General features: G+C 73.3%; 43 protein-coding genes (2 of these 43 cut by a window edge). 18 read left to right on the top strand and 25 right to left on the bottom strand.

Annotated features, from left to right (window positions below; all coding sequences use genetic code 11):
- The 4 genes in view from OHA30_RS31740 to OHA30_RS31725 are tightly spaced (at most 47 nt apart) and all read right to left on the bottom strand, a layout consistent with a single transcriptional unit that may run on beyond the window.
- Positions 1-725, bottom strand: partial view of an adenylosuccinate synthetase gene (locus OHA30_RS31740; RefSeq protein WP_328917309.1) — the 5' portion only. It extends 502 nt beyond the left edge of the window; only the first 725 of its 1,227 coding nucleotides appear in the window; the start codon lies at positions 723-725; its stop codon lies beyond the left edge, outside the window.
- A 9-nt stretch (positions 726-734) separates the two neighbouring features.
- Positions 735-1,739, bottom strand: a complete 1,005-nt coding sequence (locus OHA30_RS31735) for a hypothetical protein (protein ID WP_328917308.1) — start codon at positions 1,737-1,739, stop codon at positions 735-737.
- Positions 1,740-1,786: 47 nt separating this feature from the next.
- The gene (locus tag OHA30_RS31730; protein ID WP_328917307.1) at positions 1,787-2,809 is read right to left on the bottom strand and encodes a molecular chaperone DnaJ; all 1,023 of its coding nucleotides are present in this window, start codon (positions 2,807-2,809) and stop codon (positions 1,787-1,789) included.
- Entirely contained in the window at positions 2,806-3,753 is a 948-nt protein-coding gene (locus OHA30_RS31725) for an NUDIX hydrolase (RefSeq protein ID WP_405784941.1), read from the bottom strand. Before OHA30_RS31725 ends, OHA30_RS31730 begins: the two co-directional genes overlap by 4 nt.
- 103 nt (positions 3,754-3,856) lie before the next feature.
- Between OHA30_RS31725 and OHA30_RS31720 the strand changes: the two genes are divergently transcribed.
- Complete coding sequence (locus tag OHA30_RS31720; RefSeq protein ID WP_328917306.1) at positions 3,857-4,228, top strand: DUF962 domain-containing protein; 372 nt, start codon at positions 3,857-3,859, stop codon at positions 4,226-4,228.
- A gap of 39 nt (positions 4,229-4,267) precedes the next feature.
- On the opposite strand, the gene OHA30_RS31715 is transcribed toward OHA30_RS31720, so the two are convergent.
- The 4 genes from OHA30_RS31715 to OHA30_RS31700 all read right to left on the bottom strand — a co-directional run bounded on the left by OHA30_RS31715 (position 4,268) and on the right by OHA30_RS31700 (position 8,387).
- Positions 4,268-4,879, bottom strand: coding sequence for a GTP-binding protein (locus tag OHA30_RS31715; RefSeq protein ID WP_328917305.1), 612 nt, complete (start codon positions 4,877-4,879; stop codon positions 4,268-4,270).
- Positions 4,880-4,957: 78 nt separating this feature from the next.
- Positions 4,958-5,350, bottom strand: a complete 393-nt coding sequence (locus tag OHA30_RS31710) for a DUF742 domain-containing protein (protein ID WP_328917304.1) — start codon at positions 5,348-5,350, stop codon at positions 4,958-4,960.
- A 35-nt stretch (positions 5,351-5,385) separates the two neighbouring features.
- Positions 5,386-5,808 carry a roadblock/LC7 domain-containing protein gene (locus OHA30_RS31705; RefSeq protein WP_328917303.1) on the bottom strand — a complete coding sequence of 141 codons (423 nt, stop codon included), beginning with the start codon at positions 5,806-5,808 and terminating at the stop codon, positions 5,386-5,388.
- Positions 5,805-8,387 carry a sensor histidine kinase gene (locus OHA30_RS31700; RefSeq protein WP_328917302.1) on the bottom strand — a complete coding sequence of 861 codons (2,583 nt, stop codon included), beginning with the start codon at positions 8,385-8,387 and terminating at the stop codon, positions 5,805-5,807. Before OHA30_RS31700 ends, OHA30_RS31705 begins: the two co-directional genes overlap by 4 nt.
- Positions 8,388-8,574: 187 nt before the next feature.
- Here OHA30_RS31700 and OHA30_RS31695 point away from each other — a divergent pair, with 187 nt between their 5' ends.
- Entirely contained in the window at positions 8,575-8,955 is a 381-nt protein-coding gene (locus OHA30_RS31695; protein WP_328917301.1) for a hypothetical protein, read from the top strand.
- Positions 8,956-9,000: 45 nt separating this feature from the next.
- Here the strand turns inward: OHA30_RS31695 and OHA30_RS31690 are convergent, their stop codons facing one another.
- The 3 genes from OHA30_RS31690 to OHA30_RS31680 form a co-directional block, all read right to left on the bottom strand.
- The gene (locus OHA30_RS31690; RefSeq protein WP_328917300.1) at positions 9,001-14,097 is read right to left on the bottom strand and encodes a hypothetical protein; all 5,097 of its coding nucleotides are present in this window, start codon (positions 14,095-14,097) and stop codon (positions 9,001-9,003) included.
- An 18-nt stretch (positions 14,098-14,115) separates the two neighbouring features.
- Entirely contained in the window at positions 14,116-14,991 is an 876-nt protein-coding gene (locus OHA30_RS31685; RefSeq protein ID WP_405784944.1) for a hypothetical protein, read from the bottom strand.
- Positions 14,992-15,352: 361 nt separating this feature from the next.
- Entirely contained in the window at positions 15,353-16,849 is a 1,497-nt protein-coding gene (locus tag OHA30_RS31680) for a hypothetical protein (RefSeq protein ID WP_328917299.1), read from the bottom strand.
- A gap of 167 nt (positions 16,850-17,016) precedes the next feature.
- Here OHA30_RS31680 and OHA30_RS31675 point away from each other — a divergent pair, with 167 nt between their 5' ends.
- From OHA30_RS31675 to OHA30_RS31665, 3 genes are read left to right on the top strand one after another with little or no spacing between them, the layout of a single operon-like run.
- The gene (locus tag OHA30_RS31675; protein ID WP_328917298.1) at positions 17,017-17,778 is read left to right on the top strand and encodes a LamB/YcsF family protein; all 762 of its coding nucleotides are present in this window, start codon (positions 17,017-17,019) and stop codon (positions 17,776-17,778) included.
- A complete protein-coding gene (locus OHA30_RS31670; RefSeq protein WP_328917297.1) occupies positions 17,775-18,446 on the top strand; it encodes a 5-oxoprolinase subunit B family protein in 672 nt (223 codons plus the stop codon). The genes OHA30_RS31675 and OHA30_RS31670 overlap by 4 nt, the downstream gene beginning before the upstream one ends.
- Entirely contained in the window at positions 18,443-19,318 is an 876-nt protein-coding gene (locus OHA30_RS31665; RefSeq protein ID WP_328917296.1) for a biotin-dependent carboxyltransferase family protein, read from the top strand. The genes OHA30_RS31670 and OHA30_RS31665 overlap by 4 nt, the downstream gene beginning before the upstream one ends.
- A 33-nt stretch (positions 19,319-19,351) precedes the next feature.
- Here OHA30_RS31665 and OHA30_RS31660 read toward each other — a convergent pair whose 3' ends face one another.
- Entirely contained in the window at positions 19,352-20,779 is a 1,428-nt protein-coding gene (locus OHA30_RS31660) for a HEAT repeat domain-containing protein (RefSeq protein ID WP_328917295.1), read from the bottom strand.
- A 381-nt stretch (positions 20,780-21,160) separates the two neighbouring features.
- On the opposite strand from OHA30_RS31660, the gene OHA30_RS31655 reads away from it, so the two are divergent.
- Entirely contained in the window at positions 21,161-22,612 is a 1,452-nt protein-coding gene (locus tag OHA30_RS31655; RefSeq protein ID WP_328917294.1) for a PP2C family protein-serine/threonine phosphatase, read from the top strand.
- A 57-nt stretch (positions 22,613-22,669) separates the two neighbouring features.
- Here the strand turns inward: OHA30_RS31655 and OHA30_RS31650 are convergent, their stop codons facing one another.
- Positions 22,670-24,169, bottom strand: a complete 1,500-nt coding sequence (locus tag OHA30_RS31650) for a DNA-binding protein NsdB (protein WP_328917293.1) — start codon at positions 24,167-24,169, stop codon at positions 22,670-22,672.
- Between the two features lie 283 nt (positions 24,170-24,452).
- Between OHA30_RS31650 and OHA30_RS31645 the strand changes: the two genes are divergently transcribed.
- Together OHA30_RS31645 and OHA30_RS31640 are read left to right on the top strand one after the other, a co-directional pair.
- Positions 24,453-25,535 (top strand): aminoglycoside phosphotransferase family protein, encoded by a 1,083-nt coding sequence (locus OHA30_RS31645; RefSeq protein ID WP_328917292.1) that lies wholly within the window; start codon positions 24,453-24,455, stop codon positions 25,533-25,535.
- A 334-nt stretch (positions 25,536-25,869) separates the two neighbouring features.
- Positions 25,870-27,867, top strand: a complete 1,998-nt coding sequence (locus OHA30_RS31640; RefSeq protein WP_328917291.1) for an N-acetylmuramoyl-L-alanine amidase — start codon at positions 25,870-25,872, stop codon at positions 27,865-27,867.
- 148 nt (positions 27,868-28,015) lie between these two features.
- On the opposite strand, the gene OHA30_RS31635 is transcribed toward OHA30_RS31640, so the two are convergent.
- From OHA30_RS31635 to OHA30_RS31625, 3 genes are all read right to left on the bottom strand, one after another.
- Positions 28,016-28,516 carry a hypothetical protein gene (locus OHA30_RS31635; protein WP_328917290.1) on the bottom strand — a complete coding sequence of 167 codons (501 nt, stop codon included), beginning with the start codon at positions 28,514-28,516 and terminating at the stop codon, positions 28,016-28,018.
- A gap of 861 nt (positions 28,517-29,377) precedes the next feature.
- On the bottom strand, positions 29,378-32,059 hold the full coding sequence (locus tag OHA30_RS31630; RefSeq protein WP_328917289.1) for an ATP-binding protein: 2,682 nt from the start codon (positions 32,057-32,059) through the stop codon (positions 29,378-29,380).
- A 650-nt stretch (positions 32,060-32,709) separates the two neighbouring features.
- Positions 32,710-33,441: an ABATE domain-containing protein gene (locus OHA30_RS31625; RefSeq protein ID WP_328917288.1), complete on the bottom strand. Its 732-nt coding sequence runs from the start codon at positions 33,439-33,441 to the stop codon at positions 32,710-32,712.
- 48 nt (positions 33,442-33,489) lie between these two features.
- Between OHA30_RS31625 and OHA30_RS31620 the strand changes: the two genes are divergently transcribed.
- Both OHA30_RS31620 and OHA30_RS31615 read left to right on the top strand, forming a co-directional pair.
- Positions 33,490-34,143: a pyridoxine/pyridoxamine 5'-phosphate oxidase gene (locus tag OHA30_RS31620; protein WP_328917287.1), complete on the top strand. Its 654-nt coding sequence runs from the start codon at positions 33,490-33,492 to the stop codon at positions 34,141-34,143.
- Positions 34,140-34,847, top strand: coding sequence for a maleylpyruvate isomerase family mycothiol-dependent enzyme (locus OHA30_RS31615; protein WP_328917286.1), 708 nt, complete (start codon positions 34,140-34,142; stop codon positions 34,845-34,847). Before OHA30_RS31620 ends, OHA30_RS31615 begins: the two co-directional genes overlap by 4 nt.
- Before the next feature lie 127 nt (positions 34,848-34,974).
- On the opposite strand, the gene OHA30_RS31610 is transcribed toward OHA30_RS31615, so the two are convergent.
- Positions 34,975-35,214, bottom strand: a complete 240-nt coding sequence (locus OHA30_RS31610) for a DUF397 domain-containing protein (RefSeq protein ID WP_328917285.1) — start codon at positions 35,212-35,214, stop codon at positions 34,975-34,977.
- Between the two features lie 1,041 nt (positions 35,215-36,255).
- On the opposite strand from OHA30_RS31610, the gene OHA30_RS31605 reads away from it, so the two are divergent.
- The 6 genes from OHA30_RS31605 (at position 36,256) to OHA30_RS31580 (ending at position 48,394) form a co-directional block, all read left to right on the top strand.
- Positions 36,256-36,687: an SH3 domain-containing protein gene (locus tag OHA30_RS31605; protein WP_328917284.1), complete on the top strand. Its 432-nt coding sequence runs from the start codon at positions 36,256-36,258 to the stop codon at positions 36,685-36,687.
- Positions 36,688-36,895: 208 nt separating this feature from the next.
- Positions 36,896-38,293, top strand: coding sequence for an EfeM/EfeO family lipoprotein (locus tag OHA30_RS31600; protein ID WP_328917283.1), 1,398 nt, complete (start codon positions 36,896-36,898; stop codon positions 38,291-38,293).
- Positions 38,290-39,672, top strand: a complete 1,383-nt coding sequence (gene efeB / locus OHA30_RS31595) for an iron uptake transporter deferrochelatase/peroxidase subunit (RefSeq protein WP_328917282.1) — start codon at positions 38,290-38,292, stop codon at positions 39,670-39,672. The genes OHA30_RS31600 and efeB overlap by 4 nt, the downstream gene beginning before the upstream one ends.
- Positions 39,673-39,855: 183 nt before the next feature.
- Positions 39,856-41,859, top strand: coding sequence for a phospholipase C (locus OHA30_RS31590; protein WP_328917281.1), 2,004 nt, complete (start codon positions 39,856-39,858; stop codon positions 41,857-41,859).
- A gap of 527 nt (positions 41,860-42,386) precedes the next feature.
- Complete coding sequence (locus tag OHA30_RS31585) at positions 42,387-45,038, top strand: discoidin domain-containing protein (protein ID WP_328917280.1); 2,652 nt, start codon at positions 42,387-42,389, stop codon at positions 45,036-45,038.
- A gap of 386 nt (positions 45,039-45,424) precedes the next feature.
- Complete coding sequence (locus OHA30_RS31580) at positions 45,425-48,394, top strand: glycoside hydrolase family 3 C-terminal domain-containing protein (RefSeq protein ID WP_328917279.1); 2,970 nt, start codon at positions 45,425-45,427, stop codon at positions 48,392-48,394.
- A gap of 202 nt (positions 48,395-48,596) precedes the next feature.
- On the opposite strand, the gene OHA30_RS31575 is transcribed toward OHA30_RS31580, so the two are convergent.
- The 7 genes from OHA30_RS31575 to OHA30_RS31545 all read right to left on the bottom strand — a co-directional run bounded on the left by OHA30_RS31575 (position 48,597) and on the right by OHA30_RS31545 (position 54,853).
- Positions 48,597-49,001 carry a nuclear transport factor 2 family protein gene (locus OHA30_RS31575; protein WP_328917278.1) on the bottom strand — a complete coding sequence of 135 codons (405 nt, stop codon included), beginning with the start codon at positions 48,999-49,001 and terminating at the stop codon, positions 48,597-48,599.
- Between the two features lie 188 nt (positions 49,002-49,189).
- Positions 49,190-49,981 (bottom strand): class I SAM-dependent methyltransferase, encoded by a 792-nt coding sequence (locus OHA30_RS31570; protein ID WP_328917277.1) that lies wholly within the window; start codon positions 49,979-49,981, stop codon positions 49,190-49,192.
- Between the two features lie 180 nt (positions 49,982-50,161).
- Complete coding sequence (locus OHA30_RS31565; RefSeq protein WP_328917276.1) at positions 50,162-51,556, bottom strand: GH12 family glycosyl hydrolase domain-containing protein; 1,395 nt, start codon at positions 51,554-51,556, stop codon at positions 50,162-50,164.
- 458 nt (positions 51,557-52,014) lie between these two features.
- Positions 52,015-52,971, bottom strand: a complete 957-nt coding sequence (locus tag OHA30_RS31560; RefSeq protein WP_328917275.1) for a sensor histidine kinase — start codon at positions 52,969-52,971, stop codon at positions 52,015-52,017.
- Between the two features lie 184 nt (positions 52,972-53,155).
- Positions 53,156-53,746 carry a hypothetical protein gene (locus tag OHA30_RS31555; RefSeq protein ID WP_328917274.1) on the bottom strand — a complete coding sequence of 197 codons (591 nt, stop codon included), beginning with the start codon at positions 53,744-53,746 and terminating at the stop codon, positions 53,156-53,158.
- An 88-nt stretch (positions 53,747-53,834) separates the two neighbouring features.
- Positions 53,835-54,317 (bottom strand): DUF5709 domain-containing protein, encoded by a 483-nt coding sequence (locus OHA30_RS31550; protein ID WP_405784954.1) that lies wholly within the window; start codon positions 54,315-54,317, stop codon positions 53,835-53,837.
- Complete coding sequence (locus tag OHA30_RS31545) at positions 54,314-54,853, bottom strand: type 1 glutamine amidotransferase domain-containing protein (protein WP_328917273.1); 540 nt, start codon at positions 54,851-54,853, stop codon at positions 54,314-54,316. Before OHA30_RS31545 ends, OHA30_RS31550 begins: the two co-directional genes overlap by 4 nt.
- Before the next feature lie 495 nt (positions 54,854-55,348).
- Here OHA30_RS31545 and OHA30_RS31540 point away from each other — a divergent pair, with 495 nt between their 5' ends.
- Positions 55,349-56,842 carry an MFS transporter gene (locus tag OHA30_RS31540; RefSeq protein WP_405786023.1) on the top strand — a complete coding sequence of 498 codons (1,494 nt, stop codon included), beginning with the start codon at positions 55,349-55,351 and terminating at the stop codon, positions 56,840-56,842.
- A 55-nt stretch (positions 56,843-56,897) separates the two neighbouring features.
- On the opposite strand, the gene OHA30_RS31535 is transcribed toward OHA30_RS31540, so the two are convergent.
- A complete protein-coding gene (locus OHA30_RS31535; RefSeq protein WP_328917271.1) occupies positions 56,898-57,521 on the bottom strand; it encodes an alpha-ketoglutarate-dependent dioxygenase AlkB in 624 nt (207 codons plus the stop codon).
- A 91-nt stretch (positions 57,522-57,612) separates the two neighbouring features.
- Here OHA30_RS31535 and OHA30_RS31530 point away from each other — a divergent pair, with 91 nt between their 5' ends.
- Positions 57,613-57,671 carry the 5' portion of an ATP-dependent DNA ligase gene (locus OHA30_RS31530; RefSeq protein WP_328917270.1) on the top strand. The gene runs 1,477 nt beyond the window's last position, so only the first 59 of its 1,536 coding nucleotides appear in the window; it begins with the start codon at positions 57,613-57,615; the stop codon falls past the right edge of the window.

The raw sequence follows: 57,671 nt of genomic DNA, 5'->3' as shown, positions 1-57,671 counted from the left end.
AAGGTGGTCGTGGACCACGTCGTGTACGGGTGGAAGCCGTGCCACTCGTCCAGCAGCACCCCCTGTGCGCCCTCGAAGACCAGCGGCCCCTGCCGGGCCAGCCGCCGCAGCGCCGTCTCGTCGGTGAGCCGGACCGCCCGGCCGAAGGCCGCGAACGCGTCGGCGCAGTCCTCGGGCGGCGGCGCCCCGAGCGGGCCGAGTTCGTCGGTGAGCCGGTCCCGCAGCAGCCGCAGCCGGCGCAGCAGCCGGGTCCTGGACGCGCAGTCCCCCGCGGTGGGCGCGTCCCCGGGGTGCGCGAGGTCGTACGCCGTGGTCTCCCCGACCCCCATCCCGCACGAGCCGTGCCGCCCGGCGCCGCGCGCCCGCTCGCGCAGCCGGTTCGCGGCCGCGTGGTACGGCGTGGTGAGCCGGGCCCCGCGGTCCACGGTGAGCAGCGCGTACGGGTCGGGGACGCCGAGTGCCCGCAGATGGTCGGCCTCCGCGGCGAGCGCGAGCGGGTCCACGGCCATGAACCGCGACAGATGCGTCCGCACCCCGCGCAGCGTGCCCGAGCCGAACTGGGCGAAGGTGTGGTGCCGCCCGTCGGCCGTGACGACGTTGTGCGCGGCCTGGGCGCCGCCGTTGAAGCGGACCACCGCGCGGACCGGGCCCTGCCCGCAGAGCCGGTCCACGACGGCGCCCTTGCCCGCGTCACCGAAGCCGAGGTCGACCACGACGGTGTGCACGTAAGGCCCTTACAGCCGGGTGGTGGTCGCGGGGCCCGCGCCGCCGTCGGTGAGGCTCGCGTCGGAGACGACGACCGGCGAGCGGCCGTTCCCGCGGTCCCGGTCCAGCGGGGCCAGCGCCCGCCCGACGCTCCCGCCGGCGGACGAGCCGACGTCCGCCAGGTCGGCCAGCCCCGCCGCCAGGTCGATCGCCTCCTCGCCGAGCCCGACGGTCAGCGCGATCGTCTCGCAGACGGCGTCCAGGTCGTCCAGCTCGATGACGTTCTGCCGGAGCAACTTCCGCCACAGCCCCAGGATTTCGGTGTTGCCCACGTAGGAGGCGCCGGCCGGGAGGATGTAGAAGACATGGAAGGTGCGCTGGAGTTCGGCGAGGATCTCGGTGACCGGGATGTCCGCCTCGATCTCCTCTCCGAGGACGTCCCGCACCTCGCGGGCCTTCACCTTGCCGTACGGCATCTCGTCGCCGATGAGGAAGAGGTAGCCGCGCCGGCCGCGCTTCTCGTGGCAGTCCAGGGCGGTGTGCCGGGCCATGGCGTAGAGGGCGAGTTCGTAGGACTCGGTCATCTGGCCGCCGCCCCCGCCCTCCAGCAGGATGCTGCCGAGCTGCTCGTCCATCCGGTTGTCGGACTCGAACTGGCCGAGCTGGAGCGGGACCCGGTCGCAGGTGGCGTCGCCGACCGCGCCGAAGAGGATCTGCGGGTCCTGGGTGTAGCCCTTGCGCAGCAGGAGCCCGAACAGCTCGGGGAGCTTGGTCTGCAGTACGCGCGGGACGTTGCCCATGGAGCCGGTGACGTCGAAGAGGACGGAGATCGCCAGCGAGGCGGGGTGCTCGGCGGAGTCCCGGCTCTCCCGTACGGTCAGGCCCTTCGGGTCGAGCGACGGGTGGGCCTTCCAACCGCGCCGGGAGGTCGAGGACTTGACGTTGTCGCTGTAGGCGAAGGCGTCGGTGCCGGCGGCCGCTCGGTAGCGCTCGGCGGCGTCGTAGACATTGGTGGACCAGCTTCCGCTGCCCATGGTGTTCCCCCAAGTGGTGTGGTGGCGTACGGGTCTTCGGAGGGCCTTCAGCGGGTCGGCATCGTGAACGGGCGGAACGTGCGTGGCCCGTAGAGCCGTTCGAGGATGTCGTCGAGTTCGGCCAGGAGCTTCCAGGCGTCCTGCGGGCGGGCGTTCTGGGACGGCAGCAGACAGCCGCGCAGGAACGCCCGCAGTGGAACCGGTGTCCGATCGCCCATCAGATTCCGCATGACGTGCGAGGCGAGGTGGATGTCGGTGGCGGGTGTGGCCGGCAGTCGGGCGGGGATCTCGGCCGGGTAGAGGTCGCGGTGCCGGTCGACCATCAGCGGCACATGGGTGCCGACGGCGGTCGCGTAGCACCAGTCGACCAGCACCAGACCGTGCAACCCGGGGTGAATCAGGACGTGTTCGGGGAAGACGGCGCCGTGCACCAGACGGGCGCGGTGGGCCCAGCCGAGCGCGGTGAGCAGGCGGCGCCACATCCAGGCGGCGTCGCGTGGATCGAGCCCACCGGGGTGGGCGGCGGCGACCTCGGCCAGTGTGTGGAAGCCGGTGAGCGGCGCGAAGGCGTTGACATGCCGCTCGGTGCCGTCGGCCGACCGGTGCCGGAAGCTCTCGATCACGGTGGGCGCGTAGGCCCGGTGGCGCGGTTCGGCAACGGCGTCGAGCCGGGCGAGCACGGCGGCCTCGTGCTCCATCAGGTCGTTGTCGCGGGGCCGCAGCGGGATCTTGAGCAGGGCCTCGCGGCGCTCGCCGCCGTCGAGGTCGTAGCGCGCGGTGCGCAGCACGGCCAGGTCGCCGACGGCCAGGGCCGGGCCGAGGACATAGCGGCGGTTCGCGGTGGTGACGATGTCCTCGCCGCTGTCGCGGTACGCCCGCCACTCGTCGCCCAACCGGGCGAAGGCGGCGGTGGCCTGCTCGGTACGGCCGGGCGGCGCGGTGTCGGGGTGCAGCAGCCGGGCCAGCCGCCGGTGGCGCCGGGCGGCCGCTCCGGGGTCGGCGGGGAAGTCCGCGCCGAGTGCGGCCAGAGCGTCGTCGAAGGTGCGTATCGGCTCGTGGTCGGCAGTCATCGTACGGTCGCCTCCCGGTCCGGGCGGAGCAGCGCGGGGTGCAGCAGCCGGGCGTCGCCCGCCCGGTAGAGGCGGGCCCGGGGTCCGCCGCGGCTGCCGGGGCGGGCGTCGGTCTCGCCGGTGGACTCCACGAAGCCGGGTACGGAGAGCACTTTGCGGTGGAAGTTGCCCGCGTGCAGGGGCGCGCCCCACACCGTCTCGTACACCGAGCGCAGTTCGCTGATGGTGAAGATCTCGCCGAGGAAGGCGGTGGCCAGCGGGGTGTACTCGATCTTTGCGCGGGCGCGGTCGAGGGCGTCGGCGAGGATGCGGTCGTGGTCGAAGGCGAAGCCCGCCATCGCAGCGGGCGTGCTGCCCGCTTCGGCGCCGGGCGCGTCGCCCGGGCCCTCGGTTCCGGGCCCGATGTCCGCGCCGGGACCGGATCGGCGGCCGGTACCACCCCCGTGGGTTCCGGGCCGCCGACCCTGATCAAAGGGACGCCGGGGCGCGGCGTCCGGTTGCCCTGCCGGGGAGATGGTCCCCACCGGGAGCCAGGCCGCGCCGGCCGCGTCACCGCCCGCCCGCGCGTCGGGCAGGCCGGGCGCGAAGGCGAGATAGGCGATCGAGACGACATGCATCCGCGGATCGCGGTCGGGGCGGCCGTAGGAGCCGAGCTGTTCGAGGTGGACCCGGTCGAGCGCGGCCGCGTCCAGGCCGGTCTCCTCGGCGAGTTCACGGGCCGCGGCCTCGTCCAGCGACTCGCGCCCGGCCTGGACGAAGCCGCCGGGCAGCGCCCACTCCCCCGCGTACGGCGGGCCGCCGCGCCGCACGGCCAGGACGTGCAGCCGGCCCGCGCGCAGGGTCAGTACGACCACGTCGACGGTGACGGCGATCGGGTCGAAGGCCCGCGGGTCGTACGCGGCCAGGAAGTCCCGCTCCGCGTACGGCCCCTGCGCTGCGCTCACCGTGAACTCCCGTTCAGTTCTTCTCGCTTTGAGTCTTTCTTAAGATGAGAAGAACATAACACGGCACGCTGACAGCGTCCATGGCCCGCGCTACGGTGAGGTGATGACGAAACAGCAGACCTTCTCCTCCTTCGAGGAGTTCTGGCCCTACTACGTGGCGATGCACTCCAGAGCCGCGACCCGCTGGGTGCACCTGGCGGGCACCCTGACCGGCCTCGCGGTCACCGGCTGGGGCCTGGCCCGCGGGCGCAAGAGGTACGCCGCCGCGCTGCCGCTGATCGGCTACGGGACCGCGTGGCCCGCGCACTTCCTCATCGAGAAGAACAACCCGGCGACCTTCGGCCACCCGGCCTGGTCGCTGCGCGGCGACGTCAGGATGATCACCACCATGCTGGCGGGCCGGGACGCCGAGCTGGCCGAGACGGCGGCCAAGTGGCTTACCGAGCACGGCGATCGGGCCGCCGAGGACGTATGAGCCGACCGCGGGCGTAGAGCGGGACACGCCCGCCGTACGTCAGGTGGTCACGGGCTCCCGGCGCTCGGCCGCCACCTGCGCCGCGTGCTCGACCACGGTGATCAGCACGTTCTTCGCCGACTCGCGCTCCCGCGCGTCGCAGAGCACCACCGGGACCCCGGCATCGATGTCAAGCGCCTCGCGGACGTTGTCCGGGTCGTGGAGTTCGGCGCCGTCGAAGCAGTTGACGGCGACCGTGAAGGGGATGCCGCGCCGCTCGAAGTAGTCGACGGCGGCGAAGCAGTCCTCCAGCCGGCGGGTGTCGGCGAGCACCACGGCGCCGAGCGCGCCCTGCGCCAACTCGTCCCACAGGAACCAGAACCGGTCCTGGCCCGGGGTGCCGAACAGATACAGCACCAGGTTGTCGTGCAGTGTGATCCGCCCGAAGTCCATCGCGACGGTCGTGGTCCGCTTGGACTCCACGCCCTCTATGTCGTCGACCGGGCGGCCCAGTTCGCTGAGCGACTCCTCGGTGCGCAGCGGCCGGATCTCGCTGACGGCGCCCACCAGCGTGGTCTTGCCTGCGCCGAAGCCGCCGGCCACCAGCAGCTTGAGCGCCACCGGCTCGGCGGCGACGGGCTGAGTACGGCGATCGGAGCGGGCGAAGGCCATGGTCTCTTCTCTACTTCCCTGCGGGCACAGTGGACTTGATGCTTCCGTTCTCTCGGGAGAGCCTAGCCTGCCTCCCGACTACAGCGCGCGCAGCCCGTTGATCACCTCGCGCAGGATACTCTCGTCCACCAACTCGGCCGGTGGGACCGGCTGATGGATGTGCACATGCGCGGCTTCCAGCAGGTCACCGACCAGCACCCGGACCACGCCGACCGGAAGGTCGAGGTCGGCCGCCAACTCGGCGACCGACGTCGCCTGTTCACGACAGCGCTCGACGATGTCGAGATGCTCGGGCGACAACGTCTGATCGTCGCGGGCCGCCCGGTCGCCGTCCCGCGTCTCGGTCACCACCAAGGCGATGAGGTCGATCTTCGCCTCGGCCGCGTGACTGGTACGTCCCCGCGTCATGGCATACGGCCGTACCACCGGGCCTGCCGCGTCGTCGTACCAGCGGTCCGATTCAGAACTCATGTCGCCCTGCCACCCCGTTCGATCAGCTCATGCGGTCAGCCGCTGAGCGCCGTACCGCCGTCACTTCGCGGTGCGCTGCCCAGATGAGCTCCTACCCGCTTGACCAGAAGAGCCATCTCGTACGCGACCTGGCCGACGTCGGAATCCGCGTCGGTCAGCACGGCCAGGCAACTGCCGTCGCCCGCCGCCGTCACGAACAGGAAGGCGTCGTCCAGCTCGACCATGGTCTGTCGGACGCTTCCGGCGTTGAAATGCCGGCCGACGCCCTTGGCGAGGCTGTGGAAGCCGGAGGCCACGGCGGCGAGATGTTCGGAGTCCTCGCGGGTGAGTCCGTCCGAAGCGCCGATGGCCAGGCCGTCCCCGGAGAGGACCAGGGCCTTGCGGATACTGGCCACACGGGCGACCAGATCGTCAAGGAGCCAGCTCAGCTCGCGTGTCGGGCTCGATGGTGCGGTCATCGACCGGTCCCCTCAGGTGTCGTTCGCGGTACTGATGTCGATGGGTCGTCTGTGGTGTTGTCCGGGCTCGCGCCCTCCCGGCCGCGCTGCCAGCCGCGCTGGAGCGCGGCCATCCGGTCGCGCACCTCGTCCGCGGAGCGTTCCCGGTTCGCGGCGGGCGGCTTGGGAGCGCTGTCCTGCGCGGCCTCGGCGCGCAGCTGCGGTGCGAGGCTGGCCTGCCTGACCCGGCGCGGAAGGACGCTGCCGGTGCCCGAGGTCGTCGCCCCGGCGGGCGGCTGGGCGCGCCGCTGCGGCGGGCCGGACGGGACCGCCTGGACCGGCGGCACGGAGTGCACGACGGGCTGGGCGGGCGGCAGCGGCTGGGGCTGCGGCCGTACGGCGGCCGGTTCCGGTGCGGAGGGCTCCTCCGCGCCGGAGTTCTGCGGGCGCTCGCCCACCGGCCGGCCCCGGTCGGAGACCAGGACGGGCGCGCTGCGGCGCCGGCGCGGCAGCGGCACGGGGCCGTCCAGCTCCGGATCGTCGTCGGACAGCGCGCCGGGCTCGTCGGGGTGCGCCGCGTGCTCCTTGTGGCGTTCACCGCCGGCGTCCAGGCCCCACTGGCGGAAGGTGTGCTCGGTGTCCCCGGCCGTCTGGAGCGCGCGCGGCTGGGGGGACTCGCCGAGCCGGGTGGACCCGGTGTCGTCGCCGGTCTCGGAGAGCAGGGTCGCCGGGATCAGGACGACCGCGGTGGTGCCGCCGTACGGGGACTGCCGCAGCGAGACCCGGACGCCGTGCCGCTGGGCCAGCCGGCTGACCACGAACAGGCCGAGCCGGTCGGTGTCGGACAGCTCGAACTCGGGGGTCTCGGCCAGCCGGAGGTTCGCTTCGAGCAGCGCGTCCGGGGTCAGGCCGAGGCCGCGGTCGTCGATCTCCAGCACGAAGCCGTTGGCAACCGGTTCGCCGTGCAGCCGCACTTGGGTGTGCGGGGGCGAGAACACGGCCGCGTTCTCGATGAGTTCGGCGAGCAGGTGGGTGAGGTCGGCGACGGCGGCGCCGGTCACGGCCAGCCTGGGCAGCCGCCGTACCTCGATCCGCTCGTAGTCCTCGACCTCGGCGACCGCCGCGCGGACCACGTCCATCAGCTGGACGGGCTTGCGCCACTGCCGGGAGGGGGCGGCGCCGGAGAGGATGACCAGACCCTCGGCGTGCCGCCGCATACGGGTGGTCATGTGGTCGAGGCGGAAGAGGTCGGCGAGCTCTTCGGCGTTCTCGGTCCTGCGCTCCATCGCGTCCAGCAGGGTCAGCTGGCGGTGCAGCAGGACCTGGCTGCGGCGGGCGAGGTTGACGAAGACGTCGGAGACGCCCTTGCGCATGTCGGCCTGGCGGACCGCGGCCTCGACCGCGGTGCGCTGGAGGGTGTTGAGCGCCTTGCCGACCTGGCCGACCTCGTCGTCCGCGTACTGCAGGCGCGGCACCTCGGTCTCGATGTCGACCTGTTCGCCCGAGGCGAGGCGCCGCATCACGCGCGGCAGCCGGGTGCCGGAGACCTCCTGGGCCTCGCGGCGCAGTCCGGTCAGGTCGCGGATCAGACCGCGGCCGATGCGTACCGACACCACCAGTGAGGCGATCACCGCGATCAGACCGAAGCCGCCGGCCACGGCCGCCTCGACGATCCTCGCGGTCGCCAGGGGGCGGGCCTGCTTGGTGAACTGCGCCTGGGCCGTGGCGTTCAGCCTGCCCAGGTCGTCGAAGGCCGTGCCTGCGACGCTGGGCCAGGACAGGTGGGCCGCGATGATCGGCGCGCTGTCGAGGCCGGCCGCGATGATCGCGTCCTGGACCGAACGCAGCGCCTTGCCGTTGGTGCCCCGCCAGTACGCCTCGAAGGGCGAGCGGATGTCGGCGTCGAGGGTGCCGAGGTCGTCCTTGTAGTAGTTGCGCTCCTGGCCGACCGCGAAGGTGAAGTCCGTCAGCTCGCCCTCGCTGAGGTGGCCGGTGCTGATCGCGGCGGACATCACGGCGTCCTGCCGGCTGACCGCCTCGCGCGCCCGGCCGATGTCGACGACCGCCCGGCGCTGGCTGTCCAGTCGCACACTGCTCAGCGGGTCGAGGTCGTCGAAGAGCTTGAAGGCCGGGTCGGTCAGCGAGTTGTACGCGTCGTAGGTGTCGCCGCGGGTGATCCGCTGGTTGTCGATCCGCTGGCGGAGCGAGGTCAGTCCCTCGGCGGTGCCGAGGAAGGCGTCGAGCCGTTCCCGGGCCAGTCCGTCGAGTTCGCTGCGGATACCGGAGGTGTTGATCCGGGTGCGGAGTTTCGCCAACGCCGCGTCGGTGGTGCGTTGCTGCTTGTCGAAGGCGATCCGGGCCTGTGAGTCACGGCTGTTGGCCACGTAGAGCAGGGCGACCTTGCGCTCCTGCTCCAGGCCGCTGACCGCGTCCTCACCGGGATAGACCACATTGGCGGCTATTCGCTGAATGTTCGGCCGGCCGAGCACAGCACGGCCGGTGATGGTGGCGGCGAAGCCCCAGATGGCGGTCAGGGACACCAGTGGGATCAGCAGCAGCGCCACGATCTTCCGGCGGATCGTCGTACCGCGAAAGCGCATGGCCTCCCCAACGTCTCCCCCACTTCGGGGGCGTCTGTCGCGTTTAAACGGCGTGAGCCTACTACTGTGCCGGGGCTAACTCGAAAGTCAGTCCGGTGGGTTGGGCGGGTCTGGCCGGAAACGTACCTCCTGAATGCACCCGGATTTTTCGGGGCAGGCACCTTTCATGAAGTTCCAGGGGCAATCCATGTGGGAGGAAGAGCCCGTCGGCACCGCGCGGCTGCCCGACCCGGTGCGGGCGGCGGCGGTACGGGCGGTGCTGATCGTGGCCGTGGTTCTGGTCGAGGCGGTGATCGCGACGCTGCTGGCGGCCGGGCACTCGTGGCTGAGCGCGCCCGCGACGCTGCTGACCGTGCTCACCAGCGTCGTCGCCACCTGGGCGGTGCTGGATGTGTGGGTGACCCGGCAGGTGTGGAACCAGCGCAACGGGGTGCTGTCCAGCCCGAGCAGCGTGGCGCGGGCCGCGCGCCGGGAGCGGCGCAGGGCGCGGCGGGGGGCGCGGCCCGCCCTGCGCGACGGGGGACGGGACGGGCGCGGCCACCGCATACCCCGGGCGCACGGGGTCTGACACCCGTGCGCGCGGGGGCTGGGGAGGCGCGGCTTTTCGGTCGTTCTACGGCTCGCGGAGGGGGTTCGCGGCGGCCGTGAGGGGTGGTTCGAGGGACGTGACGGACGGGTTTCGGACGGCGCCCGAGGGGCCGGGAGCCACGTCCGGGGCGGCCGGGTGGCCGGTGCTGTGTGTCGTGCCGGCCGCCGTGGTGTGTGCCGTACCGGCCGCCGCGGCGGGCGCCTCCGGCGGGCGGCGGAACATCCGGGTCGCGGTGATCTCGCCGTGCACCTGCTCGCCGTGCGGGTCGGGCACCGGCAGACCGGGCCGCAGATGCTCCTCGACGCTGATGTACTTCAGCCCCGCCCGCAGGTCCGCGTCATTGCGCAGCCGTACGACCAGCGGGAACTCGGCGAGCGCGGTCGTGTCGAACAGGCCCGTGGTGTACAGCAGTTGGACGCCCAGCGCGTCCGCGACGGCCCGCTGGAGCTCCAGCAGATAGGTGGCGTTGGCCCGGCCGATGGGGTTGTCGAGGAAGAGCGTGCCGGCGTGCCGCTGCCGGTCGCGGCCCCGGTCGTTGCTGCGCAGCGCGGCCATCGTGCAGTAGAGCGCGATCGCGGCGGTGAGCAGCTGGCCGCCGGAGAACACGTCACCCATCTGCCCGACGGGCACGCGCTCGGCGCGCAGCACCGCGTCCGGCTTGAGGATCTCCACGGCGATGCCGCGCGGTTCGAGGGCGGCGGCGACCCCGCGCAGCAGCAGGGACATCCCGTCGCGGCGCAGATCGGAGTTCTTCCGTACGGCCGAGCGGGTCGCCTCGTCGATGACCTCGCCGAGGCGTTCGGTGAGGACGGCCTGGTCGGGGTCCTCGAAGCGGATCCGCAGGAATTCCTGCCCCGACCACTCGCCCAGGCCCTCCGGCAGCTTGGAGAGCCGCTGGGCCGAGCGCAGGGTGGCGAGCGCGGACTCGACGAGCCCGCGCAGCCGGTCCACGATGCTGTCCCGGTTGCGCTCCAACTGGCCGAGCTCATCGGTCAGTACGCGCAGCCGGGGGGCGAAGGCCGCGGCCCAGGCCGCCGCGTGGTCGGGCAGCGCGGCGCCGGGCAGCTCCCTGATCTGCTGGCGGGCGGGGGTGCGCACCGGCTCGTAGCGGACGGCGTTGGCGTGCCGTACGAGTACGTCGGAGGTCTCGCGCAGCGCCGTCTCGGCGGCGGACAGGTCGGCGGCGCAGCCGCGCAGGCCGCGGCGGGCCTCCGCGGCGGCCTGCCGGGCCTCCTCGGGGCTGCCCGGGTACGGTTCGGGCTCCTCGTCCTCGGGGGCCGGTGTCTGCGGGCCGTCGCGCAGCAGGTCGCGGAGCATCGCGGCGATCTCGTCGAAGCCGCCGGCCGCGTCCTCGGCCGCGCGGTGCGCCCTGACCATGTCCGCGTGGGCGGTGCCGGCCTGCTCCCATGCCTCGGTACGGGCGGCGAGTTCGGCGTTGGCGGCGCGCAGCAGCTCCTGGGCGTGCTCGGCGTCGCGCGGCTCCAGTTCCTCGGGCAGCGGGGTGTGGGCGTCGCCCTCGGTGGGCGCGAGGCGTTCGGCCTCGCCGCGGAGCCGACCGAGCTGTTCGCTGGCGGTGACGGCGCGCGATTCGAGGGTCTGCACGAGCTGTTCCGCGCGGGCGGCCGCGGCCTGCCGTGAGGGGCCGTCGGCGCCGTCGGGGCCTTCGAGGAGTTGGGCGGCGCGGCTGCGTACCTTGTTGGTGAGGCGGCCGAGTTCGGTGAGGGCGGAGTTCTCGGTGCTTTCCGCGCGGGCCTGTTCGGCGCGCAGGTCGGCGCCGACGCCGACCTTCTCGTACACCTCGGAGGCCGCGCGGTACGCCTCGCGCAGGGCGGGCAGCGACTCGGCGGACGGCTCGGTGTCCTCGCCCGGCGCGCTGTCCTCGGGGGCGCCGGCGATCTCGGAGCGCTCGGCGCGCAGCACTCGGGCGGTACGGCGGGCGTCGTCGGAGGCGCGCTGGGCGGCGCGGCGGTCCTCGTCGGCCGCCCTGGCCTGCGCGAGGCACACCTCGGCGCGGGCCTCGGCCTCGGCCGCGTCGGCGGCCAACTCCCGGCTTCTGCGCTGCCAGTTGGCCCGCTCGCGCAACCGGTGGGCGAGCCCGGCGAGGGCGTCGGCCCGGCGGCTGGCCTGCTCGGCGGCGGCGCGGCGGGCATCGCTCTCGGCGGTGGCCTCGGCGGACGCGGCCTCGGCCGCCGCGCGCTCCTCGCGGATCGCGGCCAGCTCCGTACGGGCCCGCTCGGCGCTCTCCCTGGCGGCGGCGACCTCCGCCGCCAGCTCGTCGAGGCGCCCGGGCGGGCAGGTCGTACGCCAGGACGCGAGCCGGGCGGCGAGCGTCCGGTCGTGGGCGAGCCGGGCGGCCAGCGCGCGGATCTCCTCCTCCCGGGCGGTGGCCCGGGCCCGCAGCTCCTGCCGTTCGCCGTCGGCGGCGACCTCGTCGTGCATCGCCGGGTTCGGCGGGACGAGGTAGACGTCCTGCGGGCGGTCGCCGGCCGGGGGCGGGGCGAGCAGGGCGGCCGCGGTGCCGACCGCGACGGTGGACCTGGGCAGCAGGGCGGCGCCCTCCAGCACCTCCCTGGCCCGGGCGTACGTGTCCGGGTCGGTCACCACGACGCCGTCGACCAGCTCGGGGCGTGCTGCCATCACCGCGGCGTGGTCCACGGGGTCCACGGCCTGGGCGAGGTAACGCCAGCCGGGCAGGGCGGGGATGCCGTGCTCGCCGAGGTGTTCCACGGTCGCCAGCACATCGGGCCCCGCGGGCAGCAGACCGCCGTCGCCGAGCGCCCCGAGAATACGGGCGTCGTCGGCGGCGGCGGTCCGCAGCTCGAACAGCTGCCGCTCGGCGGCGCTGACGGAGTCGTCGAGCAGTTCGCGCAGGGAGTCCGCGAAGGCGTCCAGCTCGGCGGCGCTGAGCGCGCCCCCGCGGCGGGCCTCGACGCCGGGGTGCCGGGCGGCGCCTCCACGGCCGGGCGGTGTGTCGGCGTCCACCCGGCTCGTGATACCGGGACGCGCGGTGTGCCCTGCGGCGCGGGTACGGCCCGCGTCGGCCGGACGCGTACCCGCCGAACCGGCGCCCCCGTGGGCCGCGTCGGGGCCTGGTTCCTCGCCGTGGTCGGGCGTACCGGCCGCCGGGCCGGGAGGCGCGTCCGCGTGCGTGGTGGCCGACGTGGCGCCAGCGCCCGGCGCTCGGCCGCCGTCACCCGGACCGCTGTCCTGCGGGGAATCGGCGCCGACTGCCCGGACCGCGCTGCCGGACGGCTGGGCGGGGATCGTCTGGGGTGCTACGTCGAGGCTGAGCAGTGCGGTGAGGCGGGAGTCGCCCGCCAGCGCCGTCGCGGCGACCGTCGCGGCCGAGTGCGCGGCCTCCGCCGTGCCGAGGGCGTCGGCCGCCCGCGCGGCGGCGAGTTCGGCCCGGGCCTCGGCGGAGGCGGCTTCACGGGCCCGCGCGGCGGCGGCCGAGGCCGCGGCCGCGGCGCCACGGGCCAGCCCCTGCGCCGACTTCTCCGCGTCGGACGCGGCGAGCGCGGCCCGCGCCGGGTCCGCGTCGGGGGCGGAGTCGTCCAGCCATCCGGCCCGTACCGCCTCCGCGGTCTCCTGCCCGACCTCGGCGAGCCGCTGCCCGAGGTGCCCGCTCTCGCTGCGGGCCCGCTGGGCTCCCGTGGCGGCGGCCGTCGCGTCGCGGTGCGCGGTCTCGGACCGCGCCTGGAGTTCGGCGGACCGCTCCTCCTCCTCGTCCGCCTGCCGCTCGGCGCGCGCGGCGGCCGCGTGCAGGGCCCGTACGAGATCGGCGGCGGCCGTGGTGCGGGCCGCCAGCGCGGGGGCGGCGTCCCGTTCCGCCTCGCGGATGGCCGTGGTGACCCGGGCCAGCCGGTCTCCCGCGGCGCGGTGCCGCAGTACGGTCTCGGCGGCCTGCCAGGCGGCGTGCAGCGTACGGGCGTCGACCAGCTCGCGCCGCAGCGCCGTCGCGCCCTTGTCGGCGGCGGCCAGCGCCAACGAGGCGTGGCGGTAGGCGAGTTCGGCCGCGATGAGGGAACTGCCCGCGCGGGCCTGCTCGGCGTCGGTGACGGCGTGCGCGGCCGCGGCCATGTGCTGGGCCAACTCGGCGGTCCTGCCGCGCTCCTGCCCGGCGCGGGCCGACAGCCGCCGGGCCAGGCCGCGGGTGCGGCGCTCGGACTGGGTGTGGACGCCGCGCGCCTGGTCTCGGGCGGCGGCGCTGTCCACGATGCGTTGCAGCAGATCGAGCGAGCCGGCGGTGAAGTCGCGTTCAGCGGTGAGTTCGGCGCGCCGGCCCAGCTTGCCGGCGAAGCCGTGCACGAGGTCGGCGAGGCCGTCGGTGTCACGGGTGTCGGTGACTGCACGCAGCAGCAGGTCGGTGAAGTCGGAGTCCTTCTTGACCGCGAACAGGCCCGCGGCCTCGCCCTCGTCGGCGTTCATCTCCCGCTGGTAGCGGAAGAGTTCGGGGTCGAGGCCGAGGTCGCCGAGGTGTTCGTTCCAGCGGTCGTGGATCTCCTCCCAGACGACCTCCAGGTGCGGGTACGCCTTGCCTGCCTCGGTGAGCGCGTCCCTGAACCCCTTCATCGTGCGGCGCCGGCCGCGCGCGCCCGAGGCGCCCTCGGCGAGGGGCCGTACCGCCGTGGACTCCGCGACCGGCAGCGCGTCGAGGCTCATTCCCGGTCCCGGCCGGAAGGAGTACCAGGCTTCGGCGAACTTCCGTGGGTCGGAGGAGACTTGGCGGCCCCGCCACTCGCTGACCTTGCCGACCACGACGAGTTCACCGGTGAGGGTGTGCTGCCACTCCAGGGCGACATGGCCGCAGTCCTCGGCCAGCAGGAACTTGCGCAGTACGCCCGAGCTGGCGCCGCCGAGGGTGTTGCGGTGTCCGGGGAGCATCACCGAGAAGATCAGCTTGAGCAGGACGGACTTGCCGCCGCCGTTCTCCAGGAACAGCACGCCCGCGGGGGCCGGGCGGCGCGGTGGTCCGGTCGGCTCGTCGGCGAAGAAGTCGCCCTGGGCGGGGGCGGGTTGCGGCACGGGTTCGCCGACGCCGCGCAGATCGAGCACGGTGTCGGCGTACCGTGCGCCGGCGGGCCCGATGGAGTAGAGGCGGAGGCGGGACAGCTCGTACATGCGGGGGGCTCTCGTGGCTCAGGAGTAGGTGTGGAACGGGAGTCCGGCGTCGGCCGCCAGCTCCAGCCCGTCGTCGGCGGCAGCGGCGGGTACGAGGGTGGCGGTGCCGTCGGCGACGGGCACGATGCCGAGGTCGAGCAGTTCGCCCATCGCGGCGCTGCCCGCCATGTCGCGGACCTGCAACTGGTAGCGGGCGGTGGTGCGGTAGGTGCCGCCGGAGTCGTCGCCGGTCCGCTGCAGGAAGCCGGATTCGACCAGGAAGGCGACGGCCTTGCCGATGATGCCGGTGGTCGAACTGGCCAGCCGGCGGGCGTCCTTGGTGGCCCCGGTCGCGCTGCGGCGGGTGTAGACCCGCCAGGCCGCTTCCAGGCCGGGGGCGTCGCTGGCGGGGTCGGTGTTCTCGCCGGACTCGTCCGCGTGTTCCTCCAGCCGGCGGCACGCCTGGCGGACGAAGGCGTCCACGCCGTTGACGGTGATACGGCCGATGTAGCCGTCGTCGGCGAGGTCTTCGGGGCGGGGGAAGGCGAGGGCCGCGGCGGCGAGGTGGGCGAGGCCGTGCAGGAAGCGGTCCCCGGCGTCGGACGCGGCGCGGCGGGCGTAGTCGCCCATCCGTACGGCGAAGACGGAGTCCTCGGCGGCGGCGACGGCCATGCCGGCCCGGGGCGAGACCTCCAGGACGACGAGGCCGAGGCCGGTGGCGACGGCGTCCGCGAGGCGGGCGAACGAGGGGTCTTCGCGGTGGCGGCGGATCAGCTCGGCGTATTCCGCGTCGCGGGCCGGCAGGAGTTTCGGTTGCAGGCCGAGCGCGACGAGGCGGGCGGCGTCCGCGACGTCGCCCGCGGTGACGGAGGGGGTGCCCTCCGGCTCCCGGCTCTCCACGTCCTTCTCACTCACAACGGTCTCCTCCCACACGAACTTCTCGCTCCCGCCTCACCGGAACCCCCAACCCACCGCACCGGCGGGAAGCGGAACGCGCCGGACCGGCGGTGCCCCACACACCCGAGCCGGAGGCGACTCGGCACCGCCGAAAACCACCACTCCACGTCCCGCCACCGCGGCGAAAGAACCCCCGGAGCCTCGTAGCCGAAAACGCCACCGCACCCCCAATCCCGCCGCCGCGGCGGGAAGCCGGACGCGCCGGACCGGCGGTGCCCCACACACCCGAGCCGGCGAGAACCCCGGAGCCACCCCGGCGAGGGGACCGCGCCGGCGGCCCCGGCCCGTCGCGGCGAGGCCGGCGTCCGACGCGCGCGCGTCATGGGGTGACCTCGCCGGAGGCGAGGAAGCGGGCCTTGCCCAGAATGAGATCCGCCCCACCGAACTCGGGATCGTCCAGCGTCGTACCGTCGTCGACCCCGAACAGCACATGCGGTTCCCCCTGCCGATACGCCGTCCCGATCGGCGGCGACGCCGCGTGCACGGCCAGCAGCGCGACCAGGTACGGGAGTTCGGGGTCGCGCCGCCGCGCGTCGGCCAGCACGCCGGACAGCCGTCGCGGCGCGTCGTGCGGCAGATCGAGCAGTTCGAGCGCGGACTCCAACTGCTCGTCGGAGAAGCGCGAGTCGTCCGGCGTGGCGACGAGATCCGGCTCGGGCATCTCCGCCCCGAGGTGATCCCGCTCGACCGGCGGCGTCAGCAGCAACTCCACCAGGTCGGCGACCCGCACCGAGGAGGGCGTGCGCAACCCCGCCCCCCGGGCGAAGAACGCGTCGGTGACCCGCGACGCCCGCTCCACCGGCAGCGGCAGCAGCGGCGCGACCAGCTGCCCGTACAGGTCGAGCCCGGCCCGCGCGGGCGCCGCCGCGAACGCCTGCCGGTCCTGCTCGGCCCGGAAGAGCGGCCCGGCCTCCAGCAGCCGCGACTGCAATTGCGTGTGCCGCCGGATGCAGTCCTTGACGATGTCGACCAGCTCGGCGGCCCGCCGCTTGTGTTCGGGCTCCTCCGCCTCGTCCCGCGCCTTGCGGATGTTCGTGAGGATCGCGTTCTCGTGCCGGTAGCGGTCGGCGACGTGGTCGAGCGCCTCGGCGATCATGTCCGGTACCTGCCGCAGCCAGTCGACCGCCCGTACGTTGCGCCGGGTGGCCTCCAGGGTGCGGCGGAGCGTCTCCGCGTACTGCACCGTGCGGTAACGCGCCTGCTCGGCGGCGAGTTGGGCGTCGGCCAGCCGGCCCCGGCTGATCAGCACCTCCAGCTTTACCTCCGCCGCGATCTGCGCGCTGGTGACGTCCGTGTCGAGCGCGCCGACCAGCACGTTGACCGCCTCGTCGGTGGTCCGCAGATAGACGCCCCCGCCCGGCCCGGGCACCTCCTCGATCAGCTTGAAGTCGTAGTCCCGCCGGACATACGCGCCGTCGGCGCCGAACGTGCCGTAGACCGCGCGGAATCCGCGGTCCGCGCTGCCGACGTTGATCAGGTTCTCCAGCACCCAGCGGGCCACCCGCTCGTGCTCCTGGAGGGTCCGCCCGGGCGCCTGCGCGGCGACCCTGGGCAGCAGTCTGGCCACTATCTGGTCGTGGTCCGCGCCCGTGTCGAAGTCCATGTTGAGCGTGACGAGGTCGATCGCGGCGAGCGCCACCTCCGCCATCGCGTACACCGAGTACTCCCCCGCGAGATTCGCCTTGCGGGCGTCGAGGTCGTGCAGCGGCGCGGTGCAGGCGAGCGCCTTGAGCCTGCGGGCCAGGCCCTCATCGGCCGCCGGGCCCGGCGCGGGGCGTGCGGCGCCCGGCAGCGAGTACGGGACGGTGGTGGTCACGCCCCACACATTATGCGGTGCCACCGACAACGACCGAAACGGCACGGACCGCCACGCGGCGGGCACGGCCGCCCGCGAAGTGCCATGATCGAGTGCGCCGGGCACGACGTACGTACGCGCGCGGCGACCCCACCGGACAGCAACGGCTACAACACCGGGCGGATCATATGACGGACGCGGTCATCGATCTCAACGCCGATCTCGGCGAAGGCTTCGGCCGCTGGCGGCTCACCGACGACGAGGCACTGCTGTCGGTGGTGACGAGCGCCAATGTCGCCTGCGGCTTCCACGCGGGCGATCCGGCCACGATGCGCCGGGTGTGCGCGCTGGCCGCCGAGAAGGGGGTGCGGATCGGCGCCCAGGTGTCGTACCGCGATCTCGCGGGCTTCGGGCGGCGCGCGATGGATGTGCCGCCCGACGAGCTGGCCGCCGAAGTCGCGTACCAGATCGGCGCGCTGGAGGTGTTCGCCCGCGCGGCCGGCACCTCGGTGACGTATGTGAAGCCGCACGGCGCGCTCTACAACCGCGCGGTGCACGACGCCGAGCAGGCCGCCGCGATTGTCGCGGGCGTACGGCTGGCCGGGGAACTGCCCGTGCTCGGACTGCCGGGCTCCGAACTGCTCGCCGAGGCCGGGCGGCAGGGGCTCCGCCCGGTCGCCGAGGCGTTCGCCGACCGGGCCTACACCGCCGCCGGCACCCTGGTGCCGCGCCGCGAGCCGGGCGCGGTGATCGAGGCCGCGCACACGGTGGTCTCCCGGTCGGTGACGATCGCCCGTGAGGGCCGGGTGACCGCGCTGACCGGCGAGGCCGTCACCGTCGACGCGCGGTCGCTGTGCGTCCACGGCGACACGCCCGACGCGGCCCGGTTGGCGGCCCGGGTGCGGCAGTCGCTGGAGATGGCGGGCCTGCGGGTGAAGGCGTTCGTATGACATCCGTTGACAAGACCGGTACGACCGACACGGCTGGCGGCCCGCACGGAACCCTGAGGTTTCTGCCCGCCGGCGAGTCGGCCGTCCTGGTCGAGACCGGAGACGGCGAGCAGGCCGAGGCACTGCACGCGGAGTTGCTGCGCAGGCGGGCGGCGGGCGCGTGGCCCGAGGTCACCGAGATCGTGCCGGCCGCCCGTACCGTCCTGGTACGCGGTCTGTCCGATCCCCGGGCCTTCGCGGCCGAGGTGGCGCGCTGGGACGTACCGCCCCTGGTACGCGGCCGGGGCGAGGCGGTGGAGCTGCCGGTACGGTTCGACGGGCCGGACCTCGCCGAGGTGGCCGCCCGCTGGAGGATGGCCCCGGCCGAGGTCGCGGACCTGATCGTACGCACGCCCTTCCGGGTGGCGTTCTGCGGATTCGCCCCCGGATTCGGCTACTTGACGGGCCTTCCGCCGGAGCTGCGCGTGCCGCGCCGGGACAGCCCGCGTACCGCCGTACCGGCCGGCTCCGTGGCGCTGGCCGGGCCGTACGCCGGGGTGTATCCGCGCTCCTCGCCCGGCGGCTGGCAGCTCGTCGGGACGACCGACGCCGCCTTGTGGGACCCGGCCCGCGAACCGGCGGCCCTGCTCACCCCCGGCGCCGACGTCCGCTTCCTGGCGGTCCGATGACGGACCGTCTGGAGGTGGTGCGCTCCGGCGCCCTGACCACCGTGCAGGATCTGGGCCGCGCCGGTCACGCCCACCTCGGGGTGCCGCGCTCGGGCGCCCTCGACCGGCCCGCCCACCTCCTGGCCAACCGTCTGGTCGGCAATCCGGCGGAGGCCGCCGCCCTGGAGACGACGCTCAACGGCTGCGAGCTGCGCCCCTCGCACCCGGTCGTCGTCGCGGTGACGGGCGCCGCGTGCGCGGTACGGGTCGACGGGCGGCCCGCCGCGTGGGGCGCGCCGGTACGGGTGCCCGCCGGGGCGCTGCTCGACGTCGGGGCGGCCACGCGGGGGCTGCGCAGCTGTGTGGCGGTCGGCGGGGGCGTCGCCGTGGAGCCGGTGCTGGGCAGCAGGTCGACGGATCTGCTCTCCGGCCTCGGCCCCGGCCCGCTGGCCGACGGCGACGTCCTCCCGGTCGGCCCGGCGCGGGGCCGCAGCGCGGGCGCCGACGTGCTGCCGTACGAGGGTTTCGGCGCCGAGCTGGTCCTGCCGCTGGCGCCCGGGCCGCGCGACGACTGGTTCACGCCGGACGCGTTCGCCACCCTGGCCGCGGGCCCGTACACCGTCTCGCCCGCCTCGAACCGGATCGGGCTGCGTACCCTGGGCCCCGCGCTGCGGCGGGCCCGCGACGGGGAGCTGCCGAGCGAGGGCATGGTGCCGGGCGCCGTCCAGGTGCCGCCGGACGGCCGCCCGGTGGTCTTCCTGGCCGATCATCCGACCACGGGCGGCTACCCGGTGATCGGTGTCGTCCCCGAGGCCGCGCTGCCGGCCGCCGCCCAGGCGCCGCCGGGGACGCCCGTCCGCTTCGTGCCCCTGCGCCCGGCCCGGCTGATCTGAGCGCCGGGGCCCGTCACCTGGTGGCGAACCGGGTCACCGCGCGGAGCCGCCCGAGCGCAGCCGGCCGCGTACCGCCGTCTGCACCTCGGCCTCCTCGGCCGGGTCGGCGGCCAGCCGGCGCAATTGCGCCAGCACGCGTACGTCCCCGGAGGCGGCCTTGTGCGCGGCCAGCTCCCGGGTGCTCTCCTCGCAGTCCCAGAGGCATTCGACGGCGAACCCGGCGCCGAACCCCGGGTCGGCGCCGGCCAGCGCAAGTGCGGCGGTGCCGCGCAATTGCGACGAGGACGTCTCGCGGTAGATATGTCGCAGCAAAGGGGTGGCGCGGCAGGCGGCGAGCCGCCCGGCGCCCTCGACCAGGGCGTCGAGCCCGTCGGCGTCGGCGCCCCCGGTCCGCACGGTGCGGCGCAGCGCGGCGAGCACGGGGTCGGCGTCCGCGGGGCCGCCGTGCCGGGCGAGCATCCGGGCGGCGGCGGAGCCGAGCGGGTCGGCGCGCGGCGCCCAGTCGCGGGCGCGGGCCATGGCGTCGTCGTCCCGCTGCCGTTCGAAGGACTCGACGGCGGCGCGTACCACCCGGTCGTCGTGGCAGGCGGCCGCGGTCTCGATCAGGTCGAGCGCCTTGGGGTCACGGCGGTGGGTGAGGTGCCGCAGGGCGGCGGCGCGGGCGGCGGAGGGGCCCTGGAGGGCCGCGTCCAGCAGCTCGGGGCGGTCCTCGGGGCCCGCGACGGCGGCGAGGCAGCGGGCGGCGGGCTGGTCCCGCTCGACCGCCGGGTGTTCCGCGAGGCCCTGCTCGGCCCAGGCAAGGACGGCGGAGACCTTCCAGCCGGGGGTGGGGCCCGCGGAGCGCAGTTGACGCTGCCACCGGTCGAAGGAGACCTGTCCCTCGGCCTTGCGGACCCGTTCGGCGGTCGCCGGACGGGAGGTGTCCTCGGCCCACAGCTGCCAGGGCCGCGGTTCGTACGCCTCGCGGACCGCGCGGGCCAGGGCCGCTTCGCCCTCGGGGGTGTGCGGGAAGCGAGCCACGACGGCGGGGCCGAGATCGCGCAGCCCGCTGTCGTCGTCGCGGACCGCGAGTTCGTCCAGCGCCCATTCCCAGCAGCCGCCGGTCGCGGCGTAGCGGCGCAGCAAATGCAGCGCGTCGCGGCGACCGTATCCGGCCAGGTGCCCCAGGACGGACAGGGCCAGGCCGCAGCGGTGCTCGTCGGGGGCGATCAGGTCGTCGGGTTGGAAGAGGTGCTGTTCGATCCCGTCGAGCGGGCTTTCCAGGTCCGAGTACAGGCGCGCGTAATAAAGGGAGCGCGATTCGACCCGCCAGTCGAGCCGGGGATCGCGCAGTACGCACTGCTCCAGGGCGGCGAGGGCTTCGGCCCGCTGCGCCGCCAGGGCATGCAGGGGCCCGTCTCCGCGTCCTCTCTGGAGGAGGCCGAGAAGGGTGCCACTGGGCGCTATGTCTGGGTCGAACATGAGGTCAGCATCCGGTGCGGGGGATTCCATGGCAACGGGATTTCCGCAGCCGATGCCCGGCATCCTTACCGACCACCGGGCGTTTCATACCTGGCGGTAGCGTGAATTCCGTGGGGACGGGCGGCGGAAGCCTATCGAGTCACCGGCGCGGTGTCGCTTCCGGAGGGGCCGCGGGGGCCGCTGGGTACCCGCTGCGTGGCGAGCCAGTCGCACACAGTGGCCGAAAATACACGGTGCGAGTGGCATATGCCAGAAGCACCACCGGATCGGGTATCGCGGAAACCCTTACGACCCATCGCTCACTGTGCAACAGTCGTTACCGGTCCTTCCGTCCGCCACGGCCGCCTCAGCGCCTGCCCGCAGACATGTTCGGAGTGCGTCATGCCGTCCCCCACGCACGCGGATCACACCGCAGCACAGCCGCCGGAGCCCGGTGCGGTGGACGCGTTGATCAGTCAGGCCCGCCAGTTGCGGACCCGGGTGGACTCGATGCTGGTGGACACCGCGTCCGCCGCGGAGGACCCGCAATTGCGCTGGCAGCGCGCGCTGTGCGACCTGGCCGTGCACCAGCTGGACGACCTCGGCACCCACCTGGGCCAGCTCCGAGACGGCTTCGAGCCGGCCACCCCGGTCGCCACCCTGCTGCCCGACGTACCCGCCCAGCCCTCGCGGCCGGACGCCGGCGTGATCGGCACACTCGGCCGGGCGGGCAGCGCGGAGTGGGACCTGCTCACCGATGACGCCCAGTGGTCGGACGAGCTGTACCGGATCTTCGGCCGTTCTCCCGAGGAGGGTCCGCTGACCCTGGACGAGTTGCCCTCGTGGCTGTTCTCCGAGGACCAGCAGCTGCTCACCGAGATGGTGACCGGCTGTCTGGTGGACGGACGGCCGATGGACGGCGAGTTCCGTATCGTGCGCGCGGACGGCTCGGTGCGCACGGTGCACATGGTGGGCGAGCCGGTGCTCGGCCCCGACGGCGGCACCGTCGCCATGTGGGCGGTGATCCGTGACGTCAGCGATCTTCGGCGCAGCCAGCGCACGCTGCGGGAGACCCGTGAATCCCTGGAGCGGCAGCGGCAGATCGCGCAGACCGAGCGTCGGCTCGCGGTCGAGTTGCAGGAGGCCGTGCTTCCCCCGTGGCGCGGCACCCTGCGCTTCCCGCAGGACGGGGGTCCCATCACCATGGACCTCGCCGCCCACTATCTGCCGTCGGCGACCAGCGCCCTGATCGGCGGCGACTGGTACGACGCGATGCAATTGCCCGACGGCTCCTCCTTACTGACGGTCGGCGACCTCACCGGGCACGGTGTCGCCGCCACCTCGGGCATGGCGATGCTGCTCGGCGCGCTGCGCGGCATGGCCGTCGCGGGCCTCCAGCCGGGCCCGCTGATGGGCTGGCTCAACGAGCTGCTGGACACCTCACCGCAACCGGCCCTCGGCAGCGCCCTGTGCTGCCGCTACGAGCCGGCCACCCGGGTGCTCAACTGGTCGCAGGCCGGGCACCCCGCCCCACTGCTGTTCCGCAACGGGACGGGGCGGGTCCTCGACCCTCCGGACGGAGTGCTGCTCGGCGCGACCTCGGGCGCGAAGTACACCCAGGCCCGTGAGCAACTGGCCCCCGGCGACCTGCTGTTGCTGCACACCGACGGTCTGATCCCGCGCCGGGTGACCGACGCCACGGGAGTCGACAGCGGTGACCACCGTCTGCTGGCCATGGCGCCGCTCTTCGCGAACGCCAGATCCGCGCAGGACTGCGTACGGCTGATCGCCGAGGAGTTCGGCGTCCCCGAGCGCGAGGACGACGCCTGCGTCCTGGTCGCGAGAATCGCCTGAGATCCCGCGCGGGCCGGTGACAGGGCCGGAGCGGGCGAATGACGGTACGGGGAGCCCCTAGACGGACATCCGGCCGGTGGCGGGCCCCTTCCCCCGGCCGCCCCTGGCCGCCTTCACTCTCGGCAGCGCGGTCTCGATCTCCTGCCGCAGATCCTGGATACGGCCGTGGTCGGCGTACCGCGCGGTGAGCCGGTACATCGCGCGCAGCCGGTCCCAGGTGCGGTGCGAGGAGGTCTGACCGATGGTCAGCAGCGCCAGCCGGGCGTAGCGGTCGGCCTCCTCGGGGTCGTCGGCGATGAAGCAGGCCGACGCCACGGACAGATAGTCGAAGATCATGGAGCGCTCATGGCCCTCGCCGCGCAGCTTGATCGCCTGCTTGCCGTGCGCGCGCGCCCGGGCGGCGGCCGTCGGGTCGTACTCGGCCAGGGTGCGGAAGGCCAGCGCCTCCATGCCGTGCAGATCGGCCTCGTCGAAGCTCTGCATCCAGCTGGGCCCCGGAACGTCGCCCCTGTCGGACACGAACAGCTCCTCGGCCTCGCCCAGGGTGCGCCGCATCGCCTGGCCGCGGCCCATGGACGCCTGCGCCCACGCCTCGATGGTGTGCAGCATGGCCCGGGTGCGGGGCAAAGTGGCGTCCCCGGAACCGGCCCTGGCGAGCTTCATCAGGTCAAGCGCCTCGTCGGGCCGGCCCAGGTGCACCATCTGGCGGGCCGCCCGGGACAGCGCCTCCCCGGCCCTGGGCCGGTCGCCGCCCTCCCGCCCGGCGTGCGCGGCGATCAGGAAGTACTTCTGGGCGGTGGGTTCCAGGCCCACGTCGTGGGACATCCAGCCGGCCAGGACGGCGAGGTTGGCGGCCACGCCCCACAGCCGCCGCTGGAGGTGCGGCGGGTGGCGGTAGGTGAGCATGCCGCCCACCTCGTTGAGCTGACCGACCACCGCCTTGCGCTGGAGCCCGCCGCCCCGGGAGGCGTCCCAGGCGCGGAACACCTCGACCGAGCGTTCCAGGGACTCGATCTCCTGGGAGCCGATCGGGGCCGCCTCGTAGCGGTCGTAGGCGGCGGGGTCGGCGGTGAGCGGATTGTCGAAGACCGGCCCGTCGGCCGCGAGGACCGGGTCGGTGTGCAGCCAGTCGTACATGGCCGTGCTGAGTACGGAGCCGGAGGCGAGCGCGGCGCCCGCGCCCACCAGACCGCGTCGGTTGAGCATGAGGTCCATTCCCGTGAATTCGGTGAGAACCTCGGCTGTTCGTTCCGGCTGCCACGGCAGCCCGTCTCCGGTGTGGCGTTTCCCTGACTGCCGGCGCCGGTCGAACCCGAGATCCTCGATGGTCACGACACGGCCGAGACGCTCGGTGAACAGCGCGGCCAACACCTTCGGCACGGGTTCGCGCGGCGACTCACCGGTGTCGATCCAGCGGCGTACGCGCGACGTGTCGGTCGCCAGCTGCGGATGGCCCATGGCCGCCGCCTGCCGGTTGACCAGCCGCGCGAGTTCGCCCTTGGACCATCCGGTGAGGCCGAACAGGTCCGCGAGTCGGGTGTTGGCTTCATTGCCCACGTCAAGCCCCCAGGTTCCTCGGCACGTTGACAGTAATCCCCCCGACAACGGCCCCGCGACTATTCGCCAGGGTTCGCCAGGGTCCGCCAGATGGTCTGCCACCCGCACTCGGGTGTCAGGTAGGAACGCGCCACCCCGGCCCGGCGCCGCATTCCCCAGGGTGCGGTACCGGCCGATCCGTCGGGCACGGGCGCGTCCGCCTCGCGCGGTCGCGGCCGGCTGCCGAGGTGGCGCCCCTGAACTCTCAGGAACGCGAAGAACGCGAAGGGATCTGCTTCCTCCTATGTACTCGGCATCGTCCTCCGTGTCCGCCCCGCCCCGGCCCGCGTACCCCTCGGTCGCCGAGCCGGTGCTGCGCCCGCGCCCGGCCACCGCCGTACGGCGGACCATGGCGGGCGGCTCGCATCCGCTCAGCGGGAGAATCGACTTGACCGGCCCGCAGGGGACCCAGATCCGTACGGCGGTCGCGGCTGTGCAGCGGATCTGTCCCGAGTTCACCCCGGTGCAGTTGCTGCGCCGCGGTGGCCGTACGGCGCTGCTGATCGGCACCTCGGGCCGCGCTCCCGCGGTCGCCAAATGCCTGCTGGACCACTCACCGGCATGGGCGGAACGTTTCCGCCACGAGATAGCGGCCTACCGCACCTTCGTCCGGCACCGTCCGCCGGTACGGGTGCCACGGCTGATCGCCGCCGACCCCGACAGCTGTGTGCTGGTGATGGAGCGAATGCCCGGCCGGGTGGTCTCGCCGCAGCGGCACCCCTCGCAGACACCGACCAGAGCGGACGTACGCGCCGCGCTGTCGGCGTACTCGAGGGTCAACACCTGGCGTCCGCCGCCCGGCGCCTTCGACGCCCCGATCGACTACCCGGCCCGGATCAACCGCTACCACGAACTCGGCCTGCTCACCGACCGGGACATGGGCGACCTGCAGAAGCTGCTGCACGGACTGGCCCATGTCCAGGGGCAGTTCTGCCACGGCGACGCGCTGCTCTCCAATGTGCTGCTGTCGCCGGCCGGACCCGCGCTGGTCGACTGGGAGCACGCGGGCTGGTATCTGCCGGGGTACGACCTGGCGGTGCTCTGGTCGGTGCTCGGTGACGACCCGGCGGCGCGGCGGCAGATCAGCCAGCAGGCGCAGGCCCAGGGTCCGGCGGCGCGGGACGCCTTCCTGGTGAACCTGATGCTGGTGCTGACCCGGGAGATCCGCACCTATGAGACAGCCGTGCAGCGCACCATGCGGGCACCGGCCGCGGTCACTCCGGGCGCGGTCGAGGCGGGCGAGGAGCAGCGGCTGCTGCTGCGGCGGCTGCACGACGACTGCGGTATGGCCCGCCGGGCGGTACGGGCGGCGGTCGGCACGCGCTGACCGCCATGGAGAACACCGCCGCTGCCAGCGGGGCCTGGTGCCCTGAACCTCGATGTCACCCACGACCGGACCGACTCCCCGACCGACCTGCCGACTGCTCTGCCGGCCCCCGCGCCGGCCCCGCCGCACCGCTCTGATTTTCCGTTCCGCCCCACCCGCCCCGCTGGTCCACACCACTGACGCGAGCCTGGTCGGCGCCCCGGGCCGCCGAAACTTCGGCGAAACCCGTGCTGACGTGCGAAGACGACACCGGGCACGGGTAGTTGACGGATGATCCGCCAGCCGATACCTCTGTGATGCCGAACGACCCGGTATCTCTTGGAGGTGGCCGCCCGTGCCAGAGTCCGCTCCCCCGTCCGGCAGGTTCCGTGGCAGGCGCGCCCGTACGGTGACGGCCGTCGCCGCGGCCGCCGCCCTGCTGCCGGTGTTCGGGTCCGCGCACGCGGCCGAGCCCGGCCCGGCCGCCGCGTCCGGCACGCTGCAACGGGCGTTCTCGGACGCCGCCCAGCGCTACCGGGTGCCGCAGAGCGTGCTGCTCGGCGTGTCCTACCTGGAGTCCCGCTGGGACGGCCACCAGGGCATGCCGAGTGTCACCGGCGGCTACGGGCCGATGCACCTGACGGACGCCCGTACCGCCCTGACCGACTTCCCGCAGCGGGGTGCGGGCGACGGCGGGGACGACGGGCGCGGCGACGACAGCCGGCCACTGATCACCGCCGCCGCCGTGCGGGCGCCCGACATCGCCGCGCTGCCCGCGAGCCTCACCACCCTGGACCGGGCGGTCGCGCTCACCGGGCTGCCCGCCGACGCGCTGCGCGCGGACCCGGCGGTGAACGTCGCGGGCGGCGCCGCCCTGCTGGCCGACGCGCAGAAGTCGCTGGGCGAGCCGCTGAGCGCGGACCCGGCGGACTGGTACGCGGCCGTCGCCCGCTACTCCGGCGCCGACGACCGGGCGACCGCCGACGCCTTCGCCGACGACGTCTTCGACGTGATCAGGCAGGGCCAGGCCAGGACCACCGACGGCGGCCAGCGGATCGCCCTGCCGGCCGTGCCGTCGCTGGCCCCGGCCTCGGGGCAGGCCGCCCAAGTGGGGCTGCGCGCGGCGAACGCGGCGGGGACCGAGTGCCCCCAGGGCCTGGGCTGCGAGTGGGTCCCGGCGCCCTACCAGGAGACCGGCGGCGGGGACTACGGCAACTACGACCTCGCCGACCGCCCGCACGACCTGAAGATCGACACCATCGTCATCCATGACACCGAGGGGTCGTGGGACACCTCGCTCATGCTCGTGCAGGACCCGACGTATCTGGCCTGGCACTACACGGTCCGCTCGGCCGACGGGCACATCGCGCAGCATGTGAAGACACGGGACGTGGGCTGGCACGCGGGCAACTGGTACACCAACGCGAAGTCGATCGGTATCGAGCACGAGGGTTTCCTGGTCGATCCGGGCACCTGGTACACCGAGGCGATGTACCGCTCGTCCGCGCGGCTGGTTCGCTACCTGGCGGCGAAGTACGACATTCCGCTGAACCGACAGCACATCCTCGGGCACGACAACGTGCCGGGGCCGACCGGCGCGTATGTCCCGGGCATGCACACCGACCCGGGTCCGTACTGGGACTGGGGCCACTACATGGCGCTGCTCGGCGCGCCCGTACGGGCCGGCGCCGGGACGTGGGGCGGTGTGGTGACCATCGACCCGGACTACGACACCAACACCCCGCTCTACACCGGCTGCACGACCGCCGCGGCCGTCTGCGCGGCGCACGGCTCGGACGCGGTCCGGTTGTACAGCGCTCCGAGCCAGGACGCGCCACTGGTCCAGGACATCGGTCTGCACGGTGCCACCGGCGCGAGCACCACGGACGTCAACGACATGGGCGCGCGGGCCTCGACCGGTCAGCAGTTCGCGGTCGCCGGGCGGCAGGGCGACTGGACGGCGATCTGGTACCTCGGGCAGAAGGCGTGGTTCCTCGACCCGCCCTCGCACCCCACTGCCGTCAACGCGCTGGGCGTGGTGATCACCCCGAAGAAGGGCCTGGCGTCCGTCCCGGTCTACGGGCGCGCCTACCCGGAGGCCGCCGCGTACCCGGCGGGCGTCCCCGTCCAGGCGCTCACGCCCATGCCGTACCAGGTGCTCGCCGGGCAGCGGTATGTGGTCGGGGGCGCGGTGCACGGCGAGTACGACTATTCGACGACCTTCGACACCGCGAGCCACACGGTGGTGCGCGGCAAGGAGATCTACTACGAGATCCAGCTCGGCCACCGGGTCGAGTACGTCAGGGCTTCCGACGTGACCCTGGTCCCGTCGGTGCTGGGCGCTCCGCGCTGACGGTGGCGGAGCGGTGAGGTAAGGGGCACCACCGAGGGGTGGTGCCCCTTACGCGCGCTGCCGTGTGTCAGGGGCGCTGCCCGGGACAGCGGTCCTTACGGGGGACGCGGTGAAGGGCGGGCGCGGAGGGCGGGCGGCCTTTGGCGGGTCAGCCGGCCTGGAACATCTCGGCGGGCAGCGGCTTGAGCAGCTGGTAGAGGTCGTCGGTGATCGGCCGGTCCCAGGTGGCGATGGTGACCTGCACGCCGTCGCTGCGGTCGAACTGCGCGCAGGCGACCCGCGACTCGGAGATCTTGATCTTCCGTACGATCAGCGGCCCGTCGCCGTACATGACGGGGAAGTCCTCGACGCCGGTGACCTCGGCGGGCTCGTCGTTGCCGAGCGCGGCGAGCAGTTGGGCCACCTCGAACGGCACCTGGCCCTCCTCGCGCTCGCGGGCGGGCGAGCCGTCGGGCAGGTTGCCGATCAGCATCGCGGGGCCGCGGCCGCCGAACAGGTCGTAGCGCAGGTAGATGCCCTGACAACTGCCGTCGGGCCCGGGCAGCAGCCCGGCCCCCAGGTCGCCGGGCCAGTCCCCCGGGTCCATGGCCAGGACATCGAAGTCCGGCCCGGTGGGCGTGGCTGCGCTACGGCGACGGAGGAACGACATGCGGCCATGGTACGGGTCCGCCCGCGCGAGGGGCACCCACAGCCCCGCCTTCCCACCCCAGATCCCGCCCCGGGGCCCGCCCGGGACCGGGGTGCCGAACCGTCGACCCCGAAAGCCGAACCTCCCGGGAGCCTCCGGCACCCCGAACCGCCCGGGGACCACACCGCCGTACCCCGACCCCGGGGCCGACGTCTCGGAGCCTCCCGACCGCCCGGGGTCCGCTCCGCGGACCGGCTGGAGCCTCGCGCGCCCCTGGCGGCCGCCGGGGCCGCCGCCCCCGGAGCCATGCCGCCGAACCGCCGGCCTCCCGAGGTCGCACCTCCCCAGCCGCCGCACCCCCCAGGGCCGGTGTCCCGGGGCCACGCCCACCCGGCGCCTGGGAGGCAACCCCATCCGACCCCAGCCCGAAGTCCTACGCCGGGGCCCGGGCATACAGGCCCACCTGCCCCGGGGACCACGGCGCCGAACCATCGGCCCCGAGGCCGCGCCTTCCCGGCCACCATCCGGCCCAGGGCCCGCGACGGTTCGGGGCCGTACCCTCCCGACCGGCTGCCCGGAGTCACCTCTGCTGGCCCACAGTTGGAGCCTCGCGCTTCTGGCGTCCGCCGGGGCCGCCGCCCATGCCACACCCCCGGCCCGGAGCCACACCTGCCCGACGCTGCCCCGAAGTCCTCTGCCGCGGCCGACTGCACCCACTGGCCCTGGGGGCCACGCCGCCGGTGACCGTCGGCCCCGGGCCGACGTCTCGGGGCCTCCCGACCGCCGAACCGGAGCGGCACCTCCCGCCCGCCGGGGTCGGTTCCGTCGGCCCGTCCGGGCGGCCGCGGCCGGGCTCGTAGCTGCTCGGCCGCAGGGCGGGGCTCAGGGGCGGCGGGGGTCCGTGGCCGGGTGGGGGGAGGGGATCAGGGCCAGTTCGCGGCGGGCCTGCGCGGCCAGGCCGTCCGCACCGCAGCTCAGGGCGCCCACCAGGCCCTGGCGCAGCCGGTCCGCGGCCTCGGCGCGGGCTCCGGAGGCGCGCAGCGCGGCGCCGTGGGCGACCTGGGCGCAGGCGAGCTGGTGGGCGGCGGGCGAGACCTCCAGCCGGGCGACCGACTCGGCGAGCAGCCGCAGGCCCTCCGCTCCGCCGGTCACCTCGGCGGCGACCCACAGCGCGTGCCCGACGGCGGAGTCGGCGCCGAACTTGCGCGCCCGCGCCACGGCGTCCAGCGCGGTGCGCGCGGCCCGCCCGGGGCCGCCGACGGCCGTGTCCGCGCGCGCCTGCGCCTGCGCCAGGTGCAGCTGCCACGGGCACCAGCCAGGATTCCGCATCCCGCGCGCGTCCAACCGCCGCCCGACGGCGCTCAGTTCGGCGACAGCCTCCTCGTACCGGCCGCTCGCCAGCAGCAGTTCACCGTGGACCGCCTGCGCGTCGGGGAAGGTGACGGCCGCGGGGAACGGCTCGCGGAAGGCGTACCGCGCGGCCAGCGCCTCGGCCTCCCCGGTCCTGCCGCGGGCCAGCAGGACCTGGATCAGGACGGCGACCGAGTACCACTGCACGGGCGTGCCGCGCCCGACCCGCTCGGCCAGCCGCAGCCCGTCGCGGGCCAGGTCCTCCGCCTCGGCGAGCCGTCCGCGCCGGTAGCGGAGGTAGCCGAGCAGCAGGTAGCCGAAGGACAGATGGGCGCCGCGCCAGCCGTGGCGTTCGAAGTCGGCGATGCCGGTGGCGAAGAGCTCTTCCGCGCGCTCGGGCCGGTCGGCGTAGAGGTACGTCAGCGCGACCAGCACCGGCACCTCGAAGCCCCGGTTCTCGTCGGCCCACGGCAGCCCGCCGGCCAGCGCGCGGCCCGCGTGCCGCAGCACCGTGGCGGTCGGCTCGCCGCGCAACGTGGCGTCCCAGGCGCGCAGTCCGATGATGTACCGCTCGGTGAGGTCACGTCCGGAGAGGCGGTCGGCGAGCCGGGTCAGCCGCCGGGAACGGCCGGGCGAGTCGGGTTCGTCGGCCCGGAAGGCGTCCCACATGAACTGCTCCGCCTGCATCCGCAGCCGTGTGCGGGCCCCGGTCGCCGTACGGGCGGCGTGCGTGACGACCTCGGCGGCCTCACTGAGCCGGTCGCTGTGCGCCAGCGACTGCGAGAGCCGGAAGACGATGCCGTCGCGCAACGCGGGGTCGGCGATGGGCTCTTCGAGGGCGGCCCGCAGCCGGTTGACGGTGACGGAGGGTTCGAGCAGTTGCGAGGAGCAACCCAACTCGTAGAGAACGGCGGCCCGTTCTGCGGGCGGCGGGGGTTCGCGCAGCGCACGGGCGAGGTAGTGGCGGGCGGTCTCGGGAGCGCCCGCGCGAAGCATCTCCCGGGCGGCGGCGCGCAGTTGGTGGACCACCCAGGGGTCGTCCTCCGGGTGGGTCTCCAGCAGGTGGCGGGCCGCGGCGGCGGGTCCGAGCCCGGCGTCCACGACACACCAGGCGGCCTGGCCGTGCAGGGCCACCCGTACGGCGTCGGGGATGGCCCGGTAGACGGCCGTGGCGATCAGCGGGTGGACGAACTCCAGCGTACGGCTGCCGGTGAGCACCCGGGCCTCGCGCAGCCGGTCGGCGCAGTCGGCGGCCTCCTGGCTGCCGAGCCCGGCGACGGACGCGGCAAGCGCGGGCGATATCTCGGTGCCGAGTACGGCCGCGGCCCAGGCGAGCCGGACGGTGGAGGGGCCGAGGCGTTCGAGCCGGGTGATCAGGCCGCCGCCCTTGACGGCGGCGGCCAGGTCCCGCAGCAGATGCGTACTGGTCGCGTCCGGCGCGAGGCCGCGGTCGCGGACCTTGGCGGTCAACTCGACGGCCACGAAGGGGTTTCCGGCGGTGACGGCCCAGCACTCGCGGCAGAAGGCGTCGTCCGCGTGCGCGCCGACCGAGTCGCGGACGAGACGGCCGATCGCGCCCTCGGTGAGCGGTTCGAGGTCCAGCGGGCGGTGTCCGGAGCGGCCGGGCATACCCCGGAACGACTCGGCGGAGGCCGGGAGTTCGTCCGGCCGGTAGGCGACGATCACCAGCAGCGGGAGTTCGTCGGCGCGGGGCGCGAACGCGGCGAGCCAGTTGAGCGACTGCGGGTCGGCCCAGTGGGCGTCGTCCAGTACGAGCACAACAGGGGCGTCGCGCAGGGCGACATGGGTGAGCGCCCAGTCGAGGCCGTCGCGCAGGCCCTGCGGGTCGGGGGCGGCGCCGTCGGCGGTGCACAGACCGAGGGCGGGGCCGACGATGCCGTACCAACTGCCCAGCGTGGCCCGCAGTTCCGCCTCGGTCGCGCCCGCGAGGCGGGGTTGCAGCAGTTGCCGGGCGACGTGGAAGGCGACCTGCTGCTCCTGGTCGCCGCCGCGGGCGGACAGTACGGTGCAGCCCCGGGCGGCGGCGCGGGCGCGGACCGCGGCGAGCAGGGTGGTCTTGCCGAGCCCGGCGGACCCCGCGAACGCGAGCAGGCCGCCGCGCGGGCGCCGGCCCGGTCCCGTGAGGTCGTCCAACGCCGCGTCGGCGGCGGCGAGTTCGGCCTCGCGTTCGTGCAGCGTACGGTCCTGCGGCATGTGCCCCCCAGCGTTCCGGAGGCGCGCCCGGCGCACGACGTCCGGTGGCCTCACAGCGTACGCCGCCGGCCGTGGCGGGCGAGGGGGAACAGCCGTGCCGGCACGCCACTGGCAGGGGGCGTGACCGGCACGGCACCGTGTTCCCGCAGAGGCACCCGGCGGGGTCGGCCCACCGGCGAGATTGCCACGGCGCCCTCGCCCGCGGCAGCTCTCCGCCCGCCACGCCCCGCCCCCGTCCCCCAATGCGCCCCCTGTACGCCCCCGCACGCCGTCCCGCGCCGGGGTGAGCCGTCGCGCGCCGGGGGTGGGCCGGGGTGGGCCGGCAGGCAAGCGGCCCTGTCCGACCGCCGCGCCCGTGAGGCGAAGGCATCAGCGCAGGCCCACCCGCGGACGCTCCGGCCGCAGACCGGAGAGCGCCGCTGACCTGCGGAATCGCCCCGGGCAAGCCGCCGATCGACGGGAGCCGCGTCGAACGCCGTACGGAACGGTCACCCGTCCCACCCACCACGTGCCCGGGTCGGCCCGCAGGTGCCCGGCGAAGGGCTCACAGGTGCCCGGCGCGGGGCTCGCGGGGCACGGTCGCCGCGGGGATCGTGCGCGCGTCCGCCGGTCGGTGCCGGGCGCGGGGACGCGTGGTGGGCGTGCGGGCGTTACGCGGGGTCCGTCGGGGGCTGGGGGCGGCGGCGGGCGTGGTGGCGGGCGACCCGGGCCCGGTTGCCGCAGGACGGCTTGCACCACTCCTGACGTGCGTGCTGCTTCACGAAGTACCGGACGCAGCGCGGCGCCGGGCACGCCTTGAGCCGGGCCCGGTCCGGCCCCGCGAGGAAGGCGATCGCGGCGCGGGCCAGCGCGGCGGCGAGCCGGTCGGCGGGACCGGGACCGCCGGGCACGGCGTACCGCGCGGCGGGCGGCCCGTCCTGCGGCCAGTCCAGGCGCGGGACGACCGGCACCAGCGCCGCCGCCGCGTTGAGCCGTTCCAGCGCCGCGCCCGCGTCGGGCAGCCGCCCGGCGTCCGCCGAACTCGGCTCCCCCGGCAGCACGGCCCGCGCGAAGAGCGCCCGTATCGCCGTACGGACCTCGACGACCGCCGCCAGAGATGCCGCGTCCGCCCGGAAGTCGCGGAATTCGCGCAGGTCATGGACCTCGCGCAGGTCGTGGACCTCGTGAAGCTCGCCCGGGCCGTCGGACCCGCCGCGCCCGCGAGCACCGGACGCCGCTCCCCCGGACCGCGGCGCGTCAGCGCGTTGCCGCACCCACCGCGTCAACCCCTCCGGCTCCGCGAGGTCGTCGGCGATCCCGCCCTGCCCGTCGTGCCGGATCGTGACAGCCAGGGCGAGCGCGAGGTCGAGCGGAACGTCCCGCGGAAGAAGATCAGCTTGCATGCGTTAATGGTATCGTCGGTGAACACCATTAACACCGAGGGGGTATACGTGTCCGACCTGCGTGAACTGCTGCGCGGACTCAAGGTGTTCTCGGGCGATCTACCGGTCTTCGACACCTCGCGTCTGCCGGCCGATCCGCACGAACTCTTCGTCGACTGGCTGCTCGCCGCCGTACGCGACGGCGTCACCGAACCGCACGCCATGACGCTCTCCACCGCCGGCCCGGACGGTGACCCGACCGCCCGCGTACTCATCCTCAAGAACGTCTCCGCCCAGGGCTGGCAGTTCGCCTCGGACGCGCACAGCCGCAAGGGCCGTGAACTCGCCGCCCGCCCGGCCGCCGCCCTCACCTTCCACTGGCCCCGACTCGCCCGGCAGGTACGGGTCCTGGGCAGCGCCGAGCCCGCCACCGCGGAGGAGTCCGCCGAGGACTTCCTGGCCCGCTCCCCCGGCGCCCGCGCCGAAACCCTGCTGGGCCGGCAGAGCACCCCGCTGCCGAACACCGCCACCCGCGACGAGGCCGTGCGCGCCGCCGAGGCCCGTATCGCCGACGACCCCGGCCTGGTCGCCCCCGGCTGGACCCTGTACTCCCTGCGCGCCCACACCGTCGAGTTCTGGCAGGGCGACGCCGAACGCCGCCACACCCGCGTCGAGTACCGCCGTACGGACGGCGGTTGGGACCGGGGGCTGCTGTGGCCGTGACCCGACCCGTCTTCGCCCCCGCCGACCTCCAGGCGCGGCTGGCCACCGGACAGACCCGGCTGCGCGGCCTGCTGACCGGGCTCACCGAGGACGCGGTCCGCGAGCCGAGCGCTCTGCCCGGCTGGACCCGCGGCCATGTCCTCACCCACATCGAGGGCGTCGGCCTGGCCCTGGCCCGGCAGGCGCGTTACGCCCTGCGGGGCAGGCTGATCGACGTGTACGACGGCGGCCGTCCGGCACGTGACGCGGCGATCGAGGCGGGCCGCGGGCGTTCCGCCCAGGTGCTGACCGTGGCGCTCGACAACGCCCTGGACGAGGTCGAGGCGTCCTGGTCGGCAGTCGGGCCCGACGACTGGACGCGCCCGGTGCGCTACCGCGACAGCACCCTGCTGGACGCGGGCCTGGCCTGGTGGCGGGAGTTGGAGATCCACACGGCGGACGCCCGGCTGGGCCCCGGCACCGACGACTGGTCGCAGGAGTTCTGTACGTACGTGGTGGACTATCTGGCGCCGCGCGTGCCGGACGGAGTCCACCTGACGCTCACCGCGACGGACGGTCCGTGGACGTGGACGCGCGGCGCGGGCCCTGGCGCGCCGATCGCCGTCGAGGGCCGACTGACCGATCTGGCGGCCTGGTTGGCCGGGCGGCACCCCACCACGGCGCTGACCGGCGGACCGCTTCCGAGGCTGGGCAACTGGCCCTGACGGCGGGCCCGGACGGCCGATTGCCGACCGTCCGGACGACGCACCCGACGAACGGCCGCCGCCGGCCCGGGAATTCCGGGGCCGGCGGCGGCCGTGTCCGTACTGGGGTGCTGGAGAGATCGGGGCCTCAGGTGAGGTCGAACTCGCCGTCCCGCGCGCCGAGAACGAAGGCACGCCACTCGGCGGGGGTGAAGATCAGCGCGGGCCCGTCCGGGCTCCGCCCGTCCCGCATGGCGATATAGCCCTCGACGAAGGCGATCTGTACGTCGCCGGTGCCCTGGCTGCTGGACAGCCACTCCGCACCCGTCAGATCGACCTGCGGCTTCTTCCCGTTGGCCAACGGCTGTCCGGTGGTGCTTTCGGCCACGTCCGCTCTCCTCCCACGTCGTCTTCGTCCGCCAGCTTATCGGCCGCGAGGAAACGCGGCGCAATTTGCGCAAATCCCGCCCATGACGTCGCCCGTTCGGGTAAAGCGTGGTCCGCGCGCGCGGCCAACTCCCTTACGGCATCGGCCCGATGCCCGCCCGCGCGAGGCGCCGGCCGACGCGGCGAGCGGGTGCGCGCCGACACCGGGTACGTACGCCGGCGTCCTCCCCGGGCGGCGGCGCGGGCGCGCCGACGTTCGGGGCCGGGGGGACGCTCAGGCGGGAGCCTCGGCCCGCCGGGCGAGTTCGACGTGGGCGGGGTGGCGCCAACCTGGGGGCAGAGGGGCGGCGCGGGCCCGTCACGAACGTTAGACCCTCTCACGTTTGCGAGCCCCACTCTACGAGTGAGACCCCCTCACTGCCGCGAGACCCACCCCGACCAGTGAGACCCCCTCACCAACGCGAGGCCCGCCCAGTCAGTGAGACCTTCTAACTACCGCGAGACCCGGCCCGATGAGCGAGACCTCCTCACCAACGCGGGGTCCGATCCGACCGGTGAGACCCTCTCGCACTCGCATGACCTTCCCGGCCGGTGAGACCCTCTCGCACTCGCATGACCTGCCCCTTGCGTGAGAGGGTCTCGCGTTCGCGAGGGCGTCCGGGCGGCGTGAGACCCCCTCACGGCCCAAAACGCGACCGCCCGGGTCGACCCGGCGATCCCTCGGCCGCGCGCCCCCGCCTCGCCCGGACCTCCCCACGCGGCCCGCCGCACGCCAGCGGTGACGGTCAGTCAAACGCCGCCCCCGCCCCACCCCGGCCGTCGCCGCACCTGACGCCCAATCAGGACAGCCTCAGCACCCCCGCCACCGCCCCGGCCGCGCCCGCGCCAAATCCCCCAGCACCCGTCCACACCATGACAGACCGCACCCGGCAGGGTGATTCGCGATCCGTCCGGGTGAACAAGCCGTTTCTGTCAGCCGGTTCGAGCCCGGAACGTGCCATGAAAGAGGGGACAGGCACCACTTTCCGGAAAGAAGGCCGCAATGAACTCAGCGCTCGCCAGGCACCGCATCACCGCCACCCTCGCCGGTCTGATGATCGCCGGCTCGGGTCTGCTCGTCGCGACCCCCGCGACGGCGGCGGTGTCGGGCCCGGCACCCGTCCCGGCCCCGGCCGCGGCGACCAACCCCGACACGGCCACCGACCCCGGACCGGCGATCCAGCCGGACCTGGCCGCCACCGAGCCGCAGGGCAAGGTGGTCTCGAAGGTCTCGCTGTACATCCGTGAGTTCCCCCGGACGAACTCCACCATCCTCGGCTCCCTCCCGCCCGGCGCAGTGGTCTACCTGCACTGCAAGGTCACCAGCGAGAACGTCGACGGCAACAACCTCTGGTACAAGCTCGGCGACGGCCGCCCGGGCTACGTGGCGGCCCGTTACGTGCAGAACCTCTCGTTCGTGCCGTGGTGCAACTGACACCACACGGTTCGCCCCCGGCCGGGAATCCGGTCGGGGGCGTCCCCGCGATGTCGGGCGGGTGAACTGCGGGCGAACAGTGAATCCCCGGCCTTTTCGCAGGTGGGTGGGGGTGCGGTGGGGTGCTTAGCATGAGCGGCGCCGACGTTCCACCGTACCGAGACCCGGAGGCCCGGTGTCCGCAGAACCCGTATCCGCACCCGGTCCCGTGCCCGAACCGGGAGCCGAATCCGTACCCCCGCCCGAACCCCCGCCCGAACCCCCGGCCGCGGCGCCGGACGACGCCGCACCTGACCCCGAGGCCGAACCCCTGCCGCCCGCACCCGCCACCGCGGCGCCCGGCTCCGTAAACAAAGCCCCCACGCCCCGCCCCCGCCGCCGCACCTGGCAGGTGGCCGCCGCCGGAATCGCCGTCGCCGCCGCGCTCACCGGCGCCGTACTCACCGCGGGCGACGACCACACCCCGGCCGGAGCCGCGCGCTCGGACGCCAAGCACGGCACGGACGCCGAGCACCCGGCCCGGCCCGCCGCCGACGGCCTCCCGCACACCGCCGTCGACACCTCCCCCAGCACCTGCGGCCGCGGCTGGACCGGCCCGAAGGCCGGCCTACAGGTCTTCGACCTGCGCAACTCCGCCGCCACCGCCACCGAGGTCTATCTGACCGACCCCCGTACCGGAATGATCTACGGCGAGGTGGAGGGCCTGGCGCCCGGCGTCACCCGGCCGATGACCGTCAACCTGGGCAGCGGCTCGTACGCCTTCAAGTGCCTCCAGGAGGACACCGACGCCGTGACCGGCCCGACCGTGGTCGTCCCCGGCAGCCGGCCGCAGGGCCCGGCGACGCTCCCGGTCACCCAGCACGACCTGATCCCGCCGACCCTGGCCTACCAGCGGTGGATCGCCGCACGGATGGCCGAACTCGCCCACGGCACAGCCGTGTTGAAGGCGGACATCGACCGCGGCGACCTCCCCGCCGCCCGCCGCGACTGGCTCACCGCGCACCTGGTCTACGAACGGATGGGCGCGGCCTACGACACCTTCGGCGACGCGGACGGCGAGATCAACGGCACCGCGGCCCGTACCCCGGGCGCCCTCGCGGACCCCGACTTCACCGGCTTCCACCGGATCGAGTACGGGCTGTGGCACGGCGCCCCGGCTGCCTCGCTGCGCGCCCCGGCCGCCCGGCTCGACCGGGCCGTGGCCGCGCTGCGTACCGACTGGGCCGACCAGCGGATGGACCCGGCCGCGCTGGGCCTGCGGGCGCACGAGATCGTCGAGAACGCCGAGCAGTTCGAGCTGACCGGCCGCACGGACTACGGCAGCGGTACGAATCTGGCCACCGCCCGCGCCAACCTCGACGGCGCCCAGCAGCTGCTGGACCGGCTGCACGCGCTGCTCGCCCCGCGCGACCCCGCGCTGCCCGGGCTGAACGCCGCGATGGACCGTGCCCGGGCCGCGCTGGAGGCCGCCCACCACGGCGCCGACTGGACCCCGCTGGAGAAGTTGACACTCCGTCAGCGCGAGGCGATCAACGCCGACTTCGGCGATCTTCTCGAACAGCTCTCCCCGGTGGCGGCGATCTTCGACGTACGGAGGACGGCATGACCGGCACCCACCGGCCGACAGGCGCGGACGACACGCGATCGACGGGCACGGGCGTGGGCACGGGTACGGGCGGCGACCTGCGCCGACGCGGCTTCCTCCGCGGCGCGGCACTCGGCGTCGGAACAGTCGGAACGGTCGGCGCCGTCAGCGCAGCCGGCGCCGTCGGCGCGGTGGCCGGTGGCGCCGCCGCCCTCACCGTGACGAGCGCAACCGCCACCCCGGCCACCGCCACCCCCGCCGACGCGGCCCCCGCCAACGCCGCGCCCGCCCCGGAAACCCCCACCCGCCCCGACTTCCACGGCCCCCACCAGCCCGGCATCACCCACCCCGTCCAGCGGTCCACCGCCTTCCTCGCCTTCGACGTCACCGCCACCGACCGCCGGGAACTCACCGAGCTGCTGCGCACGGTGACCGAGCGGGCCCGCTTCCTGACCGGCGGCGGCACCCCGGCGCCGCTGGGCATCACCGACTCCCCGTCGGACAGCGGCACCCTCGGCCCGCGCGTGCCCGGCGACGGGCTGACCGTCACGGCCGGGGTCGGCGCCGCCCTCTTCGACGACCGCTTCGGGCTGCGGGACCGCAAGCCGCTGCGGCTGGCCACGATGCCCGCCTTCGCGGACGACGACCTCGATCCGGCCTGGTGCCACGGTGATCTCAGCCTCCAGCTGAGCGCCCCGCACGCCGACACCGTGCTGCACGCGCTGCGCGACATCGCCCGGCACACCCGCGGCGGGATGCAGGTGCGCTGGCGGATGGACGGCTTCACCAGCCCGCCGCGGCCGAGCGGCACCCCCCGCAACCACCTGGGCTTCAAGGACGGTACGGCCAACCCGGACGTCGACGACCCGGCGACCGCGGACCGGCTGCTGTGGGTGAACGGCGGCGGTGAGCCGTCGTGGACGGCCGGCGGCTCGTACCAGGTGGTGCGGCTGATCCGGATGCTGGTGGAGTTCTGGGACCGGGTGTCGATCACCGAGCAGGAGCGGATGTTCGGCCGCAGCCGGGACACGGGGGCGCCGCTGGACGGCACGCACGAGTTCGACACGCCGAGATTCGCGCAGGACCCGATGGGCGACGTCATCCCGCTGGACAGCCACATACGGATGGCCAACCCGCGGACGGCGGCCACCGACGACTCCCGCCTCCTGCGCCGCGGCCACAACTACGACCGCGGCATGGACAGCGACGGCAACCTCGACATGGGGCTGATCTTCGTCTGCTACCAGCAGGACATCGAGCGGCAGTTCGCGGCCGTGCAGAAGCGGCTGGCGGGAGAGCCGCTGGTCGACTACGTCTCCCCGTTCGGCGGCGGCTACTTCTTCGCGCTTCCGGGGGTCAGGGACCGCGCGGACTGGCTGGGCAGCGGTCTGCTGGCCTGAAACCACCGCCGGAAGCGCAAAGAACCGGTCAATTCTCGGCCTGGTTTTCCTGACTCGCTGTTCATCCCGGCGCCACCACCGGGCCGTTGGCCTGTCGTGGCCCGCCAGGACGATCGCGTTCGACACCGTGCCCGCATCGACAGCGGCACGGGCACCTCGTCACTCAGCGGAGGCAGAGCAAGCATGAGCACCACAAGCGGTTCCGGCCGGGGAGGAAGGGCGGGCGCGCGCGGGCGGGCCACCCGCTGGGGGGCGTTCGCCGGAGCGGCGGCGCTCGCCCTGCTGAGCGGCGCCGCGTCCGCCCACGCCGACTCCCCCGGCCGCGCCGGGGACGGCGGCGACACCGCGACCCCGATCAAGCACCTGGTCGTCCTCTTCGACGAGAACGTGTCCTTCGACCACTACTTCGGCAGCTACCCGGTGGCGGCGAACACGGACGGCACGCCGTTCACCGCGGCCGCCGGCACGCCGAAGGACGTCGACAACCTCCGCACGGCCGGGCTGCTGACGACCAACCCCAACCAGTACGCGCCCAAGCGCCTCGCCTCGGACCAGGCCGTCACCTGCGACCAGAACCACAACTACGGCCCCGAGCAGTACGCGGCCAACGGCGGCAAGGCCGATCTGTACGTCCAGAACACCGAGACCAGCAAGTGCTCGGGCGGCCTCTTCGGCGAGCCGGGCCTGGTGATGGACTACTACGACGGCAACACGGTGACCGGGCTGTGGAACTACGCCCAGCACTTCACGCTCAACGACAACTCGTACAGCACCACCTACGGCCCCTCCACGCCGGGCGCGCTCAACCTGATCTCGGGGCAGACGCACGGGGTGATCTCGGTCGACCCGGCCTCGGGCACCGAGCACCCGGCGCAGACGGCTACCCCCGACCCGTACGCGGTGCTGTCGCCGGACGCCAAGGGTGTCGGCACGGTGATAAACGACCCCGACCCGGCGTACGACGACTGCTCGGACAACAGTCACACCAGCACCAACGCGCTGGCGGTGATGCAGGGCCGCAACATCGGCGACCTGCTCAACTCCCGTGATGTGAGCTGGGGCTGGTTCCAGGGCGGCTTCACGCCGAGCACCCCGTGGGACGGGCAGCAGGGCCACTACGCGTCCTGCGCGGGCAGCACGCACGCCAACATCGGCGGGGCTGCGGCCGTCGACTACAGCCCGCACCACTCGCCGTTCGAGTACTACAGGTCCACGTCCAACCCGCACCATCTGCCGCCGAAGAACACCGCGGAGATCGGCCACGACGGCCAGGCGAACCACAACTACGACCTGACCGACTTCGACGCGGCCCTGAACGCGGACAGCCTGCCCGCGGTCAGCTTCCTCAAGGCCCCGGAGTACCAGGACGGGCACGCCGCCTACTCCGACCCGACCGACGAGCAGGACTTCCTGATCACGGAGATCAACAAGATCCAGAAGTCGCCGCAGTGGAAGGACACCGCGGTCGTCGTCGCGTACGACGACTCCGACGGCTGGTACGACCACGCCTACGCCGCGCCGCTCAACGGCTCCGCGGACGCCACGGTCGGCTCCAACGGCAAGGCCACCGACGGCCCGGCCTGCCAGGCGGGCCCGAAGGCGGCCGGCGGCTACGCGGACCGCTGCGGCCCCGGCACCCGGCAGCCGCTGCTGGTCATCTCGCCCTACAGCAAGGCCAACGCGGTCGACCACACCCGTACCGAGCAGACCTCGATCACCCGCTTCATCGAGGACAACTGGAACACCGGCCGAATCGGTGACGCGTCCTTCGACGCCCGCGCCAACTCGCTCACCTCGGCCTTCGACTTCCAACACCCGAACGACAAGCAGGTGTTGCTGAAGGCGGACGGCTCGGTCGAGTCGGTCACCACGATCGACCGCGGACAGCCGGCCCCGAGCACGCCGAGCACCTCGGGCGGCACCACGTCGGGCGGTACGGCCACCGGCGGTACGACGTCCGGCGGCACGGCCTCCGCGGGCACCACGGGCGGTACGGCCTCGGGCTCGTCCTCGTCCGGTACGGCCTCCTCCGGTACGGGTGGCAAGTCGCCCGACGGGGCCCTGGCGGCGACCGGCGGCTCCTCCCCGGTGCTCCCGCTGGGCATCACCGGCGCCGCTCTGGTGGCCGGCGGCGGCGCCCTCTACTACGCGCGCCGCCACCGCGGCCGGTCGAACATCTCGGCCTGACCGACCCGGTCGTCCAGACCACTTGACGGACCGTCAAGGGCCGCCCCGGCACCCGCCGGGGCGGTCTTCTTTTGTATCCAATGCGTGACGCACGGAACGTTCCTTGAACGCCCGGGCCCCGACACGAACGACGAGCGTTCATGATCTGAACGCATATCAGGCCCCATCCGCATCACGGCCCTTGCACCGCCCAGGTGCGACGGCGTCGCTCCGGGGTGGGCCGCGCGAACACCCTCAGCGATACCCGCTGGTCACCGCCACCAGTTCAACATCTGTCGCAAGTTACAACCCATTTGCGAGATTTGCGAACACACTTCCGTTTTAGCGAATGTGCTGTGTGCACAACTCTTGACATGGATGAAACAGAGGGAGAAACATCACGGTGTGCATCGGGAGAGCGCTCTCATCCCTCAACGGGAGAGCGCTTACCCGGACTTAGCGCTGTTTCACGGCATCTCGCCGTCCGGTGACCCTTGGACCGGACGGCTACCCCACCCTGCCCCCCACCTGTGGAACCAGGAGAGTTCATGCTCGCTCCCCCCACCGGTACGTCGGCTCCGCTGAGATCAGTGGCGCTGACCGACCGGCGAAAGATAGTCGCGGTGGTCGTCACGGCGCTGTTCGCGTCGCTTCTGCTCTTTGTGCCCTCGCACTCCGCGCAGGCGGCCGGCACCCTGCTCTCGCAGGGCAAGACGGCGACGGCCTCCTCGACCGAGAACGCCGGCACGCCGGCCTCGGCCGCCGTCGACGGCGACAACGGCACCCGCTGGTCCAGCGCCGCCGCCGACCCGCAGTGGCTCCAGGTCGACCTCGGCGCCACCGCCAACATCAGCTCCGTCACCCTGAACTGGGAGGCGGCTTACGCCAAGTCCTTCAAGATCCAGACCTCGGCAGACGCCCAGAACTGGACCGACATCTACTCCACCACGACGGCGACCGGCGGCACGCAGACGCTTTCCGTAAACGGTTCCGGGCGTTATGTCCGGCTGTACGGCACGGTTCGTGCCACCGGATACGGCTACTCGCTGTGGGAGTTCCAGGTCTACGGCGACGCCGGCGGCAGCCAGCCCCCGGCCTCCGGCGTGCTCTCGAAGGGCAAGCCGGCGACGGCCTCCTCGACCGAGAACGCCGGCACGCCGGCCTCGGCCGCGGTCGACGGGGACCCCGGTACCCGTTGGTCCAGCGCCGCCTCCGACCCGCAGTGGATCCAGGTCGACCTCGGCGCCACCGCGAGCATCACCTCCGTCGCCCTGAACTGGGAGGCGGCTTACGCCAAGTCCTTCAAGATCCAGACCTCGGCAGACGCCCAGAACTGGACCGACATCTACTCCACGACCACGGGAGCCGGCGGCAACCAGACCCTGAACGTGACCGGCTCCGGCCGCTACGTCCGGGTGTACGGCACCGTCCGGGCCACGCAGTACGGCTACTCGCTGTGGGAGTTCCAGGTGTCCGGCTCGATCGGTGGCGGCACCGGTCCGACCACGCCGCCCACCACGCCCCCCACCACCCCTCCGACCACGCCCCCCACGGGCCCGATCCAGGGCGGCGGTGACCTCGGCCCCAACGTCAAGGTCTTCGACCCGTCCAGCGCGAACATCCAGGGCCAGCTGGACCAGATCTTCGCCCAGCAGGAGAGCAACCAGTTCGGCAACGCCCGCTACCAGGTGTTCTTCAAGCCCGGTACGTACAACGGCCTCAACGACCAGGTGGGCTTCTACACCTCGGTCTCCGGCCTCGGCAAGAACCCGGACGACGTCCAGATCAACGGTGACATCACCGTGGACGCGGGCTGGTTCGCCGGCAACGCCACGCAGAACTTCTGGCGTTCGGTGGAGAACCTGGCCATCTCGCCGGTGAACGGCACCGACCGGTGGGCGGTCGCGCAGGCGGCTCCCTTCCGTCGGATCCACGTCAAGGGCGGCCTGAACCTGGCGCCCGCGAGCTACGGCTGGGCGAGCGGCGGCTACATCGCCGACAGCAAGATCGACGGCACCGTCGGCCCGTACTCGCAGCAGCAGTGGTACACCCGTGACAGCTCCATCGGTGGCTGGACCAACGGTGTCTGGAACATGGTGTTCTCCGGTGTGCAGGGTGCTCCGGCCCAGGCCTTCCCGGGCCAGCCGTACACCACCCTGGCGACCACGCCCACGTCGAGCGACAAGCCGTACCTGTACCTGGACGGAAACGACTACAAGGTCTTCGTCCCGAGCGTGCGGCACAACGCCAGCGGTGTGGACTGGCCGAACACGCCGGGTACCTCCATCCCGCTGAACCAGTTCTACGTGGCCAAGCCGGGCGTCTCCGCGGCGACCATCAACGCGGCGCTCGCCCAGGGCCTCAACCTGCTGCTCACGCCGGGTGTCTACCACGTGGACCAGGCGATCAACGTGACCCGCGCCAACACCGTCGTCCTCGGTCTCGGCTACGCCACGATCATCCCGGACAACGCGGTGGACGCGGTCAAGGTCTCCGACGTGGACGGTGTGCGGCTGGCCGGCTTCCTGATCGACGCCGGTACCGGCAACACCCCGCAGCTCCTCCAGGTCGGCGCGCCGGGTTCGGCCGCCAGCCACTCCGGCAACCCGACCATCATTCAGGACGTCTTCGCCCGGATCGGCGGCGCGGGCCCGGGTCAGGCCCAGACCGCGTTCGAGATCAACAGCAACGACGTGGTCATCGACCACACGTGGCTGTGGCGCGCGGACCACGGCGCGGGTGCGGGCTGGACCTCCAACCCGTCCGCGATCGGTCTGAAGGTCAACGGCAACAACGTGCTGACCACCGGTCTGTTCGTCGAGCACTTCCAGAAGTACAACGTGGAGTGGTCGGGTCAGAACGGCAAGACCATCTTCTTCCAGAACGAGCTGCCGTACGACCCGCCGAACCAGGCCGCCATCCAGAACGGGAACACCCGTGGATACGCCGCCTACAAGGTGGACGACAACGTCACCACCCACGAGGGCTGGGGACTGGGCAGTTACTGCAACTTCACCGCGGACCCGTCGATCATCGCTGATCACGGATTCGAGGCGCCGGCCAACGCCGGTGTGAAGTTCCACGACCTGCTCGTCGTGTCGCTCGGCGGCATGGGTCAATACGCCCATGTGATCAACAACATCGGTCCGGGGACTTCGGGCACCTCCACGGTGCCGTCGACGGTGACCTCGTACCCGTAAAGCCGCTGTCCTTCTGAAGCGGTCGCAGTGAAGTGAGGGCCGCCGCCCTGTTGTCCGGGGCGGCGGCCCTCTCCTGCGTTCTCCTGCGTTCCGCGAGGGTGCTTTCGGGGATCAGAAGTTCGGGATCGTACTTAATCAATGGAGTTGCGAGCTTCTTCAGGCACTCGACAAGACAGGTTCAGGCACAACAAAGCCGCCATGTCTGCAATTTGCCTTGACCTCAGCGCAACTCAAGCACAATTCTCGGGGGGCCGGGCCGCGCGCGGGGCCGCCATCCGTTCGCGCGCCGCCTTCCGGCCGTACTGCCGCACCGCAGCACTTCCCAGGGCTCCATCCCCCCAGGCGCGAGCGGTCCCCGCCGCCCGCCGAACCCGAACGGAGTGGCCATGAGACGACGACGCCGCCCCCTGCTGGCGAGCGTGGTGGCCGTCGCGGTCGCCGCGCTGACCGCCTTCACCACCGGCACCCTGCCCGCCCCGGCCGCCACGACGGCCGCCCCCAAGGCGTGGATGAACGCCGCGGACACCCCGGCGCAGCGCGCCGACGCACTGCTGGCGCAGATGACCAACGCCGAGAAGATCACGATGATGCACGGCGGCGCGCAGTGCGCGTGGGGCGCCTGCGTGGACGCCAACACCCGCCTGGGCATTCCCCAGTTGCGGCTTCAGGACGGCCCGGCGGGCGTCGCCGACGGCGCGGGCGGGGTCACCCAGCTCCCGGCCCCGGTGGCCGCCGCCGCGTCCTGGGACCGTGACCTGGCGAAGAGTTACGGCCAGGTGATCGGCAACGAGGAGTGGGGCAAGGGCGCCAATGTGGTGCTCGGCCCGACGATCAACATCGTCCGTGACCCGCGCTGGGGCCGCGCCTTCGAATCGCTCGGCGAGGACCCGTACCTGGCCGGTGAGTTGGGCGCCGCCGACATCCAGGGCATCCAGAGCCAGGGCCCGATGGCCCAGGTGAAGCACTACGCGGACTACAACCAGGAGACCAACCGCAACAACGCGCAGGACAACGTCATCCTGTCCGAGCGCGCCCAGCGGGAGATCTATCTGCCGGCCTTCGAGGCGGCGGTCAAACAGGGCCAGGCGTACTCGGTGATGTGCTCCTACGCCTCGGTCGCGGGCACCTACGCCTGCGAGAACGCCCGGTTGATCCAGCAGGTGCTCGAAGGCGACCTGGGCTTCACCGGGTTCGTCACCTCCGACTGGGGAGGCACGCACTCCACGGTCGCGTCGGCCAACGCCGGTCTCGACCAGGAGATGAACGGCAGCGACTTCTACGGCACGGCGCTGACCAACGCGGTCAACAGCGGCCAGGTCTCGCAGGCCAACCTCGACGGGCATGTCCGCCGTATCCTCACCGCGATGTTCGCCTCGGGTCTGTTCGACACCACGCAGACCGGCACCATCACCACCCCGGTCACCACGGACGCGCACAAGGCCACCGCCCGGCAGGTCGCCGAGGAGGGCAGCGTCCTGCTGAAGAACGCGAGTTCGGCGCTGCCGCTGGGCTCGGCGAACAAGAAGATCGCGGTCATCGGCGACGACGCGGGCCCCAACGCCCTGTCCGCGGGCGGCGGCAGCGCCCACGTCGGCTCCTCCTCGGTCGTGACGCCCTACTCCGCGATCACCACCCGTGCGGGCGGCGGCGCCTCGGTCACCTACGCGCAGGGGTACGCCTCCCCCGGCGGCGAGATAGTCGACAGCCCGTATCTGACGCCCTCCCAGGGCAGCGGGCACGGTCTGTACGGGCAGTTCTACAACGGCACCTCGCTCGGCGGCTCCCCGATCGCCTCCGGGGTGGACCCGACGCTCAACTTCCTGTGGGGCGGCGCCTCGCCGAAGAGCGGGGTCCCCGCGACCGGCTGGTCCGCGAAGTGGACCGGCACCCTGACCCCGCCGAGCACGGGAACGTACACCTTCGCGCTGAGCAGTGACGACGGCAGCCGTCTCTACATCAACGGCCAGCAGGTCATCGGGAACTGGGCCAACCAGCCGACGACCACCAAGACCGGCACGGTGTCCCTGACGGCCAATCAGCCGGTGAGCATCGAGGTGGACTACTTCCAGGACGGCGGCGGCAGCGAACTCGAACTCGGCTGGCAGATCCCCAACCAGGACCTGCACGGCCAGGCGGTGACGGCCGCCCGTAACGCCGACACCGCGATCGTCTTCGTCAACAAGTCCGAGGGCGAGGGCGCCGACCTCGGCGACATCAGCCTCTCGGGCGACCAGAACCAGCTGGTCTCCGACGTGGCCGCGGTCAACCCCAACACGATCGTGGTGATCAACAGCGGCTCGGCCATCGCGCTGCCGTGGGCCGACGCGGTCCGGGGCATCGTGGAGAACTGGTACCCCGGCCAGGAGGACGGCAACGCCATCGCGGCCCTGCTCTACGGCGACGTCAACTTCTCCGGCAAACTCCCCGTCACCTTCCCCGTCTCCCTGAACGACGTCCCCGCCCACACCACCGCGCAGTGGCCGGGCCAGAACGGGACCGTGCAGTACAGCGAGGGCCTCAACGTCGGCTACCGCTGGTACGACTCGCAGAACAAGACCCCGCTCTACCCCTTCGGATTCGGCCTGTCCTACACGACCTTCGCCTACTCCGGACTGACCGTCTCCGCACCGGACGCGTCCGGTAACGTCACGGTCGCCTTCGACGTCAAGAACACCGGCAGCAGGGCCGGCGCCGAGGTCCCGCAGGTCTACGTCGGCCAGCCCACCTCCGCCGGCGAACCGCCCAAGAACCTGCGCGGCTTCCAGCGCGTCAGCCTCAACGCGGGCCAGACGCAGCACGTCACCGTCACGCTCAACGCCCGCAGCTTCCAGTTCTGGAACAACGGCTGGACCAACGCCGCCGGCACCAACACCATCTACGTCGGCGCCTCCTCCCGCGACATCAAGCTCACCGGCCAGACCACCATCGGCTCCGGCGGCGGCACCACGCCTCCCGGCCAGACGACCGCGATCACCCTGCGCGCCCACGCCAACAACCAGTACGTGACGGCGGAGAACGCGGGCGCCGCCGCGCTGATCGCCAACCGTACGGCCATCGGCCCCTGGGAGACCTTCGACGAGATCGACCTCGGCAACGGCACGGTCGCGCTGCGCGCGCACGCCAACAACAAGTACGTCACCGCGCCGAACAACGGCGCCGGTTCGCTCATCGCGAGCAGTACGAGCGTCGGCGCCGCGGAGACCTTCGACCTGATCCACGACCCGGACGGCGCGGTGACTTTGCGGGCGCACGCGGACAACCAGTACGTGACGGCGGAGAACGCCGGGGCCGCCGCGCTGATCGCCAACCGCACGGCCATCGGCCCCTGGGAGGAGTTCGACCTGATCCAGGACTGAGCCCGAGCCCGCACCGACCGACGACCGCGGCCCCGCCCTCTTCGGCGGGGCCGCGGCCCGTGCCGGGGTCCGCCCTCCGTCCCCCCTCCGGCTCGGAGAACGCCTCCCCGGCTCGGCGGCCGCGCGTTCGGCCGTATCGGATCGACGGCCGTACGCGTCCCGCGCGGGCGGCGAGGAACCGAGCAGGGGCAGGGGCCAGGGGTCAGGCTCCGGCGATGCTTCGGCCCGGCATCGGCTCCGCGAGAGCGGCCCGCCGGGCCGGCGCGCCGAAGGGGTCGGCGAAGTACTGCGTCTCGTGCACCACCTGCCGGTCGGCGAACTCCATGACGCTCACCGAGTACGAAGGCACGCCGTCATAGGTGATGGTGCATTCGCTCACCCACAGGTTCCCGTGGCCGGTGATCCGCCGGACGGTGAAGTGGCGGTCGGCGGGGTGCCCGCCGCGTTGCGCCGAAATCGTCGCGCGCCCCCGGAACCGCTCACCCGACTGCGGATAGTCCAGGATCGCGTCCGTGGCGTAAATGGCGTGCTCGGCTTCGGTGTTCCCGCGTTCCGAGGCCCGCCAGTGCTCCTCGATCGCGGCCCTGGTCCGGGAGTCGGCGTCCATGGCACCACCCTTCCGTAGTGATCACAGCCTAGGCACTGCGGGCCGCTGCCTGCCCGCAGGCAGGCGGACGCGGACTGCCGAGTCCTCGCCTTTGGCCGAATCGGAGCGCGCACCATGACTGCCGAGGACAAGGCCGCGGCGAGCACGACCACCACGGCCGCCGGGCAGGCCCCGGGATTCGAACCCGCTCAGTCCCGGGGATCGAGAACAGCTTCCCCGGCCGCGGGCTTGCGCGCCTCGATCAGGTAGCGGGTCGAGTACGAGACGAACGGGCCCTCGGACTCGATGAGTTCGTGCATGTCGTGCAGCCGCTCGCGGTAGGCGTCGACGGTGAAGCCGGGCACCGTCCAGATCACCTTGCGCAGGAAGTAGACGACCGCGCCGACGTCGTGGAACTCCATCCGCAGCGACTCCGGGCGCAGATCGACCACTTCGAGTCCGGCCGCCGCCGCGCCCGCGCGGGCCCGGTCGGGGTGCCGGGCGTTGCGCGCGGCCCCGGGCTGCGGGCCGAGGAAGAACTCGACCATCTCCACGGCGCTGGCCGGGCCGACGTGCTGGGAGAAGTACGTGCCGCCCGGCCGCAGCACCCGGGCGATCTCCTCCCACCACACCGTCACCGGGTGCCGGCTGGTCACGAGGTCGAAGGCCGCGTCGGCGAAGGGCAGCGGGGGCTCGTCCGGGTCGGCGACGACGACCGCGCCGCGCGGGTGCAGCAGCGCGGTGGCCTTGGCGAGGTTCGGCGGCCAGGACTCGGTGGCGGCCATCAGGGGCGGCAGCGCCGGTACGCCGGCCAGCACCTCGCCGCCGCCGGTCTGGATGTCGAGCGCCGCGCCGGCCCGGGCCAGCCGCTCGCCCATCGCGCGCTGATAGCCCCACGAGGGGCGCTGCTCGGTGGCCCGGCCGTCCAGCCAGGAGAAGTCCCAGCCGTCCACCGACACGGCGTCGGCCTCGGCCACCAGTTCGTCGAAGGAACGTCCCATGATCACAGCCTGGTGGCGGGCGGGGTCCGCGGACAAGCGGGTTTCGCGTACGGGCGCAGGGTCGCGGGCCCCGCGTATCCGGCGGCCCGGGTGCCCGTACGGCCGGACCGGCCCCGGACGCACGCGGACCCGGCGGGCGGGGACATCCCCGTCGGCCGGGCCTGCGCTCTCAGCGGTCGTTCAGCTCGCGGTGCAGGTCAGTGTCGGCACGGCGTTCGAGCCGCTGTACGTTCCCTGGAAGCCGAAGCTGGTCTTGGCGGAGGCGGCGAGCGCCCCGTTGTAACTCTGGCTGGCCGCCGTCACGGCGGCGCCGGACTGGGTGACGGTGGCGTTCCAGCCGCTGGTGACCTTCTGGTTGCCGCCGTAGGTCCAGCCGACCGTCCAGCCGTGTGTGGCGGAGGTGCCGGTGTTGGTGACCGTGACGTCGGCGGTGAAGCCGTTGCCCCAGTCGCTGCTCACGGTGTACACGGCCGAGCAGCCGCTGCCGCCGGTGGGGGGCGGGGTGCTGCCGCCACCGGACGCGGTGGTCGCGGTCACCGCGGCGGACGCGGCCGAGACATTGCCGGCGGCGTCGTGCGCCTTGACGGTGTACGTGTAGGCGGTCGACGCGCTCAGCCCGGAGTCGGTGAAGGACGTGCCGGTGACCGAACCGGCCGCCTGGCCGTTGCGGAAGACGTCGTAGCCTGTGACGCCGACGTTGTCGGTGGAGGGCGACCAGCTCAGCGACGCGGAGTTCGCGGTGGTGCCGGTGACGGTCACGTTGCCGGGCACGGTCGGCGCCTGGGTGTCGGTGCCGCCGGTGCCGCCGGTACCGCCGCTGGTGGTGCCGCCGCCGGTGGTGGCGCTGGCGTTGAAGGAGAAGCTGCTGCTCGCCAGGCCCTGGCCGCCCTGCCAGACCTCGAAGCCGGCCTCGGCGTCGATCAGGTAGTGCGAGGCGTTGACCGAACCGCGGCTGGTCGCGTCGTCGATCAGTGCCTTGATGTCGAGGTTGCTGAAGGACGTGCCGCCGCCCTGGAGGACATAGGAGATGATCTTCCAGGAGGTCTGCTTGCCGGTCCAGACGTCCCAATTGTGGCCGGCGGCCGAGGAGGTGCCGGTCTTGCCGCCGAAGGGCTGTACTCCGCCGCGGCTGTTGAGCCAGATCATGATCTCGGTGCCGTCGGGCTGGCCCGCGGTGGTCGGCGTCGAGTTGATCCACAGGTCGTAGGCGACGTCGTACGCGCCCGAGGACGGCTGCGTGGTGGTCCACGAGGAGGTGGAGCTGGCGAGCTTGTTCACCTGGATCGGCAGCCCGCTGTTGGCCGTGCACTCACCCCAGTGGCAGCCCTTGAAGATCGAGGGGTACGTGGCGGGGGCGCCGTTGGTGGCCAGGTTGAAGTTGGCGGTGTCCAGCGACCAGGCCGTGCCGCCGGAGTAGGTGATGCACTGCTTGGCGGTGGAGTTCCACTCGTTGGCCTGGATCGTGTAGTCCCCGGCCGCGATCGTCGCCTGCGGCTCGCACGTGGTGGTCGCGGCGTGCGCGGACTGGGTCGCGGTGAACGGCAGCAGCATCGCCGCGAGAGCGGTGAGAGCCACTGCGGCGGGGCGCAGCCCGACACGGCGGGAAAGTCTGGAGCGGGAACGTGCGAGAAGGCGATTCACAGAGGTGGTCCCTTCAACGTTGCGTGGGGGGATGAGCGCTTCCACGGGAACCTGTGGGAGCGCTCCCATATCGACGCCGCCTCACATAAAGCCAGCACGGTCCCCCGGCGTCAAGGGGCCGGGAGACATTCATGAGTTGAAGCCAAAGGGGGTGGCGGCGGCGGAGGGCGCGACGGGGACGTAGAAGGGTCGAACATTCGTCGGGTGAAGCGGGCCCTGCGGGGGCTTCGTCGCAGCAGGAGATGAAGGTTGAATCCGGTCCTTTTCCCGTGCCCGGGCCGGGGCCGAACGAGCAGGCCCGGGGCGGCCGGTGCGGCGTCGGTACGGAGGCGGGGCCCCGGGCCCGCTACGGGGGCCTGGCGGCCCACCCCGTGACCCGGCGCGGCAGCGAGCTAGCGGAGGGTGAGGTAGAAGCGGATGGCCGTGCCCGTGGGGGCGGCGTGGGTGCGGACGAGGTCGGCGAGCTGATGGACCATCAGCAGGCCGCGTCCGCCGGGCCGTCCGGGCGGCGGCACCCGGCGGCCGGCGAGCGGGTCGCTCAGCCGTCCGGCGTCGCGGACTTCGCAGACCACCTGACCGTCCTCGGACCACACCCGGATCACGCCCGAACCGCCGCCGTGCAGCACGCTGTTGGTGGTCAGTTCGGCGACGGCGATGGCCAGGTCGTCGAGCCGGCTCCCGGTCACGCCCAACTCCGCGGCCGCCTCGACCGCGAACTGCCGTGCCCCGCGCAGCCGTTCGTCGTCGAACGCGAACCGCGCCGCCCGTCCCGGCTCGGGCAGCGGCACGTTGTACGTGGCCACGACGCTCTCGGGGGCGTACCGCGTACTGGTCCGCCGCCGCCCGCCCTCGATGACGACCGGGTGCGTAGCGTACGCGTCGCTCAGCACGTCGGCGTCGAGCCCGCCCGCGTCGTACGGGCACAGGATCGTGACGTCGCGGCCGTGGAAGGCGGCGTTGATCAGGGCTTCGTGCTGGACGCAGGCCGGGTACTCCAGCGGGGTGCGGCCGGGCCACACGGGCTCGCCGATGATCCGGACCCGGCCGGTGGGGTGGGCGTCGCAGAAGGCGCGCAGCACTCCGGGGATGATCCGGCCGGGGTTGCGCCCGGCCCGGGACATGTCGACGAAACGCACCTGGTCCGCGTGCGGGCCGAGAGCGGTACGCAGCAGGTCGAGCCGCGCGGCGGGCACGGCGACGGCGACGGGTTCGCCCGCCGCGAGCCCCGCGCGGACGAAGTCCAGCGTGCCCGCCAGGTACTCGGCCTCGTCACGGTAGAACAGCGCCGGATGGCGGAAAGTCGCCGCGGGCACGGCGGCGGGGACGGGTGCGGGTGCGGGCGCGTTCATCGGGGCGCCGCCGCCCGTGCGCGCGACCGTACGGGGACGGGTGCCGTCGTCCGTACGGCCCGCCGTGTGTCCGCGCTGTCCACGTTCGAGCCCCTTTCGGACACGGGCGCCGACAGCGCCGGTGTCCCCCCGCCGGGCAGGGCCTCACCGGCCGCCCGGTACGTCATATGAGAGAAGTGCCTGTTCACTCTTCGTCGATCGCCTCGAACGCCGTGGCCAGAGTCGCGCTCTCGTCCGCCGGCACGACCCGCTCCAGCGCCGGTACGAGGTCACGCCGCTCATGGAAAAGGTACTGGTACATCTGGGCCAGCGCGCCGTCGATGGTGAGCAGCCGGGTGTCGGTGGGGTGCCGGCCGGCCAGCGCGCGGTCGAGGATGCCCTGGAGGAGTTCACCCTCCTGGCGGTCGCGTTTGACGACGGTCGACGCGGCGCCGTGCCGTTCGAGCACCTTGAGGACGGTGGCCTCCTTGGCGGCGCAGTGCCGGGCGAAGGTGTCGGCCAGGGGGCGCAGATCCTCGGGCGCCGTGGCGTTGCGCATCCGCAGGTCCTCGACCATGCCGAGGATGAGGCCGCCGGAGGTGACGAGGGAGGCGCCGACGCCGCGCGGGAGGTGGCTGGAGTGGCCGGCCAGGGTGGAGCCGTGAGGGGGGTGCGGGCTCGCGGGGGCGTCAGGGTCGATCGGCTGCTCGCGCGGAGTGCCGTTCGGGCCGTCGCTCACGCGGCGGGCGGCAGCGGCCGGACCACCCGGCTCGTGGGATTCGCTCACTTCGCTCATGGCACCGGCTCCTCATCTTCACGTGCGGGTCTTGCGCTTGTTACAGGGTCTAACGAACTTTTGAGGGCAGTTCGCGGCTTATGGGGTCTCACGCCGTGCCCTCGACGTCCTCCTCGTCCGGCATGACATGCACCGCCGCCTCCTCCGCCGTCGCCGCGCCCCCGTCGATCCCGACCTCCTGCCCGGTCAGCCCCTCCTGGCGCGAGTGCGCCCCCTCGTCCGGGCCGACCAGCCGCCCGCTGCGCCGGTCGCCCGCCTCCGGGTCGAGGAGTTCACCGTCGGTCCCCGGCGCGTCGCCGAGCCCGTCACCCGTGGGGGCCTGGGCGTCCGGCCGTTCGCGGCGCAGCCGCTCGTCGAGGGACTCGCCGTCGCGCTGCTCGTTGGCCGTCGTCCCCGTGCCCTCGACGGCCAGCGACCGATCGGGCGGCGAGTAGCCCTCGTCGAGCACCTGGTCGATGCCCCGGTCCATCAGCGTGTCCTCGGGTTCGAGCGGTCCGGCGTCCTCGCGGATCTCACTGTCGTCGGGCTGGTAGACGTCGTCGCCCCAGCCGGCTCCGTTGGGCAGAGTCATGTCGTCGCGCTCATTTCGTTGAGTACCGCTTCGTTGAACGCGTCCACGTCGGCCGGCATCCGGCTGGTGATCAGGGTGTTCGGCCCTTCCTTGCAGACCCTCACCTGTTCGTCCACCCAGATGCCCCCGGCATTGCGGATGTCGGTCTTGAGGCTCGGCCACGACGTCAGCGTGCGTCCGCGCAGCACATCGGCCTCGACCAGCATCCAGGGCCCGTGGCAGATCGCCGCGACCGGTTTGCCCGCGTCGAAGAAGGACCGGACGAACGCGACCGCGTTGCCGTACAGCCGCAGCGCGTCGGAGTTCGGGACGCCGCCGGGCAGGACGAGCAGGTCGTAGTCGGCGGTGGACGCCTGGTCGACGGCCAGGTCGACGGGGAAGGTGTCGGCCTTGTCGAGGTAGTGGTAGCCCTGGACCGTTCCGGCGACCGGGGAGATCAGGTGCGGAGCCCGGCCGGCCGCGGTCAGCGCCTCCCACGGGGAGGTCAGTTCGCTCTGTTCGACGCCTATGGGCGCCACCAGAATCGCGGTGGCCACGGACATCACGTCCTCTCGGGTTGGGCTGAGGTCGGGGGTGAGGGCCGGTCGCAGGTGGCCCGTCTCCCCTGACTACGCCGGGTCGCCTACCCCTGCAAGCGGGACGGAAACGGTCATAACGTTTCCCCCTCCCCCGCCCGGAACAGCCGACGCGCACGGTGCACCGGCCACCTCCCCCGGCCCCGTACGACCCGGCCGCGCGTACGTCGGGCAACGCCTCGCGACCCGCCGCGACCCGCCTCGCACCCTCCGCGTACCCGCCCGGCACACCGCGTACCCACCGCTCTGTGCGGCCCGCTCACTCGGACGGCCCAGGCGCTTTCACCCGAAGGCATGAGCGTGCGCGCCCTGGGCATTCGAGTCCGCGTACGTGCACCGGCGGCAGGGGAGGGACAGGTCGTGGGCACAGCGCGCGATCCCCAACCCCAGCAGCAGGCCGGCGGCGGCCGAGACCGCCGCTGGCCCGCTCTCGCGGTCTGCCTGACCGCGGGCTTCATGACGCTGCTCGACGTGAGCATCGTCAATGTCGCGCTGCCCTCGATCCGCACCGGCATCGGCGCCTCCCAGAGCGGTCTGCAGTGGGTGCTGTCCGGTTACGCGCTCACCTTCGGTCTGGCGCTGGTGCCGGCCGGGCGGCTCGGTGACGTACGCAGTCGGCGCGCGGTGTTCATGGCCGGGCTTGTGTTCTTCACCGCCACCAGCGCGCTCGCGGGAGCGGCGCAGAACGAGACATGGCTGATCGGCGCCCGGCTGCTGCAAGGTGCGGCGGGCGGCGTTCTCGTACCGCAGGTGTCCGGCTTCATCCAGCAGATGTTCCGCGGCGCCGAGCGCGGCCGGGCGTTCGGCCTCCTGGGCGCGACGATCGGCGTGTCGACGGCCGTCGGTCCGCTCCTCGGCGGCCTGCTGATCCAGGCGTTCGGTACGCACGACGGCTGGCGCTGGGTGTTCTACGTCAATCTGCCGATCGGACTGGCCGCGCTGCCGTTGGCGTACCGACTGCTGCCCGCGCCGCCCGGCCGTGAGGACAAGGGCGGGCGGAAGCACAGCGATCTGGACCCGGTCGGCGTTCTGCTGCTGGGCGTCGGCACGGTGGTGCTGTTGCTGCCGTTCGTGCAGGAGGAGCAGTGGAAGGGCCCGCTGAAATGGCTGCTCGTGCCCACCGGGCTGCTGATCCTCGCGGGCTTCACCGGCTGGGAGCGGCGCTACGCCCACAGGCATGAGTCGCTGGTCGACCTGGAGCTGTTCCGGCAGCGTTCGTACGGGCTCGGGGTGCTGCTGTCGCTGCTGTACTTCGCCGGTTTCACGGCGGTCTTCTTCATCCTCACGCTCTATCTGCAGAACGGGAAGCACTACTCAGCGCTGGAGGCGGGCCTGTCGATCATGCCGTTCGCGCTGGGTTCCGGCGCGGCGGCCGCGGTGGGCGGGCGGATGGCGACCAGGGTCGGACGGCCGCTGGTGGCGGCAGGCCTGGCGACGGTGGTGGTCGGGCTGCTCGGGACCGCGCTGGCCGCGCATCTCGACGGCGGCCAGTCGGTGGGGTGGGCGACCGCCGGGCCGCTGCTGGTGGCGGGAATCGGCAGCGGGCTGGTCATCGCGCCGAACCAGACCCTGACGCTCAGCAACGTGCCCGTGGCCAGGGCGGGAAGCGCGGGCGGGGTGCTCCAGACCGCGCAGCGGATCGGCTCGGCGGCCGGCATCGCGGCGGTCGGCTCGGTCTTCTTCTCACGGATCGACGCCAGGCACGCGGACTGGGCGGGCGGTTTCCAGCTGGGCCTGGTGACGGCGACGGGGCTGGCCGCGCTCGCCCTGGTGGTGGCGCTGGTGGACATCTTCGGCGGCCGGTCGGCGCGGAGCCCTTCGGGGGACGGCGGGTCGGAGGACGGCGCTTCCGCAGTGGGCAGTTCCGCGGACGGCCCGGCCCGGAGCGACACCTCGACGGACACGCCTGCCGACCGGGACCGCCGCGCGGCGAGCGCGGACGAACACTGAGGGCGCGCCGCACCTGGGACGCGCCGCGCGCCCGTACGCCGCCACGCCGCCCACCTCACCGCACCCCGCGTGGCCGGAACTGCACGCTGATCCGCCCTCCCACCCCCGCCCGCGTCTTGGGGATCGCGTGGTCCCAGGTCCGCTGACAGGACCCGCCCATGACGATCAGGTCCCCGTGTCCGAGCGGTTTGCGTACGGTGCCCCCGCCGCCGCCCCTCGGCCTCAGCAGCAAAGGACGCGGTTCGCCCAGCGAGAGGATCGCCACCATGGTGTCGTGCGTGTCGCCGCGTCCGATCCGGTCACCGTGCCAGGCCACGCTGTCCCGCCCGTCGCGGTAGTAGCAGAGCCCGGCGGTGACGAAGGGCTCGCCCAGTTCGGCCGCGTAGTGCGCGCTCAGCCGCGCACGGGCCAGGTCGAGTACGGGGTCGGGCAGCGGCTCGCCCTCGCCGTAATGGGCGAGCAGACGGGGTACGGCAACCACGTTGTCGTACATCCGCCGCTCCTCCGCCCGCCAGGGAACCCGCCCGGCGAGCCGTTCGAACAGGTCGTCGGCGCCGTCGAGCCAGCCGGGCAGGGTGTCGATCCAGGCGCCCCGGCCCAGCGGCGTACGGCGCACCCCGGCCAGGTCGCCCAGGCCGGGGTCGCCGATACCGAAGAGGGACGCCTGCTGGTGGTGCATATGTCGAGCATAACGCATGCTCGTACACACGTTCGAGTGAAATCGGCCCGCAAAGAGCGCGCGATCGGGCGGTCCGGAGCAGGATGGGGACATGCTCTTCGCCGACGTCGCCCAGGTGTCGCGGGACATCGCGCGGACCTCCGCGCGGTC

Origin of the sequence: Streptomyces sp. NBC_00223, from assembly GCF_036199905.1 — a bacterium.
In the GTDB taxonomy this organism is placed as follows: domain Bacteria; phylum Actinomycetota; class Actinomycetes; order Streptomycetales; family Streptomycetaceae; genus Actinacidiphila.
The sequence above is the reverse complement of the archived record's forward strand: the minus strand, read 5'-3'. Positions and strand labels throughout refer to the sequence as shown.

What these genes read in the sequence shown, in the direction of transcription:
- OHA30_RS31635 (WP_328917290.1), bottom strand. Translation starts at nt 28,516, where the DNA reads ATGTCGTTCCTCCGTCGCCGTAGCGCAGCCACGCCCACCGGGCCGGAC.
- OHA30_RS31585 (WP_328917280.1), top strand. Translation starts at nt 42,387, where the DNA reads ATGCTCGCTCCCCCCACCGGTACGTCGGCTCCGCTGAGATCAGTGGCG.
- OHA30_RS31625 (WP_328917288.1), bottom strand. Translation starts at nt 33,441, where the DNA reads ATGCAAGCTGATCTTCTTCCGCGGGACGTTCCGCTCGACCTCGCGCTC.
- OHA30_RS31575 (WP_328917278.1), bottom strand. Translation starts at nt 49,001, where the DNA reads ATGGACGCCGACTCCCGGACCAGGGCCGCGATCGAGGAGCACTGGCGG.
- OHA30_RS31720 (WP_328917306.1), top strand. Translation starts at nt 3,857, where the DNA reads ATGACGAAACAGCAGACCTTCTCCTCCTTCGAGGAGTTCTGGCCCTAC.
- OHA30_RS31580 (WP_328917279.1), top strand. Translation starts at nt 45,425, where the DNA reads ATGAGACGACGACGCCGCCCCCTGCTGGCGAGCGTGGTGGCCGTCGCG.
- OHA30_RS31715 (WP_328917305.1), bottom strand. Translation starts at nt 4,879, where the DNA reads ATGGCCTTCGCCCGCTCCGATCGCCGTACTCAGCCCGTCGCCGCCGAG.
- OHA30_RS31730 (WP_328917307.1), bottom strand. Translation starts at nt 2,809, where the DNA reads ATGACTGCCGACCACGAGCCGATACGCACCTTCGACGACGCTCTGGCC.
- OHA30_RS31705 (WP_328917303.1), bottom strand. Translation starts at nt 5,808, where the DNA reads ATGACCGCACCATCGAGCCCGACACGCGAGCTGAGCTGGCTCCTTGAC.
- OHA30_RS31560 (WP_328917275.1), bottom strand. Translation starts at nt 52,971, where the DNA reads ATGAACGCGCCCGCACCCGCACCCGTCCCCGCCGCCGTGCCCGCGGCG.
- OHA30_RS31550 (WP_405784954.1), bottom strand. Translation starts at nt 54,317, where the DNA reads ATGACTCTGCCCAACGGAGCCGGCTGGGGCGACGACGTCTACCAGCCC.
- OHA30_RS31710 (WP_328917304.1), bottom strand. Translation starts at nt 5,350, where the DNA reads ATGAGTTCTGAATCGGACCGCTGGTACGACGACGCGGCAGGCCCGGTG.
- OHA30_RS31675 (WP_328917298.1), top strand. Translation starts at nt 17,017, where the DNA reads ATGACGGACGCGGTCATCGATCTCAACGCCGATCTCGGCGAAGGCTTC.
- OHA30_RS31570 (WP_328917277.1), bottom strand. Translation starts at nt 49,981, where the DNA reads ATGGGACGTTCCTTCGACGAACTGGTGGCCGAGGCCGACGCCGTGTCG.
- OHA30_RS31700 (WP_328917302.1), bottom strand. Translation starts at nt 8,387, where the DNA reads ATGCGCTTTCGCGGTACGACGATCCGCCGGAAGATCGTGGCGCTGCTG.
- OHA30_RS31655 (WP_328917294.1), top strand. Translation starts at nt 21,161, where the DNA reads ATGCCGTCCCCCACGCACGCGGATCACACCGCAGCACAGCCGCCGGAG.
- OHA30_RS31670 (WP_328917297.1), top strand. Translation starts at nt 17,775, where the DNA reads ATGACATCCGTTGACAAGACCGGTACGACCGACACGGCTGGCGGCCCG.
- OHA30_RS31555 (WP_328917274.1), bottom strand. Translation starts at nt 53,746, where the DNA reads ATGAGCGAAGTGAGCGAATCCCACGAGCCGGGTGGTCCGGCCGCTGCC.
- OHA30_RS31695 (WP_328917301.1), top strand. Translation starts at nt 8,575, where the DNA reads ATGTGGGAGGAAGAGCCCGTCGGCACCGCGCGGCTGCCCGACCCGGTG.
- OHA30_RS31630 (WP_328917289.1), bottom strand. Translation starts at nt 32,059, where the DNA reads ATGCCGCAGGACCGTACGCTGCACGAACGCGAGGCCGAACTCGCCGCC.
- OHA30_RS31665 (WP_328917296.1), top strand. Translation starts at nt 18,443, where the DNA reads ATGACGGACCGTCTGGAGGTGGTGCGCTCCGGCGCCCTGACCACCGTG.
- OHA30_RS31660 (WP_328917295.1), bottom strand. Translation starts at nt 20,779, where the DNA reads ATGTTCGACCCAGACATAGCGCCCAGTGGCACCCTTCTCGGCCTCCTC.
- OHA30_RS31535 (WP_328917271.1), bottom strand. Translation starts at nt 57,521, where the DNA reads ATGCACCACCAGCAGGCGTCCCTCTTCGGTATCGGCGACCCCGGCCTG.
- OHA30_RS31540 (WP_405786023.1), top strand. Translation starts at nt 55,349, where the DNA reads ATGACGCTGCTCGACGTGAGCATCGTCAATGTCGCGCTGCCCTCGATC.
- OHA30_RS31590 (WP_328917281.1), top strand. Translation starts at nt 39,856, where the DNA reads ATGAGCACCACAAGCGGTTCCGGCCGGGGAGGAAGGGCGGGCGCGCGC.
- OHA30_RS31605 (WP_328917284.1), top strand. Translation starts at nt 36,256, where the DNA reads ATGAACTCAGCGCTCGCCAGGCACCGCATCACCGCCACCCTCGCCGGT.
- efeB (WP_328917282.1), top strand. Translation starts at nt 38,290, where the DNA reads ATGACCGGCACCCACCGGCCGACAGGCGCGGACGACACGCGATCGACG.
- OHA30_RS31690 (WP_328917300.1), bottom strand. Translation starts at nt 14,097, where the DNA reads ATGTACGAGCTGTCCCGCCTCCGCCTCTACTCCATCGGGCCCGCCGGC.
- OHA30_RS31735 (WP_328917308.1), bottom strand. Translation starts at nt 1,739, where the DNA reads ATGGGCAGCGGAAGCTGGTCCACCAATGTCTACGACGCCGCCGAGCGC.
- OHA30_RS31645 (WP_328917292.1), top strand. Translation starts at nt 24,453, where the DNA reads ATGTACTCGGCATCGTCCTCCGTGTCCGCCCCGCCCCGGCCCGCGTAC.